Here is a 56790-nt window from a genome sequence, read left to right as displayed (position 1 = left end):
GCAGCCGGTGCTGGAGCACACCGTGCCGACCCCGTCCTGGCGTGCGGCGCAACTGGAGAACCGGTCGGTCGTGGAACTGGTCGGTGAGCGGGGAGCACGGCTCGCCGGAAAGGTGGGATAGGCATGGCACCACGGATCAACGAGAACCTCTGTACGCTCTGCGGGATCTGCCAGGACGTCTGTCCGGGCGACATCCTGCACATCGACCGGGGCGTGGCGGAGATGGTCCGCTACCCGGACGAGTGCAGCTACTGCGACGTCTGCCGAGTGGAGTGTCCGGCCGGCGCGATCGACATCGAGTTCACCTGGAGCATGCGGCAGCAGCCGATCTCCATCCTGCCGGGCCGGCCCGACCATGATTGAGGCGAGCTACACCCTGGACATCGACGTCGGCGTCGACGAGGTGTGGTCGTTCGTCGAGGTGATCCCGAACTGGGCGCACTTCCTGGTCGGTTTCCAGAAGCTGGACCTGGTCGACGACCGGCGGTCGATCTGGACGCTGCGCGGTGACGTCGGGGTCCTTGCCCGCGAGGTGGACCTGCAGGCCGACATCACCGTCTGGGAGCCGGGCCGGCGGGCGGAGTTCACCATCACCGGGCTGACCGAACGGATCACCGGGCAGGGCAGCTTCGACATCGAGCCGATCGACGTGCCGTCGGTGCCGGGCGACGCCACTGCGGCCGGGCCGGCTGACGGTTCCCCGGCCGACGGTTCCCCGGCCTCGGGACGGCAGCGACGTCCCGAGCCCGGTGACGAGCAGACCCGTCCCGGACTGCTGCGCCGGATCAGGTTCGCCGTGGCCGGCCGGCTGCTGCGCTGGTTGAACCGCCGCCGGGCGACCCACCCACCGGCCGGTCCGGCGGCAGCGGACGGTCAGCCGGCCGCTGCTACCGAGGCCGCTGCGGTCGACCAGGAGCCGGGTCCGCCGACATCGCCGCGGACCGGCCGGTCCCGGCTGCGTTTCCATCTGCAGCTCACCCCGGGCGGGCCGATGGCCCCGATGGTCGAGCTGTTGATGGGGCCGATGGTGGAGCCGACCGCCGAGGACTTCCTGCGCAACATCCGCCAGGCACTCGAAGCCCGGCGGGCCAGCGCCTGACGAGGGGAGCAGACGAGCCATGCACGAGTTGCCACGCCGTACCGATGTGGTGGTGGTCGGCACCGGCGCCGCCGGGTTGACCGCCGCGTTGACCGCCGCTGCGGCCGGCCTGCAGGTCACCATCCTGGAGAAGGCGCCGGTGATCGGCGGCACGACCGTGGTTTCCGGCGGCTCCATCTGGGCGCCGGCGAACCGCTGGCTGGCCGAGGCGGGCGTGCCGGACAGCCGCGACGACGCGCTGACCTACCTGCGACGGCTCGCCCTGGACCGGGTCCCGGATCGGGTCATCGAGGCCTTCGTCGACCAGGTCAACCCGATGCTGGACCTGGTGGTGGCGCGCACCGGGCTGCGCTTCACTCCGAACCTGGAGCACCCGGACTACCAGCCGGAGTTGCCCGGGGCGCATCCGGGCGGGCGCACCCTGCAGAGCGACCTGTTCGACGCGACCGTCCTCGGTGAGCTGCGCGGCAAGCTGCGGCCGACGCATTCGACGGTGCCGGTGACCAAGCTCGAACTGGACCAGTGGGGGATGGACACCCTGGACCGGTGGGACTGGGCGCTGATCGCCGAACGCACCGCGAAGGGCGTGGTCGGCATGGGCGCCGCACTGGTCGGTGAGCTGCTGTACGGCTGCCTGCGGCTCGGTGCCACGGTGCACACCGACACCCGGGCGGTTCGGCTGCGGCGCGCCGGCGGACGGGTCGACGGGATCACCGTGGCCACCGGCGACGGCGAGGTGGAGATCGTCGCGCAGCGGGGTGTGGTGCTCGCCTCCGGCGGGTTCGAGTGGGACCCGGCGATGGTCGGGCAGTTCCTCGGCGTACCGATGGACGCACCGGCCAGCCCACCGGCGAACGCCGGCGACGGGTTGCGGATGGTGATGGAGGTCGGTGCCGCGCTCGGCAACATGAACGAGGCATGGTGGGGACCGATGGTGTACGCGGCCGGCGACACCTACGACGGCGCGCCGCTGTTCCGGCCCACATCGGGTCTGCGGGCGCTGCCCGGCGGGATCATCGTCAACCGGCACGGCCGGCGGTTCTCTAACGAGGCGATGAACTACAACGACCTCGGCAAGGCGATGGCCACCTTCGACCCGATCCGCTACGAGTACGCCAACCTGCCCTGCTGGCTGGTGTTCGACGACCGGTTCCGGTCGTCGTACTCGGTCGCCACGGCGACCCCGGACGCGCCGACCCCGGGTTGGATGGCGACGGCACCTACCTTGGCGGAGCTGGCCGGCGCGGTCGGCATCGATCCGGACGGGTTGGCCGAGCAGGTCGCCGAGTTCAATCGGCACGCCGCGCAGGGCCGGGATCCGCAGTTCGGTCGGGGCGCGACCGTGTACGACCGGTACCGGGGCGATCCGACGGTGACCCCGCACCGCAATCTGCGTCCGCTCGGTGACGGTCCCTATTATGCGGTACGGCTGCACCTGGGCTGTCTGGGTACCAAGGGCGGCCCGCTCTGCGACGAGCACGGCCAGGTGCGGGACGTCGACGGTGGGCTGATGGGCGGGCTGTACGCCTGCGGGAACGTGGCGGCCAGCCCGTTCGGACCGGGCTATCCGGGTGCCGGCGCGACGCTCGCCGCCGGGATGACGTACGGGTACCTGAGCGGGCGCTCGCTGGCCGCCGGGTGAGCAGCCAACCGGTTACCGGCCGGTTACCGGCGCCGCCCCACCGACCGCGTCAACCGCGGCTGGTGGGGGCGCCGGGGCCGGCGCGGCGACATCGGTCTGGCGTGCGGCCAGACCGTCGAGGAAGATCGCGGTGCACTGGTCGGCGAGCCGGCTGGTGGGATTGTCGGGGCTCGGGTGGAACCACCGGACCGACAGCCATACCGCGTCGCGGATGAAGCGGTAGAACACCCGGGTATCGATGTCGGGGCGGAACGCTCCGCTGCTGACACCTGCTTCGATCACCCCGAGCCAGGCGCTCTGCACTTCGCGGGCGACGTCCTTGAGGTAGTGGAACCGGGCCAGGCCACGCAGGTAGTTGACGTCGTTCTGGTAGATCTCGGTGGCGTGCGGGTGCGCCGCGGCGGTGTCCAGCGAGGCGCGGACCAGCTCGCGCAGCCGGGTCGCCGGGTCGTTCTCTCCGGCCAGTACCTCGGCGTACCGGTGGCGCAGATCCTCCAGGTAAGGGCCGAGGATCGCCTCGACGATTGCTTCCTTCGAGTCGAAGTGGTGGTACAGGCTGCCGGACAGAATGCCTACCTCGTCGGCGATCTGCCGGACCGTGGTGGCGGCCACGCCGCGACTGGCGAAGAAGGCCGCCGCGCAGGCGATGATCTGCTGTCGTCGATCCAGCGACTCTGCCACGGTGCCTCTTTCGGGTCTGCGGTGCAACGGGCGGGCGTCAGCATAGCAGGGTCAATCAAGCGCTTGGTGCGACGGTGTCGGGGTCGGGCTGGTCGTCCCAGGTCGAGCTCGGGTAACAATCTCCAAGCGAGCGCTTGATTGGTGGCCGGTGCGCGGCTAGTTTACATGGCATTCACAAAGCCTCGGGCTTCACGGCTACCAGGAGAAGCAGATGGCAACTGGTCGGGAATACAAGTGGAACGGGGCGACCGCCCGTGTCGCGGTGGCCGGGCTGCTGCTCGCCACCGTCACCGCCTGCGGAGACGACAACGAAACCAACGAGACCGGCGGCACGATCACCATGGCCACCTGGTCCGCCACCCAGTCACTCGATCCGGTTCAGGTGGCTGGCACCGGCAACTCCGGCGGCGCGGAGCTCGCGGCGCTCTACGACACGATCATGCGGTACGACCCGGCCAGCGGCGCCTTCGAGCCGCAGACCGCCGATTCGCTGACCCCCAGCGACGACTTCACCCAGTGGACCCTCACCTTGCGTTCCGGGATCACCTTCAGCGACGGCGCGCCGTACGATTCGGCGGCCGTCGTGGCGAACATGCAACGGCACACCGAGGCGCGGTCCAACGCCAGTTCGCTGGTCGCGCCGATCACCGACTACGCCACCCCCGATGACCTGACGGTGGTGTTCACCCTCGCCTTCCCGTGGAACAACTTCCCGTTCGCCCTCGCCGGGACCCCCGGGATGGTGGTCAACCCGGCGGCGGTGGCCGCCCAGGGCGACGCGTTCGGCACCAACCCACAGGGCGCCGGTGCCGGGCCGTTCGTCTTCGACGAGTTCCGGCCCGACGAGTCGCTGACCCTCACCCGCAACCCCGACTACTGGGGCGGCGAGGTCCCGCTGGACGGGGTGCGGTTCATCCACGCCGGTGACGGGCCGCAGACCTACGAGGCGTTCCGCGCGGGCAGCGTCGACCTGGCCTTCCTGCGTGACGCCGGGGCGATCGCGGACGCCGAGGCGGACGGTGCCGAGGGCATCCGGGTCCAGTACTCCGCCAACGACACCCTGATCATGAACAACGGTTTCCCGATCACCTGCCAGGAAGGTGAACCGGCGCCCCGATGCGAGGGCCGACCGGACGGCACCCAGTTGGAGTCCACCGCACCCACCGCCGACAAGCGGGTCCGGCAGGCGGTAGCCGCCGCCATCGACCTGGAGACGCTCAAACAGCGGGTGTACGGCGGTGCCGGCTCCATGTCCAGCGACCTGATCTCCGAAGAGTCCCGTTGGTACAACGGTGTCGAAGGACCGGCCTACGACATCGAGCGGGCCCGCGAGCTCGTCGAGCAGGCCAAGGCCGACGGCTGGAACGGGCGCATCCGGATCAGCTGCCACACCGGCCTGCCGACCTGGGGGACCGCGGTACAGGGCATGCTGGAGGCGGCCGGTATGCAGGTCGACCTCACCGACCAGCAGGAGATCGCCGCAAACACCTCGGCGGTCATCGTGCGCAAGGACTTCGACCTGGCCTGCTTCGGCTCGTCGATCTCCGACGCCGAGCCGTTCTTCGCCCTCAACCGCGACTTCAACTCGACCTACGTCACCACCGGCGGTGGCAACTTCTCCGGCTACGTCAATCCCACCGTCGACGAGGCGATCGCCGCCGGGCGGGGCGCCGGCAGCGAGGCCGAGGTGAAAGCCGCGATCAGCACCATCGCCCGGGCGTACGCCGAGGACGTGCCGTTCCTCGCGCTGACCGCGCAGCCGGAGGTCGTGCTGATCTCCGACGAGGTCGGCGACGTGCTGCAGAGCGTCAACACCGTGGTGCTGCTCGGTCGGGCGACGCGGGGATGACCGGACGATCCGCGACCGACGCCGCTGACCCGTCGGCGCGGGTCACCGGCCGGGGTGGTGCCGGCGTTGCCGGCGCCACCCCGGCACCCCCGGTGGCCCTGATCACTGCGGCCGCCCACGGGATCGGGGCGGCCACCGCACGGTCCTTCGCCGAGGCCGGACACCGGCTGGTGCTGGCCGACGTCGACGCGGCCGGGCTGGCGGCGACCGCCGCCGACCTGGCCGGTGCCGATCCGGCCAGCGCTGACCGCGTGGCGACCGTCGTCGCCGACGCGACCACCGAGGCCGGCGCCGCCATGGCGGTCGACGCGGCCACCACCCGGTACGGGCGGCTGGACGCGCTGATCAACGTGGTGGGCGGCAGCCGGCCCGGCCGTACCGTGATCGACATCGACCTCGCCGAGTGGGACCGCTGGCTGTCGCTCAACCTCACCTCGGTCTACCTGATGTGCCGGGCCGCGCTGCCGCAGCTGACCGCGGTCGGCGGGGCCATCGTCAACGTCTCGTCCGGGGCCGGACTGCGCGGCATGCGGGCCAACCCGGCGTACTGCGCCGCCAAGGCCGGCGTGGTCGGACTGACCCGGGCGCTGGCCATCGACCACGGCCCCGCCGGGGTCCGGGTCAACTGCGTCGCACCCGGACCGGTCCGTACCCCGTTGATGGAGCGCAACCGCAGCGCCGCCGAGATCGACGCGATGGGCCGGATCGCGGTCCTCGGCCGGATCGGCGCACCCGCCGAGATCGCCGCGGCGATCCGATGGCTGGCCAGCGACGCGGCGTCGTACCTGACCGGTCAGACCATCGAGGTCGACGGCGGGCCGGCCCCGCTGGTGTGACCCGGCGACGACGAGAGGAGGAGCACTGATGCTACGGACGGTGGCCGTCAAGCTGGCCCTGCTCGTCCCGGTGCTGTTCCTGGTCAGCGTGGGTACGTTCGTCCTGCTCCAACTGGGGCCGGGCGACCCCGCCGCGCAGGTGCTCGGCAACGCCGGTACGCCCGCCGACTACCAGCGCATCCGGACCGAGATGGGGCTGGACCAGCCGCCCGTGCAGCGCTACCTCGAATGGCTCGGCGGCGTACTGCGCGGCGACCTCGGCCAGAACCTGGTCCCGCCGATCGAGAACGTCTCCGACCGGCTGCTGCGGGCGTTCCCGGTGAACCTGCAGCTCGCCGCGATGGCCATCGTGCTGGCCCTGCTGATCGCCGTCCCGCTGGCGATGTGGTCGGCGTACCGGGCCGGCGGGCTGGTCGACCGGTGGATCTCGGCCGGCACCATCGGCGTCATCTCGGTCCCGCCGTTCCTGGTCGGCCTGCTCCTGCTGCTGGTGTTCGCCATCCACCTGGACTGGTTCCCACTCGGACAGTGGTCCCGGCCGTCCGACGACGGTCTGGGCCAGAACCTGTGGCACGCCTTCCTGCCCGCGCTCACCCTGGCGTTGGCCGAGGCCCCGGTCTTCGCCCGGCTGCTGCGCGGCGACCTGGTCGCCACCCTGCAGGAGGACTTCATCCTGGCCGCGAAGGCCAAGGGCATGCCCGGCTGGCACATCATGCTCCGGGAGGCGCTGCGCCCCTCGTCGTTCTCGCTGATCACTCTGGCCGGGGTGAGCGCCGGCCGCCTGCTGGGCGGCACGATCATCGTCGAGGCGGTCTTCGTACTGCCCGGGGTGGGCAACGTGATCATCAACGCGGCGCAGAGCAACGACTACAAGCTGGTGCAGGGCGGCGTACTGCTGATCGCGGTCATCTACCTGCTGCTGAACCTCACCGTCGACGTGCTGTACGGCTACCTGGACCCACGGATCCGGAGGCGGCATGCCTGAGCCCAGCCGTACCCGACGCCGTCGGATCGACCTCGCCTTCTGGTTCAGCCTCGGCTGGCTGGTCGTTCTCACCGGTTGCGCCCTGCTCGCCGACCTGCTGCCGCTGGGCAACGCCGACGACACCACCCAGACGATCGGGATCGCCGGCTACGCCCGACCCGACCTGTTCTCGGCCAACCCGCTGGGCACCAACGGCTTCGGTCTCGACCTGCTGGCCCGGTCCATCTACGGAGCCCGGGTGAGCCTGCTGACCGTCGGCTGCACCGTGCTGGTCAGCCTGCTGATCGGCGGTGCGGTAGGCATGATCGCCGGCTACTTCCGTGGCTGGGTGGACGTGGTGATCGGCGTCTTTGCCGACGCCGCCCTGGTGATCCCCGCCCTCGTTTTGCTGATCGCCTTCGCCGCGGTGCTCGGCCCGCCCCGGACCGTGCCGGAGGCGGTGCTCAAGAGCGGTCTGGCCCTGGCCGTGGTCGGCATCCCGACGATGATCCGGCTGGCCCGGGCCAACACGCTGCTGTTCGCCCAACGGGAGTTCGTCACCGCCAGCCGGGCGATGGGCGCCCGGCACACCCGGATCCTGATCCGCGAACTGCTGCCCAACGTGGCACTGCCGCTGGTCTCCTACGCCTTCATCGTCGCCGCCGTGCTGATCGTCGCGGAAGGATCGCTGGCCTTCCTCGGCCTCGGGCTGCAGCAGCCCGCCCCGTCCTGGGGAAACATGATCGCCGAGGGTGGCCTGCGGGAGCTGCGCCGGCACCCGCACGTACCGCTGATCCCCGGCGTGTTCATGTTCCTCACCGTCTTCAGCCTGAACATCGTCGGGGAGCGTGCCCGGGCCCGCTGGGATCCCCGGGACTTGCAGGTCTGACGACAACGTCCGGAACCTGGCCGCCCTCGACCCGAGCAGCAGGAGGTACATCATGCGGATGGACGAGTCGGCGTTCCGGCTGGACGGCCGGGTGGCCGCGGTCACCGGTGCCGGCAGCGGAATCGGTCAGGCGGTCGCGCAGACCCTCGCCCGGGTCGGCGCCGCCGTGGTGGTCGCCGACATCGACGCCGAGCGCGGCGCGGTGACCGTCGCCGCGATCACCGACGCCGGTGGTCGGGCCAGCTTCCAGTACACCGACGTCAGCCGTCGGGCCGACCTGGACGCCCTGGCCGCCGCCGCCGTCGACCGGTACGGCGGCCTCGACATCGCGTGCAACATCGCCGGCGTACCGTCGCTGGTCCGCGACCTGACCGAGGTCACCGGCGCGGACCTCGACGCCGAGTTCGCGATCAGCGTCAAGGGCGTGCTGTACGGCTGCCAGGCCGCCGCTGCGGTGATGACCCGCCAGGGCCACGGAGCCATCGTGAACATCTCGTCGACCGCCGCCGACCTGCCCGCCGCCGGCTACGGGCTGTACCACCTCGGCAAACTCGCCGTCGTCGGGATGACCCGGACCCTCGCCCTGGAGCTCGGCCCGAAAGGGGTACGGGTCAACGCGATCGCGCCTGGCGCCACCCTGACCAATTTCAGCGCCCGCAACTTCACCGCCGCCGACGGCACCGTCGACGCCGAGCGCAAGCGTCAGTGGCTGGCCGGCATGGCGGCCCGTTCGCCGCTGAACATCGTCGGCGACCCGCAGGACCAGGCGCTGCTGGTGCTCTACCTGGTCTCCGACGCCGCCCGCTTCGTCACCGGGCAGCTGATCCGGGCCAACGGCGGATGGTCGATGGGCTGACGCCACTCCGGCCAGTTGGCGCGCCTGCACCAGGTGCCGCACCGACGTCCACGGAAGGAACACGATGACCGCCCGACCCGAGTTCGCCGCCCGTACCGCCGGGATGCGTCCGTCGAAGCTGCGGGAGCTGGTCGCGGCGGCGGCCCGGCCACCCGCCGGCGAGGTACCCGGGCCGGCCCTGCTGTCGCTCGGCGGCGGGCTGCCGCCGGCCGAGGCGTTCCCGGCGCGGGCGGTCGCCGCGGCGGCCGAGCGGGCACTGGCCGGCGCGGGCGGCTCCGCCCTGCAGTACTCGGCCACCGAGGGCGACCCGGACCTGCTCGACCTGGTCGGTGCCGACCTGGCCGGCCGGCTGCGGCTGCCCGACCCGACCGGGCGGCTGCTGGTCACCACCGGATCGCAACAAGCGCTCGACCTGATCGGCAAGGTGCTGCTGGACCCCGGTGACGTGGCGGTGGTCGAGTCGCCGGCCTACGTCGGGGCGCTGCGGGCGTTGGCCGGCTACCAGCCGAGAATCGTCGAGGTGCCGGTCGACGACGACGGGATGGACACCGAGCTGCTGGCCGGGCGGCTGCGGGCCGGGTTGCGGCCGAAGCTGTGCTACCTGGTGCCGAACTTCTCCAACCCGAGCGGACGCACCCTCACCGCGCGACGGCGTACCCGACTGGCGCAGCTCGCGGCCCGGTACGGCTTCCTCATCGTCGAGGACGACCCGTACGGTCAGCTGCGGTTCGCCGGAGCGGACCTGCCGCCGGTCGCCGCCGACGCCGCCGAGCAGGTGGTCTACCTCGGTAGCTTCTCCAAGCTGGTGGCACCCGGGCTGCGGGTCGGCTACCTGTGCGCGCCCCGGTGGCTGCACCGGCCGCTAGCGGTGGCCAAGCAGGCCACCGACCTGAACTCCGCCGCGTTGAGCCAACGGCTGCTCGTCGAGCTACTGGCCGATCCGGACTGGTTCGCCGGGCATCTGGCCGGGCTGCGGGACCTCTACCGGGTGCGGGCCGAAGCCCTGACCGGGGCGGTGGCCGGCCGGCTGGCCGGCCGGCTGGCCACCTCGATGCCGGACGGCGGGATGTTCGTCTGGGCCGGCGTCCAGGCTCCGGGGATCGACGCGTTGGCCTTGGCCCGCGCCGCGATGCGCCGGGCCGTCTCGGTGGTGCCGGGTAACGAGTTCTCGCTGGCCGACGCCTACCCCCGGCACCTGCGCCTGTCGTTCAGCATGCTGGATCCGGCGGGTCTGGTGGCCGCGGTCGGCCGCCTTGGGGACGCTGTCGACGACCTGACGGCGTCCGGGTGAGCCCGGCGATGCCGGACCCACCCGGATCTCTGTCTGCACCCCCGGGTTTGCCTGCGACGACCGGTCAGTCGGCCGGCTGGGCGGCGGTGGTGAACCGGGGCACCGGCCAGGTGGTCGGCGAGCTGGTGCTCCAGAGCACCTGGTGCACCCGTTCACTGATCCGCCAGCCGTCGCCGGTGCGGATCAGCCGGTCGGCGTAGTGCAGTCCTCGGTGCACCACCTCGTGGCCGTCCGGCACCGGCCGGACCAGGTGGGCCACCGTGTACGAGCTGGCGACCGCCGAGTCGCCGTCGACCTCGATGGTGGCCGAGCCGACCACGTGCTGGCTGGCGGCCAGTCGGGCCAGCGGCGCCATGTGCGCGACGATGTGGCGCACGCCGCGCGGCAACCGCTTGCCGGAGTACTCGGCCTGGGCGTCGTCGGTGAAGCAGCCGCCGACCGCCTCGAACTCACGCCGGTCGCAGGACTGCGCGTACCGGTTCAACAATTCGACGATGGCCGCTCGGTCATCGGCGTATCCGGACATCATGCACACCTTTCGATTGGGTGCCGCGGTTGCGCGGCACCGTCGACTCAAGAACGGGAGATCGGGTCATGGAAACGCTGACCGCCGACCGGCTGGCCATCGCCGACGTGGTGAACCGGTACTTCATGGCGATCGACAGCCGGGACTGGGACCGGCTGCGTGGCTGCTTCACCGACCACGTGGAGGGGATTTACGAAGGAGTACGGGTAGCCGGCGGGATCGACCGGATCATGGCGTTCTTCACCGGCCAGTCGCCGGTTCGCTTCCCCCTGGAGATCGTCGACCTGCGGGCGTCGATGCATTTCATCGGCAACCACTACGCCGAAGTGATCGGCGACCGCGCGGTGGCGCAGACCTACGCCCAGGCCCATCTGATCGACCGGCCGGCCACCGGCCCCCGGATGCGCACCCGGGGCCTGCGCTACCTCGACGAACTGGTCCGGGTCGACGGCCGCTGGCTGATCAGCCGTCGGGAACACGTGCTGGACTGGATGCGCCACGACGAGTTGCTTGCCGCGCCGGCCGCCGGGGACTGAGCCGCCCGTCACGGCCGCGACCGGCCGGCGGTGGCTCCGTCGGCCGGCGCGTCCTGCGGGAAGTGGCAGGCGACGTACTGGTCCGGGCCGGTCTGGCGCAACTGCGGCTCGGTGCGGGCGCAGACATCCGCCGCGCGGGGGCACCGGGTGCGGAACCGGCAGCCGCTCGGCGGGTCGAGCGCCGACGGCAGCTCACCGCTGGTGCGGACCGGTGCCGGGGAGCCGTCGTCAAGCTCCGGGATCGAGCGCAGCAGCAGCGCCGTGTACGGGTGGGCGGGACGGGCGAACAGCACATCCGGCGATGCGACCTCGCAGATCTTGCCCAGGTACATCACCACGATCCGGTCGCTGACCCGCTTCACCACCGCCAGGTCGTGGGCGACGAACAGCAGCGTCAGGCCGTACCGCTGTTTCATCTCCTCCAGCAGGTTGAGGATCTGGGCCTGCACCGAGACGTCCAGCGCGCTGACCGGTTCGTCGCAGAGCACCACGGCTGGTTCCAGCACCAGCGCGCGGGCGATGCAGACCCGCTGGCACTGCCCGCCGGAGAGCTCGTGCGGTCGCCGGTCGCCGACCAGCCGGGGGTTCAGCCCGACGGCGTCGAGGACCTCGTCCACCCGCCGCCGGGCGGCGGGACCGCCCTCGCGGTTCCAGATCCGCAGGCCTTCGGCGACGATGTCCCGGACGGTACGGCGGGGGTTGAGCGACGAGATCGGGTCCTGGAAGATCATCTGGAGTCGGGTGCGGGTGCGCCGCAGCCGCTCGCCGCGCAGCGCCGTCAACTCGGTGCCGTCGAACCGCACCGATCCACTCGTCGGCGGGGGCAGCTGCAGGATCGCCCGGCCGGTGGTGGACTTTCCGCAGCCCGACTCACCGACCAGGCCGACGGTCTCTCGGACCCGGGCGTCGAGGCTGATCCCGGAGACCGCCTGCACGCTGCGTCCCCGGCCGGCCGGGAACCGTACGGTCAGGTCCTGGACCCGCAGCACCACGTCGTCGGTGTCGCGCAGGTGCGCCCTGCCGGTGCCGGCCATCAGTTCACCGCCCCGTCGAGGGTGGACCGGTCGGTGCGGACCGGCGTGAGGTCCAGTCCGGCCCCGGTCCGCCCGTCGGCGAGGTTCTCGGCGAGCGCGCGGTCGCCGGCCTCGGTGCCGACCGGGTAGAAGCAGGCGTACCGGTGCCCGGGTTCGTCGGCCAGCGCCGGGTCCTCCTGCTGACACCGGGGCCGGGCCTGCCGACAGCGGGGGGCGAAGCGGCAGCCGGGCGGTGGGTGCACCAGGTCGGGAGCGCCGCCGGCGATCACCTCCAGCGGGGTGTGGCTGGGCTGATCGATCCGAGGGGTCGAGCGCAGCAGGGCCGCCGTGTACGGGTGCCGGGTGTACCGGAACAGCTCGGTGGTCGGTCCGATCTCGGCCACCCGTCCGGCGTACATCACCATCGTCCGGTCGGTACGGCCGGACACCACGGCCAGGTCGTGACTGATCAGGATCATCGCCATCCGCAGTTCGGTACGCAGCCGGGCGAGCAGGTCGAGGATCTCCTTCTGCACGGTCACGTCCAGCGCGGTGGTCGGCTCGTCGGCGATGAGCAGCTTGGGCGAGCAGGACAGCGCGATGCCGATCATGACGCGTTGCCGCATGCCGCCGGAGAGCTCGTGCGGGTACTGCCGCAGCCGTCGGACCGGCTCGCTGATGCCGACCTCGGCGAGTAGTTCGGCGGCACGAGTGTCGGCGGCCCGTCTGCTGAGCCCTAGGTGGTGACGCATCGGCTCGGTGAGTTGCCGACCGATGGTGCGGACCGGGTTGAGCGACGTCATCGGGTCCTGGAACACCATGGCCACCTCGGCGCCCCAGAAGTGCCGGGCGGCGGCGCCTCGTCGGTCGCGTACCTCGTGGCCCTCGAACAGGATCCGACTTTCCGCCGCGACCTGCGCCTGCCGGGGCAGGATGTTCATGACGGTGCGGACCAGCACCGATTTGCCGGACCCGGATTCGCCGACGACGCCGAGCGCCTCGCTGGGCGCGAGGGTGAAGGAGACCCCGTCGACGGCGCGCAGCACACCCCGCGGCGTCGAGAAACTCGTGGCGAGATTCTCGACGGCGAGCAACGGAGCCGGTTCATCGGATCGCACGTTGCCAGCCTAACAAGCGCTTGGTACTTTGAGCGAGACCCCGTTACCTGCCCGAAACGTGGAGACCCGATGACTGACGACGAACTCGACGAACTGATCGCCGTGGTCCAACTGCCCGAGCGGACCCCGGAGACGGTCGAGCAGCGGGTGGCCCTTGCCGAGGACCACCGCCGGATCGCCGACCTGGTGATGCTCTACGGCTGGCTGTGCGACCGGCGTCGCTGGGACGACCTGCTGGAGTACTACACCGAGGACTTCGAGCGGCAGTTGCGCGGCACCCTGAACGAGACCGTCAAGGGCAAGGAGAAGCTCCGCGAGCTGTACATCCGCCCGGTCCTGCCCCGCTCCGGTGACGCCGACGGGCCACCGTCCGTCGATGTGATCAACTCCTACGAACTGCGTCACCTCATCCATCCTCCGGTGATCCGGGTCGCCGATGACGGCCGGACCGCCTCGGTCGCCGCCGTGTACAGCCTCGTCGCGACCAGCGGCGACGGCCCGCAGTTTCGCCGGGGCGAGCACGAAGGTGCCTACCTGTTCGGCATGCGACGTGAACCCGATGTCGGCTGGCGCTTTGCCACCATGGTTGTGATCAGCGAAAACGCCCGCAACCCCCTGTTCCGGAAAGGCTGACGGGATGCCCGGGAGATTCACCGGAAAGGTTGCTCTGGTCACCGGCGCCGGCCGGGGGATCGGCCGGGCCACCGCGCTGCGGTTCGCCGCCGAGTCAGCGACGGTCGTCGTCAACGACATCAATCCCGACGGCATCGCCGAGACCCGGGCGGCCGCCGCTGACCTGCCCGGCCGGGCAGTCGCCGGTCGGGCCGACGTCACCTCGGCCGACCAGGTGGCCGACCTGGTCGCCGAGGTGGTCGACCGGTACGGCCCGGTCGACATCCTGGTCAACAACGCCGGTGGAACACTGCCCGGAGCCGCCTGGGCGGCGGTGGCCGACGCCAGCCTCGAGGACTGGAGTGGTTTCCTCGCGTTGAACCTCACCTCGGCGTTCCTCTGCGCCCGGGCCGTACTGCCCGGCATGCTGGCCGCCGAGCGCGGGCACATCGTCGGCATCGGCTCGATCTCCGGCACCAACGGCCAGGTCAACGGTGCGGCCTACGCTGCCGCCAAGGCCGGAATGGGTGCCCTGGTCGCCTCGATCGCCAAGGAGTACGGGTCCCGCGGGATCTCGTCGAACGGGATCGTCGTCGGCAACGCGCCGTTTCCCAACCGGACCCGGGACCGCCAGCAGCATCTCGACCGGGCCGTGCACCTGGGCCGGGTCGGCGGGTACGACGAGTTCGCCGCGGCCATCGCCTTCTTGTGTTCGGAGGACTCGTCGTACCTGTCCGGGGCGATGATTCCGGTCGATGGCGGATTCCACCGGTCCAACTTGTTGTGACGAACTGGTCGCTAACACCGGCAGCCCGGCCTGCGGTATCCACCGAACAGTCCACCAGGGACACCAAACGCTGGAGTGTCGGCCCCCCAGACCATGATCGCAGGCCGTAGTCTGGCGGACATGGCCTCTGGACGTCGCCGGCAGTGGTCGACCGCGCTGCGCTCCTGGGTGAAGGTCGGGGCGAACCAGCCGTTACTGCCGGTGGTGCGCCGAGCCTTCCTGGCCTTCCTGCTGGCCTGCCTGGCCATTGTGATTCCACAGTGGCTGATCTCGCCGGTGGTCGAGCCGAGCCGCTCCTGGCCGGTGCTACCCGCCGTCGCCGTCCTGGCGGCGCTCGCCGTGCGGCTGTACCGGCGGGAACGACCGACGATCGCCCATGACCTGCTCGTCGCCGTCGCCGTCGGTGTGGTGATCTGGGCGGCCGGGGCGCTGCCGGCCGGTGGGGTGCTGTTCGTCGGCACCGCGCTGCGCGCGCTCTACGGTGGGCTGCCCGCGGCGTTGCTCTCGGTCGGGTTCACCCTCGCTGCGATGACCACCGGCGTGCTCGCCGCTGGCGGCACCCTGGCTGAGGTGCAGCTCGGCCAGTACGGACCCGGCATGCTGCTGTCGTCGTTGGCGCTGCGCCTGGTGCTGCTCGCGGTACGCCGGTTCGAGGCCGGTACGGCGGCCCGGTTCGAGGCGGTCGTCCGGTCGTCGCGCGACGTGATCGTGCTGACCGACCGGGACACCACGGTCAGCTACCTGAGCCCCTCGGCGGCGGACGTGTTCCGGCTCGCCGCCGGGCTGCCCGGTGACCGGCTGCTGTCCTGGATCGTCCCGCCGGACCGGCCGGCGGCCGACGCCTGGCTCGCCCGGCTGCTCGGCGATCCCGGCGCGGCGGCGACCTTGCAGTGCCGGGTCGCGGCCCCGGACGCCGACCAGCCCGCCACGGTCGAGATCAGCGGGCAGAACCTGCTGCACGATCCGAACGTACGCGGGCTGTTGTTCGCCGTCCGTGACGTCACCGAGCGGGTACGGCTCACCGAGCGGCTGCGCCATCAGGCGTACCACGATCCGCTGACCGGCCTGGCCAACCGGGCCCTGCTGCGGGAACGGCTGGCCGTGGCGCTCGGCAGCACCACCGATGTCGCGTTGCTGCTGCTCGACATCGACTCGTTCAAGGTGGTCAACGACGCTCTCGGCCACCAGGCCGGTGACGAACTGCTGGTCGCGGTCGCCGGCCTGCTGCGGCGCCGGTTGACGGCCACCGACCTGCTGGCCGCCCTCGGCGGTGACGAGTTCGCGGTGCTGCTGACCGCCGAGCGGGCCGCCGCCCGCGACACCGAGTGGATCGCTGACGACCTGTTGGCGGTCTTCGACCGGCCGATCGAGGCGGCCGGCCACCTGCGGCTGGTCGCCGCCCGGGTCGGCATCGCGGTCAGCGACGGCGACGCCGATGCCGACCGGCTGATGCGCGAGGCCGACATCGCGTTGCAGATTGCCAAGGCCGCGCCCCGGGCACGTCGGGTGCGGTACCGCACCGAACTGCACCAGGCTGCGGTCGACCGGGTACGCCTGCAGGTGGAGGCGCAGGACGCGCTGTCGCGGCGCGAGTTCGTCCTGCACTACCAGCCGATCCACGCGCTGTCCGACGGCGCGGTACGCGGAGTGGAGGCGCTGGTCCGGTGGCGTCACCCGCAGCGCGGCATGGTCCGGCCGGACCAGTTCATTCCGCTGGTCGAGGGCAGTGGCCTGATCGTGCCACTCGGCCGCTGGATCCTCGGCGAGGCCTGTGTCACCGGTGCCGGATGGCAGCGACTCAGTGGCCGACCGTTGCAGATCAACGTCAATGTCAGCGTGCGCCAGTTCATGCTGGGTGACGTGGTCGCGGACGTGCTGGCCGCGTTGGAACGCTCCGGCCTGCCGCCGGTCACGCTGACCTTGGAGATGACCGAGAGCGTCCTGGCCACCGAGCACGATGCGATCGAGTCGCAGCTGGCCGCGCTGCGTCGACTCGGCGTCCGGATCGCCCTGGACGACTTCGGCACCGGGTTCAGTTCCCTCGGCCACCTGCACCGATATCCGATCGACGAGTTGAAGATCGACAAGCTGTTCGTGAGCCGGATCGGCGCCGAGGATCCGACCTGCCTGCCGGTGGTCCAGGCCATCCTGGCGATGAGCCGGGGACTGCGACTCAGCACGGTGGCCGAGGGGATTGAGAACGACGACCAGCGGGCCGAGCTGACCGCGATGGGCTGCGAGTTCGGGCAGGGGTTCGGCCTGTCCCGGCCGGTGGAGGAGCCGGCGCTGCGGGCCCTGCTGCGCCGGTCCGCCGTGTCCTAGCCGGTCCGGACTGCGACCAGCGTGTGTCGGGTGTCGGGTTCAGACGAGGGTGTCGGCGAGGGTCTCCGGGGCGAACAGCTCCGCCGGGTTCAGCCGCCGCCGAGCCAGGCCCTGCTCGTGCGAGTAGCGCAGAAACGTCTCCAGCACCGTCCGGTTGGGTTCGACGCCGTACGGCCAGAAGTCGTCGCTCAGCAGCGCCGCCGCCTCCTCTGCGGCCGGCACCACCCACGGCAGGCTGACCTTCAACGCGGTCACCTCCCGCAGTTCGGCGTAGACCTGGTCCTTAGCCTCGGTGAACGCGTCCAGCAGCGCCCGGGCCAGCCACCGGTGCCGCTGGTAGACGTCGCGGCGCAGCACCACCGTGTGCATGATCGGGAAGATGCCGGTGGCCCGCAGGTACGCCCGTTCGGCGGCGACCGGGTCGGCGAACAGTCGACGGACCCGGTCCGGGCCGGCGGCCGGCTCGAACGACCGGGGTGCCCGAGCGGTGTACAGGGCGTCGATCGCGCCGCCGCGCAACAGTCCGTCGAGCGTCTCGCCCGCGCCGATCGGCCGTACGTCGAACCGGTCCGGCAGGTCCAGCCGCAGCTTCTCCTGCCGGCCGGCGTGGTGCAGACCGCCGGTGCGGTAGCTGACCCCGTCGACCGGCAGCCCATGGTGTTCGGCCAGGATGCCGCGGATCCACACGGCGGCGGTCATCTGGTACTCGGGGATCCCGACCGTACGGCCGGCCAGCTCGGCCGGGTCGCGGATCGGCGACGACGGTGCCAGGTAGATCGAGCCGTGCCGGAACACCCGGGACGGGAAGACCGGGATCGCCACGAACGGCGGTTCGTCGGCGAACAGCGACAGCACGTACGACGACAGGGACATCTCCGCGACGTCGAACTCCTGCCAGCGCAGCATCCGGAAGAAGGTCTCCTCGGGCGGCAGCGGCAGGTAGGTCAGGTCAACGCCGGTCGGCCGTACCATGCCCTCCCGCAGTGCCCGGGTGCGGTCGTAGTCCCAGCAGGCCAGGCTGATCGGCAGCCGCTGCGCCATGGTGCCTCCAATCCTCGCAGCGATGTGGGAATCCTCAGTGGAACGCCGCGCCGCCGTCGACGTTGACCGTCTGTCCGGTGATGAAGTCGCTGTCCGGCCCGGCGAGGAAGGCGACCACGCCGACCAGGTCGGCCGGCACCTGCCGCCGTTTGATCGCCTGGCCGGCGACGATCGCCGCCTCCTGCTCCGGGGTGACGGTGGCCCGCGGGATCTCGGTACGGGTGGCGCCCGGGGTGACCGCGTTGACCCGTACCCCGGCCGGGCCCAGCTCGGTGGCCAGCGCCCGGGTCATCCCGATCAGCGCCGCCTTGGAGGTCACGTAGTGCAGGTAGTTCGGCCGGCCGATCCACACGGTGGCCGACGAGATGTTGACCACCTTGCCGTAGCCGGCCCGGCGCATCACCGGCGCGACCGCCCGGGTGCACAGGAACGGTCCGCGGACGTTGACCGCCATCACCCGGTCCCACTCGGCCGGGTCGATCTGGTCGAACGGCCGCATCGCCAGAGTCGAGAAGATCGCCGCGTTGTTGACCAGGACGTCGATCTCACCGAACGCGTCGGTGCCGCGCCGGACCATCGCCGCCACGCTGTCCGGGTCGGCGACGTCAACCTCGACGGCGAGCGCGCCGTCGCCGATCTCGGCGGCGACGGCACCGGCCGCCTCGGTGTTGCGGTCGGCCACCACCACCCGCGCCCCGTCGGCCGCCAGCCGGTGCGCGAAGGCCCGGCCGAGCCCTTGTCCGCCGCCGGTGACGATGGCCACCCGACCGGCCAGCCGGTCAGCCATCGCCGAGCCGGGACAGTTCGGTACGGGCGTCCATCGGCTGCCACCACGGTTCGACGCCCAGGTCGCGGGCGATCACCCCGGCGGCGATGTATCCGGCGCCGCCGCTGATCGCCCCGTTGGGGTGGCAGGCCGAGCCGGCCAGGTAGAGGTTCGGCAGCGGGGTGCGGTAGCCGAAGTGGTTGTGCAGCACCTGGTCGGCGCTGAGCGCCCCCATGAAGATGTCGCCGTGCCGCATGTTGATCAGTTCCTGCGCGTACTCGTACGCGGTGTAGGTGTACGAGCCCAGCACGGTGGCGTCGGTCAGGTTGGGCGCGTACTCCCGCCACCTGTCCATGATCGACGCGGCCATGTCGCCCTGCATGCGGCGCAGGTTCTCGTGGTCGCCGTCGGGTGCCCACGGCACCACGTGCCAGGCGTACGCGGTGTGTTTGCCCGGCGGCGCCTGACTCGGGTCGAGCACGCTCAGCGCCCCGGCACCGAACTGGACGTTGGCCGGCACCCGACCGTTGTCCACGTCGTCGTGCGCGGCCATCAGACTGGCGATGGTCTCCGAGCCGATGTTGTACTTCAGCGCCCCGTTCACGTGTGGGTCGAAGGCCGCCGAGGTGTACGCTGGAGCCTCGTCGAGCGCCAGGTGCAGGCCGAACAACGTCCAGCCGGTGTAGTGGAACTTGTCCAGCCGGGCCAGGTAGTCGGCGGGCAGTTGATCGCGGCCGACCAGCGTCTCCAGGGTCTGGTGCAGGTCCAGCGTGCTGGCCACGAACTGCCGGGCCCGCATCGAGCGCCCGTCGGCGAGTTCGATGCCGGTGGCCCGACCGCCCTCGACGACGATCCGCTCGACGTGCGCCTGGTTGACGAAGTGTCCGCCGGCGGCGATGAACTCCTCCATCAGCCCGCGGGCCAGATTCCAACTGCCGCCGGCGCACAGCTCGTAGCCGGTGGTCAGGTCGAAGGCGCGGATCAGCGAGCCGAGCGGGCTGTGCGTGCCGAGCGTCTCGTGCAGCACGGTGCCGAACAGCGACAGCTTGAACAGGAACAGCACCTTGACCCGCTCATCGGTGAACAGCTCCTCGACCACCTCACCGGGTTGCCGTCGGGTCAGCTCCATGAAGTCACGACCCAACGCGGTGCGGCCGAGCAGCTCGTCGCGGTCGGCCGGGCTCAGCGGCTCACTGAACCGCTCGCGCAGGAAGATTCGCTGGGTCATCTCCTCCGCCTTGGCGTTCCACTCCCGGAACGTGTCGGCGTCGGCCTTGCTGAACCGGCCGATGCTGGCGAGTGTCTCGTCGAGGTCGCGGGAGAAGACCAGCGCGCTGCCGTCGCGGTGCGGCTGGGCGAACTCGTACCGCGGCGTCAGGTAGCGCACCCGGGCGGACAGCCCCAGGTCACGGAACCACGGCGTCGAGGTGACGCTGAAGTGGTTGATCGAGTGCAGGTTGTGCTGGAAGCCGGGCAGGGTGCGTTCCTCGGTGCTCAGCCCGCCACCGTGGCGCAGCCGCCGCTCGACCAGGAGCACCCGCAGACCGGCCCGGGCCAGGTAGGTGCCGAGGATCAGGCCGTGCTGGCCGGCCCCGATGATGATGCCGTCGTAAGTGTCGGCCGGGTGGTCAGTGGTCGCCACGGTCGCCTCCTCGTGAGTCGTATGTCGGTCCCAGGTGGACGGTGACCGACTTGGGCTGGGTGAACGAGTGCAGTTCCTCGACGCTCTCCTCACTGCCGAGGCCGGAGTCCTTGACCCCGCCGAACGGCAGGCCGGCGAAGTGCCGGGACGCGGTGTTGATCCACACGTAGCCGGCGTCGACCGACCGGGCCCAGCGGTGCGCCCGACCGACGTCGCCGGTCCACACGCTGGCGGTCAGGCCGTACGGCGAGTCGTTGACCATCCGCAGCGCCTCCCGCTCGTCGTCGAACGGGGTGACGCAGAGCACCGGCCCGAAGATCTCCTCGCGGGCCAGCGGGTTGTCCGGCGGCACGTCGACGAAGACGGTCGGCTCCACGTACGCGCCGGGCCCGTCCGGCAGGCCACCGCCGGTGGCCACGGTCAGCCCGGTGTCGCGACCCTGGCGCAGGAAGCCGGCGATCCGGTCCCGGTGGGCGGCCGAGACCATGGTGCCCATCTCGGTGGCCGGATCCAGCGGGTCGCCGACCCGCACCGTGCGGGTGCCGGCCACCACCCGCTCGACCACCTCGTCGACGATCGACCGGTGCACCAGCAGCCGGGAAGTGGAGCCGCAGGACTGCCCGCCGGTCCAGTGAAAGTTCATCCCGGCGACCGCTCCGGCGCTGGCGGCGGCCACGTCGGCATCGGCCAGGATCACCATCGGGTTCTTGCCGCCCAGCTCCAACGACACCTGTTTGACGCCGTGCGCGGCGGCGGTGCGCAGCACCGCCTGGCCGGTGCCGGTACTGCCGGTGAACGCGATCCGCCGCACCAGCCGGTGGCCGACCAGCGCCGGCCCGACGGTGGCGCCGTCGCCGGTCAGCACCGCCAGCACCCCGGCCGGCAGCAGGTCGGCGACCAGTTCACCGAAGCGCAGCGCGGACAGCGGCGTCTGGTCGGGGGCCTTGAGTACCACCGAGTTGCCGGCCAGCAGCGGCGCCGCGACCCGGGAAGCGGCGAACATGACCGGGTGGTTGTACGGCACGATCCGGGCGACCACCCCGTACGGCCGTCGGGTGGTGTAGTGCAGATGGTCGTCGCCGCCGGGCAGGGTCCGGCCGCCCAGCTGGTCGGCCCAGTCGGCGAACCGGTCCAGCAGCTCGGCGGCGAGGTCGACGTCGGCGGTCATCGCGGTGACCGGGTTGCCGCCGTCGGCCGCGTCGAGGTGACCGAGTTCGGCGCGGTGTGCGCGCAGCACCTCGGCCATCGACCGTAGTACGGCGGCCCGTTGCCGGGGCGGGGTGGCCGCCCACTGCGGTTGTGCGGCGTGTGCCGCCCGTACGGCCAGGTCGACGTCGGCGACGGTGGCGGCGGGTGCCCGGCCGAGCACCGCGCCGGTGGCCGGTGACCGGGTCGGGGCCGCCCCGCCGTCGCCGGCCGGGACCAGCCGACCGTCGATCAGCAGCCGCCAGTCGCGTCCGGGGTCGGGGATCATTGCGCCTCGTCTCGGCTCGTCGTCGGGGTGGCGGTCGGCGCGTCCGGCGCCAGGTTCACGGTGGGGTTCGCGGAGGGACTCGCGGTGGGGGAGGAGCCGCGCTGGGCGGCGGTGTGGCCGAAGAGCCAGTCGGTGGACCGGTAGTCGGTTGGTCCACGGTGGGCCAGCGCGTCGTCGCGCAACGCGGCGGCGACGCCATCGACGTGCCAGATGTCGCCCCAGGTGCGGGCGTTGCGCTGCACCCGGGCGGTGCGGGGGGCCCGTTCGCGGACGAACTCCCGCAGCGCGAGGTGGACCGGCGCGTCGGCGTTGACCGGCCCGGCGGGCAGGTGCCGGGTGACGGCGGCGGCGAGCGCGGCGGCGTCCTCCAGCGCCTGGCAGGCGCCCTGGGCCAGGTACTGCAGCATCGGATGGGCGGCGTCGCCGAGCAGGGCGACCCGTCCGCCGTGCACCCAGTCGTCGATCGGCGTCCGGTCGTACATCGGCCACCGCTGGTCGGTCCGGATCGCCTGGACGGCGGTCCGCACGTGCGGGCAGGACCGGGAGAACGCCTCCTGCAGCTCAGCCGGGCCGCCCCAGTCCGGGTCGCCCTGCCGGTACCGTTCGCTGCGGAACACCGCGACCTGGTTGTAGTAGCTGCCGCCGCGCAGGGCGTACTGCACGAAGTGCATCCCGGGGCCGAGGAAGGCGACCACCTCGGACAGGTCGGCGGTCCGGCTGGCCTGTTCGATCGGGATCGCGCCCCGGTAGGCGACGTAGCCGCTGCATTCCGGCTCGTCGTCGCTGACCAGTGCGCGGAACCGGGAGTGCAGGCCGTCGGCGGCGACGAGCGCCCGGGCGCGGTAGCGCTGCCCGCCGGCGCAGTCGATCTCGACGGCGTCCGGGTCGGGCCGGATCGTGATCACCTCGCGGTCGGGTTCGAGTACCGCGCCGGCCTCGGCGGCCCCGGCGAGCAGCAGGTCGAGCAGGTCGCGGCGGTGTGCGACGACGTACGGGGCCAGGTAACGCTCGGTGAACGGCCCGGTGAGGTCGAGCCGGTTGAGTTCCCGTCCGGTGCGGGCGTCGGCGAGGACCAGGTGCCGGGGCGCCAGCCCGGCGGCGATCAACTGGTCGAGCAGGCCCCATTCGCGTAGCAGCCGGGTGGCGTTGGGGGCGAGCTGGATGCCGGCACCGACCTCGCCGAAGGCGGCGGCCCGTTCCAACACCCGGACCTGCCGCCCGGCGCGGGCCAGGGCGAGAGCGGTGCCGAGCCCGCCGATGCCGCCACCGACCACGATGAACTCATCGGTCTGCCCGTCGCTGGCCGTCAACGTGCCTCCTGGTGGGTGTGGGCCGGGCCGGTCTGCGGACGCAGGGCCGGCCGAGGTTGCCCGACGCTAACCCCGCTTCTGTTCAGAAGAATCCGCGTCGACCGGCCTTTCTGGTCAGCAGAACGACAGCCGTTGGCGGGCTGCCGGTCATACCGACCATGGCGAACCAAGCGCTTGTTAGGGTACGCTGCCCGCCATGTCGCCCCGAGACTCCGCCGCCCCGCAGGCCGTTATCGTCGCCGCCGCCCGCTCGCCGATCGGCCGGGCGCGTAAGGGCTCACTCGCCACGCTGCGCCCCGACGACCTCGCCGTGGACATCACTCGGGCCGCGCTGGCGCAGGTGCCCGCCCTGGACCCGGCGCAGGTGCAGGACGTCCTGCTCGGATGCGCCCAGCCGGCCGGCGAACACGGCCACAACCTGGCCCGGATGGTCGCCGTCGGGTTGGGCCTGGACGGCACCCCTGGCACCACCGTGCAGCGCTACTGCGCCTCGTCGGTGCAGACCACCCGGATGGCCTTCCACGCGATCCGGGCCGGGGAGGGCGACGTCTTCATCTCCGCCGGCGTGGAGATGGTCTCCCGGTACGACGCCGGAAAGTCGGACAATCTGCCGGGAACTCGTAACGAGCGGTACGCGGCCGCCGGTGTCCGCAGCGCGGCGCGCGCCGCCGGCGACGGTGGTCGGTGGCAGGACCCCCGGGACACCGGGGCGTTGCCGGATCCGTACATCGCGATGGGGGAGACCGCTGAGAACGTCGCGCAGCTGTACGGGGTGAGCCGGGCCGACCAGGACGAGTTCGCGGTGCGCAGTCAGAACCTGGCCGAGCAGGCGATCGCCGACGGCTTCTACGCCCGCGACATCACCCCGGTGATGTTGCCGGACGGCACCGTCGTCGACCGCGACGACGGCCCCCGCCCCGGGGTGCGGTTGGCGTCGGTGGCCGCGCTCAAGCCGGTGTTCCGCCCGGACGGCACGGTCACCGCCGGGAACTGCTGCCCGCTCAACGACGGCGCCGCCGCCCTGGTGGTGATGAGCGCCGCCCGGGCCGCCGAGCTGGCCGTCACCCCGCTGGCCCGGATCGTGGCCACCGGCGTCTCCGCGATCAGTCCGGAGATCATGGGCCTCGGCCCGGTGGAGGCGACCCGGCGGGCGTTGGGGCACGCCGGGCTGACCATCGGTGACATCGACCTGGTGGAGATCAACGAGGCTTTCGCCGCCCAGGTGCTGCCCTGCGTGCGGCTGCTCGGCATCGATCCTGACCGGGTGAACGTCAACGGCGGGGCGATCGCGGTAGGTCACCCGTTCGGGATGACCGGTGCCCGGATCACCGCCACCCTGATCCGGGCACTGCGCGAACGTGACCGGCAGTTCGGACTGGTCACCATGTGCGCCGCCGGGGGGCAGGGGATGGCGATGGTGATCGAGCGGGCGAGCTGAACCCGGGCTGGCCAACCAATCAAGCGCTTGGTACATTGCGGGTGCGCCGGTTCCGGCGTACCCGCACCCGTGACCAGCCAGGATCGAGTAGGTGGCGATGACCGACAAACGGATGACCGCCGAGCAGGTGGTGAGCGAACTGCGCTCCGGCATGACCATCGGCATCGGCGGCTGGGGCTCGCGCCGCAAGCCGATGTCCCTGGTCCGGGCGATCCTGCGGTCGGACCTCGACAATCTGACCGTCGTTACCTACGGCGGCCCCGACGCCGGCCTGCTGCTCGCCGCCGGCAAGGTCCGCCGGCTGGTGTACGGCTTCGTCTCCCTCGACTCGATCCCGCTGGAGCCGCACTTCCGGGCCGCCCGCCAGGCAGGCGCCGTCGAGGCCGTCGAATACGACGAGGGCATGCTCTACCTCGGCCTGTACGCCGCCGCCTGCCGGCTGCCGTTCCTGCCCACCCGGGTCGGACTCGGCTCCGACCTGATGCGGATCAACCCGGACCTGCGGACCGTGCGCTCGCCGTACGACAATGAGGAACTGCTCGCCGTGCCCGCGCTGCGGCTGGACGCCGCCCTGGTCCACCTGCACCGTGCCGACGTCCACGGCAACGCCCTCTGCCTCGGGCCCGACCCGTACTTCGACGACCTGTACTGCGCGGCCGCCGACCGCGCCTACGTCTCCTGCGAACAGGTCGTGCCGACCGAGCAGCTCACCCCGGCGTCGGCGGTGCTGGTGCGTCGCCACCAGGTCCGCGGCGTGGTCCCGGCCGCGCGCGGTGCCCACTTCACCTCGTGCGACCCGGACTACCCGCGCGACGAACCGTTCCAGCGGGAGTACGCCGTAGCGGCCGGCACCGAGCGGTGGGCCGCGTTCCGGGACCGCTACCTCGACACCGACGAGGCCGGCTACCAGCGGGCCGTCGCCGACCGCAACGAGTGGACGGAGGTAGCTCGGTGAGCGCGGCGGCCGAACCGACCCGCGCCGAGGTGTGTGCGGTCGCCTGCGCCGAGGCGTGGCGCGGCGACGGGGAGATCCTGGCCAGCCCGATCGGACTGGTGCCGACGATTGGCGCCCGCCTGGCCCGGGCCACCTTCTCCCCGGATCTGCTGCTCACCGACGGTGAGGCCGCGCTCGGCGTGGGCACCTGGCCGGTCGGCGGATCCCCGGCACAGACCGAGGGGGCACTGCCGTTCCGGCAGATCTTCGAGCTGATCTGGTCCGGCCGCCGGCACGTGATGATGGGACCGGGTCAGATCGACCGGTACGGCAACATCAACATCTCGGCGATCGGCGACTTCCACCGGCCGAAGGTGGCCCTGCTCGGAGTCCGGGGCGCACCGGGCAACACGGTCAGCCACCCGTGCAGCTACTGGGTGCCCCGGCACAGCCGCCGGACCTTCGTCGAGCAGGTCGACCTGGTCTGCGGCATCGGCTACGACCGGGCCGCGTCTGCCGGGCCGTCTGCGGCACGCTTCCACCAGTTGCGTCGGGTGGTGAGCGACCTCGGAGTCTTCGACTTCACCGGCCCGGACCACCGGATGCGACTGGTGTCGACGCATCCCGGCGTCACCGTCGAACAGGTCCACGAGGCGACCGGGTTCGAGCTGTGGACCGGCGGGGAGGTGCCGCAGACCCGGCTGCCGACGGCGCAGGAGCTGACCCTCATCCGTACCGTCATCGACCCGGCCGGCCACCGCGACACGGAGGTGCGGCGATGACCGACCGCCCGGAGCGGCCGGCCGCCGGACCGGCCCGGACCCACCCGGCGCTGCGTACCCCGATCTGCGAACTGTTCGGGGTGCGCTACCCGATCGTGCAGACCGGGATGGGCTTCGTCTCCGGCCCCCGGCTGGTCGCCGCCACCGCCGAGGCCGGCGGGCTGGGCATCCTCGCTGGCGCCACCCTCGACCTGCCCGACCTGGCCGCCGCGATAGCCGAGATCCGGCGGAACACCACGCGGCCGTTCGGGGTGAACGTGCGGGCCGACGCCGCCGACGCCGCGCAGCGGATCGACCTGCTGATCCGGGAGAACGTCCGGGTCGCCTCGTTCGCCCTGGCCCCGGAGCCGGAGCTGATCGCCCGGCTACGCGACGCCGGGGTACGGGTGGTGCCCTCGGTCGGTGCCCGCCGGCACGCCGAGAAGGTGGCTGCCTGGGGTGCCGACGCGGTCATCGTGCAGGGCGGCGAGGGCGGCGGCCACACCGGAGCGGTCCCGACCAGCCTGCTGCTGCCGCAGGTGGCCGACGCCGTCGACATCCCGGTGATCGGCGCCGGCGGGTTCTTCGACGGCCGAGGGCTGGTCGCCGCCCTCGCCTACGGCGCGGCCGGGGTGGCGATGGGCACCCGGTTCCTGCTAACCAGAGACAGCACGGTCAGCCCGCAGGTGCTGCGGCGCTACCTCGACGCCGGGCTGGACGGCACCGTGGTGACCCGGGCGCTCGACGGCGTGCCACAGCGGGTGCTGCGCACCAACTTCATCGACCGGCTGGAACGCGCCGGGCCGGCACGCCGGCTGGTCCGCTCGGTACGCAGCGCCGCCCGGTTCCGGCAGCTCACCGGAACCCCGTGGCGGCACCTGCTCGCCGAAGGCCGGGCGATGCGCCGCAACCGGGAGCTGACCTGGGGGCAGGTGCTGCTCGCCGCGAACACCCCGATGCTGCTGCGCGCCGCGATGGTGGACGGCCGGGCCGACCTCGGGGTGATGGCGACCGGGCAGGTGACCGGGCTCATCGACGACCTGCCCAGCTGCGCCGAGCTGATCGACCGGATCGTCGCCGAGGCGACGGCGGTGCTGGGCGGACTGCAGGAGGGACGAGCCGATGGCGACCGTTGAACCGCCGGCCGGGCGCGGTGCACCCGCCGGGCCGCAGCCACCCGTACCGCCGGCCGGGCACGGCCTGCTCGCCGGCCGGACCGTGCTGGTCACCGCCGCCGCCGGCACCGGCATCGGCGCGGCGACCGCCCGACGCTGCGCCGAGGAGGGTGCCCGGGTGGCGATCAGCGACCGGCACGAGACCCGGCTGCGGGCGACCGCCGATGAGCTCGCCGCCGCCACCGGTGTCGAACCCCTCGCCGTCGTCTGCGACGTGACCGTCGAATCGCAGGTACAGACCATGATCGACCAGGTCGTCGCCGGCTACGGCCAGCTCGACGTGCTGGTCAACAACGCCGGCCTGGGCGGCACCGCCCGGATCACCGAGATGACCGACGACCAGTGGCACCGGGTGCTGGACGTCACCCTCACCGGCACCTTCCGGTGCACCCGGGCCGCGCTGCGACACATGATGCCGCGCGGCAGCGGCGTGATCGTCAACAACGCCTCCGTACTCGGTTGGCGGGCCCAGCAGGGCCAGGCACACTACGCCGCCGCCAAGGCCGGGGTGATGGCGTTGACCCGGTGCAGCGCCGTCGAGGCCGCCGAGGCCGGGGTCCGGGTGAACGCCGTCGCGCCGAGCCTCGCCATGCACGCCAACCTGGCCAAGGTCACCGACGACGCCCTGCTGGCCGCGCTGGCCGACCGGGAGGCGTTCGGCCGGCCCGCCGAACCCTGGGAGGTGGCCAACGTGATCGTCTTCCTGGCCAGCGACTACGCCTCGTACCTGGTGGGCGAGGTGCTCTCGGTCAGCAGCCAACACCCGTGAGGACCCGACCATGACATCCACAGCGGACAGCACGATGGTCGTCGCGACCACCGGCGCCGACGGAGTGACCGAGATCGTGGTCGACCGGCCACCGGTCAACGCCCTGCCGGTCGCCGGCTGGTACCGCCTCGCCGAGGCGGTCACCGCCGCCGGTGCCGACCCGGCCACCCGGGCCGTGGTGCTGCGGGCGCAGGGCCGCGGCTTCAACGCCGGGGTCGACATCAAGCAGATCCAGGCGGATCCCGGCAACGACGCGCTGATCGGCGCCAACCGGGGCTGCTTCGCGGCGTTCGCCGCCGTCTACGACTGCCCGGTGCCGGTGGTCGCCGCCGTCCACGGTTTCTGCCTCGGCGGTGGCATCGGCCTGGTCGGCAACGCCGACATCATCGTGGCCAGCGACGACGCCACGTTCGGACTGCCCGAGGTGGACCGGGGCGCGCTCGGCGCCGCCACCCACCTGTCCCGCCTGGTGCCGCAGCACCGGGCCCGGGCGATGCTCTACACCTCCGCCTCCGCCACCGCCGCCGAGCTGCACGCCTACGGCTCGGTGCTGCGTGTGGTCCCGGCCGCCGACCTGCGGTCCGCCGCGCTGGAGGTCGCCCGGCAGATCGCCGCCAAGGACCCGGCGGTGATCCGGGCGGCCAAGGAGTCGCTCAACGGCATCGACCCGTGGGACGTCAAACGCAGCTACCGCTACGAGCAGGGCTTCACCTTCGAGTTGAACCTGTCCGGTGTCGCACACCGGGTCCGCGACGGCTTCGGCGACCGGCTCGACACCGGGCCGGCACAGCAACATGGTGACCGGCCGGGGTCGGCCGAACCGGGCCGGGAGGGCTGACCGATGGACCTGCGTCCGGACCCCGCCGACGAACAGTTCCGCGTCGAGGCCCGCGACTGGCTGCGCGCCCATCGGCCGGCCCGTCCACTGCCCTCCGGCGACACCCGCGCCGGCTTCGCCGCCCACCTGGAGTGGGAGCGCACGCTGCACGACGGCGGCTGGTCGGTGGTCTCCTGGCCGCGCCGCTACGGCGGCCGGGACGCCTCGCCCTGGCAGTGGCTGATCTTTGAGGAGGAGTACGCCGCCGCCGGCGCTCCGCAGCGGGTCACTCAGAACGGCATCTTCCTGCTCGCGCCGACCCTGTTCGAGTTCGGCACCGACGAGCAGCGGGACCGGATCCTCCCGGCGATGGCCGCCGCCGAGCAGTTGTGGTGCCAGGGCTGGTCCGAACCGGGAGCCGGCAGCGACCTGGCCGCGTTGACCAGCCGGGCGGTCCGCGACGACGCGGCCGGCGGGTGGCGGCTGACCGGGCACAAGACGTGGACCACCCGGGGCGCGTTCTGCACCCACCTCTTCGGCCTGTTCCGCACCGACCCGCAGCAGCAGCGGCACCGAGGGCTGACCTACCTCCTGGTGCCGCTGGACGCCCCCGGGGTGACCGTGCGGGGATTCGGCCGGTTCGACGGCGACGAGGGGTTCGCCGACGTCTACCTCGACGACGTGTTCGTCCCCGACGCCGACGTGATCGGCGAGGTCGGGGCCGGCTGGCGGGTGGCGATGGCCACCACCGGCTCCGAACGGGGCCTCACCCTGCGCCCGCCGGGCCGGTTCACCGCGGCCGCCGCCCGGCTGGTCCAGCTGGCCGGCGACCGGCCGGACCGGCTCACCGGCCGGCTGCGCGAGCAGGTGGTACGGGCCTGGCTCGGCGCCCGCGCCTACCAGCTGTTCACCCTGGCCCAGGTGACCCGGATGCTCGACGGTGACCCGCCGGGCGCGGCAGCCAGCCTCAACAAGATCCACTGGTCCGAGCTGGACATCGCGCTGCACCGTACCGCCCTCGACCTGCTCGGCCCGGAGGCCGAGGTCGACGCCGACTGGACCCGGGGCTTCCAGTTCTCCCTGGCCGGCCCGATCTACGCCGGCACCAACGAGATCCAACGCGGCATCGTCGCCGAGCGGCTGCTCGGCCTGCCCCGACGCTGAGGAGGAGACGGCATGCGGTTCGCCCTCACCGACGAGCAGGCCACGCTGCGCGACGCGGTCGACGACCTGCTCACCGCCGAATGCCCACCGGCGGTGGTCCGCGCCGGCTGGCCCGGCGGTGACCCCGCCCCGCTGGACCGGCTGTGGACCGCGCTCGCCGAGATGGGCCTGCTCGCCGCGGCGGTGCCCGACGCCGCTGGCGGGCTCGGACTGACCGAGGTGGACCTGGTGCCGCCGCTCACCGCCGCCGGGTACGCGGCGGTGCCGCTGCCGGTGGCCGAGACCGCCGCCGTCGCCGGCCCGTTGCTGGCCGCCGCCGGCGACCCCGGCGGGCAGCTGGCCGCGCTCGTCGAGGGCCGCTGCCGGATCGCCGTCGCCGGGCCGGGCGGCCTGGTCCCGTATGGGCAGCGGGCCGACCTGCTGCTGCTCCTGACCCCGCCGGACGGACCCCGACTGGTCCGACCGGACGGGGTCGCGGCCACGCCGGTGCCGACCATGGACGGCAGCCGGGCCGCGCTGCGGCTCACCGGGGACCCCGCCGTCGGGCCGTCGGCCGGAATCCGGCTCGACGTGCCGGCCAATCTGCTGGCGCTGACCGCCGACCGGGCCACCCTGGCCGCGTCGGCCCAGCTGGTCGGGCTGGGCCGGCGGATGCTCGACCTCACCGTCGGCCACGTCGGCACCCGCCGCCAGTTCGGCGCCCCGGTCGGCAGCTTTCAGGCGGTGCAGCACCAGCTCGCCGACGCCCTGCTCGGGCTGGAACTCGCCGCCCCGGCTGTGCTCGCCGCCGGCTGGGCGGCCGCTACCGGTGCCGACAGCCGTCCGGCCGACGTGTCGGCCGGCTACCTGCTCGCCGCCGACGCAGCCGAACGGACCGCCCGCGCCGCGCTGCAGTGCCACGGCGCGATCGGCTATACGACCGAGTACGACCTGCACCTGTACGCCAAGCGGGTGTGGGCGATCGTGGCAGCGACCGCCGGCACCGACTATCACCTCGACCGGCTCGGCACCGCGATCGGACTGCCCGCTGCCACCGCCGAGCAAGGAGGACGACCGTGACCGACGCCGCCGCGAGCCCGCCACCCGCCGACGACGCTACGGCCCACGACGACGAGGCGGTGGTCCGGTACGCCACCGACGGGCCGGTGGCGGTGGTCACCATGAATCGCCCCCGGTACGCCAACGCGCAGAACTCCGCGATGACCTACGCCCTCGACGACGCCTTCTCCCGGGCCGCCGCCGACGACGACGTACGGGTGGTGGTGCTGGCCGGTGCCGGCAAGCACTTCTCGGCCGGGCACGACATCGGCACACCCGGGCGCGACGCCGACCGCAGCTACCCGCGCCGGGCCGGGCTGTGGTGGGACCACGTCGGCAAGGCCGGCGCGGAAAGCCGGTTCGTCCGCGAGTCCGAGGTCTACCTCGGCATGTGCCGGCGCTGGCGGGAACTGCCCAAACCGACCATCGCCATGGTGCAGGGCGCCTGCATCGCCGGCGGCCTGATGCTCGCCTGGTGCTGTGACCTGATCGTCGCCGCTGACGACGCCCGGTTCGCCGATCCGGTCGTACGGATGGGCATTCCCGGCGTCGAGTACTTCGCCCACCCGTGGGTGATGGGACCCCGGTTCGCCAAGGAGTTTCTCTTCCTCGGCGAGCAGGTCGACGCGGACCGGGCGCTGGCCCTCGGCATGGTCAACCGGGTGGTGCCCCGGGCCGAGCTGCAGCCGTACACGATGGAGCTGGCCGGCCGGATCGCCACCATGCCCCGGCTCGGCCTGGCACTGACCAAGAAGGCGGTCAACCAGGCCGAGGACCTGATGGGTCTGCGCGCCGGGATGGACTCGGTGTTCGGTCTGCACCACGTGGCGCACGCGCACAACGCGGAGGTCGGTGACGATCCGCTGGCCGGCCACGACGCCCGTAGCATGCGCGAGCGGCCGGACGGTGCCGGCTGATGCGGTTCGACCTGCAGCTGTTCGGTCTGTCGGCCGCCGAGTACGCGCCGCTCGCGGTGCACGCCGAGCGGCTCGGCTTCCACACCGTCTGGCTGGCCGACCACGTGATCACCCCGGCAAGCTACGCGCCGACCTACCCGTACCGGTCCTCCGGCGACCCCGGCATCCGGCCGAGCACCCCGTTGGCCGACGTGACCGTGACGCTCGGCCACCTGGCCGCCCGGACCACCCGGATCCGGCTCGGTACCGGCGTGCTGATCGCCCCGCTACGGGATCCGTTCCACATCGCCCGTGCCTGGGCAAGTCTGCAGCAGTTGTCCGCCGGCCGGGCGGTGCTCGGCGTCGGGGTCGGCTGGATGGCCGAGGAGTTCGCCGCGCTCGGCGCCGACTTCGGCACCCGGGGCGCCCGCACCGACGAAATGCTGCGGGTGCTCGACCTGCTCTGGTCCGGCCGGCCGGTCGCCCACCACGGGCGGTTCTTCGACTTTCCGACCGTACACTTCGGTGCCGCGCCGCAACCGCCGGTGCCGGTGGTGGTCGGCGGGCACAGCCGGGCCGCGCTGCGTCGGGCGGCCCGGCACGGCGCCGGCTGGTTCGGGCCGGACGTCGACCTGGCCACCTCCGCCCGGCTGTGCGCTCGGATAACCGCGCTGCGGGAGCAGCTCGGCCGGGCCGACGACGACTTCACCCACCACGTCAGGCTTTCCGGTGAAATCGGCGTCGCTGCCGTCGAGGCGTACCGCGACGCCGGTCTCGACCACCTGGTCGTCGCGCCGTTCACCCGGCGGCCACCGGCGGCCACCCGGGCGGACCGGCTGGCCGCCCTCGACTCCGTCGCCGAGCGGCTCGCGCCGCTGTGGCCCGACCCGGCATCGACCGGCCACCCCACAGGAGAGAACGCATGACCGCAGCCGCCGGCCCGGGCGTCTTCGACCGGGCGACCATCGACGAGTACACCCGGGCCGGGCACTGGGACGACGACACCATCGCGTCGATGGTCGCCCGGCACGCCGCCGGCCGCCCGGACGACCCGGCGTTCTTCGCCACCGACGCCACCTTGAGCTGGTCGGCGTACGACACGCTGAGCACCCGGCTGGCCGGCGGCTACGTGCTGGGCGGCCTGCGGCCGGGGGAGCGGATCGCCACCCTGCTCACCAACGGCGCGCTGGTGCACGTCGCCTACCTCGCGGCGCAGAAGGCCGGCCTGGTGACGGTCGGCATCGGCCCCCGGGCCGGCGCGGCCGAGGTACGGCACCTCATCCGGCGTACCCGCGCGACCGCGCTGCTCACCCGGCCGGTGCACCGGGGCCGCGCCGCCGCTGACCTGGCCGCCGAGCTGCGCGCCGGTGAACCCCCGGCCGACCGGCCGGCGCACCTGACCGTGCACCTCACCGCGGCCGGCGAGGTCAACCTGCTGCGCGACGGTGAACCACTCCCGCTGCCCGACGTGGCCACGGCGGCCGCCGCCCTTGCCGGCCGCGGCCTCGGCGCCAACGACCTGTTCTTCCTCAACTCCACCTCGGGCACGACCGGCCTGCCCAAGTGCGTGATGCAGACGATGAACACCCGCAAGTACTTCGGGCCGCTCGCGGCCGAGGCCGCCCGGTTCGGTCCGGACGAGGTGTTCGCCAGTGCGCTGCCCGCACCGTACGGCTTCGGGCAGTGGAGCGGGCACGTGGTGCCGACCATGTACGGCTACCCGACGGTGCTGGCCGAGGAGTTCGACGCGGAGCAGACCTGGCAGCTGATCGAACGGCACCGGGTCACCGTGCTCGCCGCCGTGACCAGCCAGTTCGTGATGATGCTCAACGCCGGTGGGTACGCCGAGCGGGACGTGTCGTCGCTGCGGGTGCTGTTCACCGGCGGGGAGCGGGTGCCGGCGCAGCGAGCGGCGCGGTTCGAGGAGGAGACCGGCTGCGCCGTGCTGCAGTTCTACGGCTCCAACGAGGCCGGACCGATCAGTGTGACCCGGGTTGACGACTCCCGGGAGCACCGGCTGGGCACCGCCGGCCGGGTGATTCCGCAGATGCGGGTGCGGCTGTTCGACACCGACGGTGTCGACGTGACCGCGTCCGGCGGGCCGGGGCAGTGCGCCGCCCGGGGGCCCGGGCTGACTCCCGGCTACTACGACGATCCGGACGCCAACCGGCAACTGGTCAACCCGCAGGGCTGGATGCTCACCGGCGACCTGGTGCGGGTCGACCCGGCCGGCTATCTGACGGTCACCGGCCGGGTGGCGGACTTCATCATCCGGGGTGGACACAACATCAGCGTGCTGGCCGTCGAGGAGGCGGTCGGCGGCTGCGAGCGGGTTGCCCAGGTGGCGGTGGTGCCGGCCGCCGACGAGGTGCTCGGCGAGCGGGCCTGCGCGTACGTGGTGACCACCGACGGAGCCGAGCTGACCCTCGACGAGCTGCGGGCCGAGCTGGCCGCCCGGGGAGTCTCCAAGTACGAGTGGCCGGAACGGCTGGCAACCCTGGCCGAGCTGCCGCTGAGCGCGGGCGGCAAGGCGGACAAGGCCCGGTTGCGGGCCGACGCCGCGACCCGGTTCGGATGACGGGCCCACGCCGGCTCCCGGGACCCCGGGTGACCCGGCGGGTCAGGCGGTGGTCGGCCCGGTCCAGACCGCGACGACCTGATCGCTGGTGGTCCAGTCCTCCGGGGCGAGCAGGGCCCGGAACGCCGGTTCGCAGGCGGCGGTGAGCTCGGCGTTGTTGTTGGCGACGCAGTCGGCCGGCACGACGGTGAAGTAGTCCCGTTCGATCGCGTCGCGGACGGTGGACTCGACACATCCGGTGCCGGCGACACCGGTCACCACCAGGCTGCGGATGTCCCGGCTGCGGAGCAGGTTCTCCAGCTGGGTGCCGACGAACGCGCTGCGCCGCAGCTTCTCGAACACCACCTCGCCCGGCTGCGGGGCGAGCGCGTCCACGATCTCCCAACCCCAGGTGCCCCGCATGCAGTGCAGCGGTTCGAAGCCGTGCCGCAGGTTGTCGGCGAGCCAGACCGGTGAGGCCAGCGACCCGTCGGGATGCTGTACCACCCGGCAGTAGAGCACCGCGACGCCGGCCGTGCGGGCTGCGGCGGCGAGCCGGGCGATCGGCGTCACCACGCTCTGGAAGCCGGCCACCATCGCCGTGCCGAAGGCCTTCGCGCAGTATCCGTCGTCGTGGACGAAGTCGTTCTGCATGTCCACGATGAGCAGCGCCGTACGGGTCGGTTCGATCTTGAGTTCGAGGCGGTCGGGCAGGACGTGACCGAGGTAGCTGCGGGCCATCGGAGCTCCCGGGGGATCGACGGGTGCGCGGCGCCGGGGATCCCCCGCCGCCGATCAAGCAAGTGCTTGGTTGACCTGATGGTATGCCCGGTCCGGTCGACCGGGCAATGCCCCGGCCCGGCACCCCGCCTGCCGACGACCCGCGGGGTGCGTCGACGACCGTCGACGCACCCCCCGGCGACGGTCACCAGGTGGCGCAGTAACCGACGCTGTACGTCCGGGCACCCGGCTTCAACGTCCGGTTCCAGTCCACGCCGGTGATCCGCCAGGTGCCGTCGCCGAACGACTCCCGCTCGAAGTTCCACGCGGTGTAGACGTCGCCGGGCAGCTCGACCGCCGCCCGCCAGTCGACCGGCTGATCGGTGGCGTTGCTGGCGATGATCTCCGTGCAGTACCCGCCGCCGCCGTCCGAGTCCCACTGCGTGATCGGCTCGAAGGTCACGTCGACATTGGTGCCGTCGACCAGCCGGCCGACCCCCCACCGCGCGGTCGTCTGGTAGCCGACGCCGTTCTGCTCGGCCCAGTTGCGAATCGCCGTACGGGCGCCGTCGGCGGCGTCGTTGACCTGGAAGTCCAGTCCGTGGAAGGTGTCCAGACCGCCGTACTCGAGCAGACTGATCGCCGCCTCGACGGTGTAGCCCGTGTCGGTACGCACCGCCGCGCTGGTCAACCGGCCGGCCTGGAACGCCTCGTCACCGGTGCCGAACGAGACGACGTTGTCGGCGTTGACCCGGATCTGCGTGTCGTCGTAGCGGTAGGGGCCGTTCTTCGCGTTGCCGGCGTCGACGTAGATCTCCACCGAGTCCTGCGTCCACGGATCGGAGCCGGTGACGTCGACCACCGGGTCGGCCACCTCGGCCAGCACGTACAACGTCTGGTCCTGCCACAGGGTCCGGACGGTGGCCACCGCCCCGTCGGTGCCGGCCACCTGCTTGGCGGTGGTGACCGTGGTCGCGTGCGACCAGCCCGCGTCGACCGTACCGTCGATGACCGGAGCGCTCGGCGTCCGGACGACCTCCAGGTAGGACAGCTCCTCGACCAGGGTGAGGGTGCCGACGGTGCCGGTCGTGGCCCAGCCGGTCGTGGTGTCGTCGTCGGTGACCCGTACGTCGAAGGGGACGGTGTCGCCTTCGTCCGGGTCGGTCAGCGGCAGCTGCGCGACGACGGCGTAACCGCCGTCCCGCTCGGTCGCCACCGCCGGTACGTCCCCCGCCCCGTCCCGGGCCACCGGGTACGTCTCGCCGTCGAGCACGAACTCGACCCGGTCGTCCGACGACAGGGTGGGGTCGGTGACCGAGACGTACGCGGTCAGCCGGTCTGCCGACCAGCGCAGCTGGAACCCCGCCGTCTCCTTCACCGGGTGCAGGGGCAGTTTGCGCCAGGTGAGGTCCGAGGTGGCCCCGGCGGACAACGCGACGTCGCCGGCGAAGACGTTCGCGGTGCGCAGCCGGGCCGGCAGCTCCGCGTCGACCGCGCCGTAGTACGCCGGCTTGGCCTGGTATCCGTCGTCGAACAGCAGTGGGGCGCCGCTGTCAGAGCGCCACGACCGATTGTCGGTCAGCCCCCACACGGTGACGACGGCCAGTTCATCGGTGTACGCCCGGAAGATCCGGAACGCGTCCCGCAGAAAGTAGCCCTGCTCGATCAGGTTGGCCTGGGTTACCGGGGTCCCGATGGTGACATCGAGCTCGGTGACCGCCTGGACCACCGGCAGACCGGCGAACCTTTCCAGCGTGGTTTCGAGGCTGCCGACCGGTGTCGACAGCGACACGTGGAACTGGTGTCCCACCCCGTCGAGCGGCACGCCGCGGTCGAGCAGCCGCTCGACGAGAGCGTGGTAGCGCGCCTGCTTGCCGCTCTGCTCGGTGTTGTAGTCGTTGATGAACAGGGTGACCGGATCGGCGTCGGCCACCGCGTACACGTCGTTGAACGCCTCGTCGGCGTACTGGAACGACAGGTCGATGAACTCCTCGCCGAGGATCCGGTACCACTCGCTGCGGCGTAGGCCGTCGGCGTACTCGCCGCTGTCGCTGACCACCTCGTTGACCACGTCGAACGCGTTCAGCGGGTTGGTGTCGGAGCCGAACCGGCCGTACCGGTCGCTCAGCGACTCGGCCACCGCGAAGATGTGCCCGCGCAGCCGGTCGCGCAGCACCTGCTGGTCGGCGGCCGACGAACTCAACGGCTCGCCGTCGGCGTCCTGGAACATCCACTCGGGGGTCTGGCTGTGCCAGACCAGCACGTGTCCGTACACGCCGAGCTCGTTGGCCTGCGCGAAGTCCATCATTGCGATTGCCTGCTCGTGCGGCCGGAAGTTGCGGTCCGCGTCGTACCACGCCTCCGGCTTCATGTGGTTCTCCGGTGTGACGTTGGTGAAGTGCCGGGTCAGCAGCTCGGCGGCGGACCCGACGGTCTCCCGGCTGTCGATCGCGACGCCGACCGGGAAGTCGGTAGTCTCGTGGATCCCGGTGAGGTCCTCGATGACCGGTGGCTCGGGCACCCGCACCACGACGTCGTCGAGCAGGAAGTCGCTGGTGTTGCCGGTGACGTCCGCGCCCTGCCAGCTGGTCTCGAAGTAGAGGAACGCGCTGGTGAAGGTCGGCGCGGTGAAGCTCGCGGTCACTCCGGTCCACCCGTCATCGGTGACCGACTCGAACTGGGCGAGGGTGCTGAACGACTCGCTGCCGTCGGCGGTGGTGGCGGCAATGCTCAACCAGATGGCGTCGGTCGGCTGACCCTGCGCGAACCGCAGCCAGCCGGACAGTTCGTAGCCGACGCCCGGCTCGAACGCGGTGGTGACGTCCCGCCCGATCCCGGCGCCCTGGTTGACCCGGTCGGTGACGAGCGCGGCCGTCGCGCCGCCGTGCGCGACGTCGGTCAACTCGACGGTCGGTGCCCCCGGGCCACCGTCGCGCGGCCCCCAACCGTCGAGGCCGTCCTCGAAGTCGCTGTCGATGACGACGGTGCCCGGCGGTGGCCCGCCCGGCCCGGTGTCCGGCGCGGTGATCAGGATGTCGTCGACCAGGTACGTGGCGGTGGCCTCGGCGGCCTCCAGGTAGACCTGGTACGTGGCCGGGTCGGCGTCGGCCGGCACGGTGAACACGCCGGTCACCGTGGTCCAGTCGTCGGCGGTGACCGTGGTGTCGCCGATCCAGTCGTAGTCCGGCTTCATGACGAACCGGAACCCGGACGACGCCGGCCCGTCCGGGGCCAGCCGGACGCGCGCCGAGAAGGTGTGGGTGACGCCGGCGGTGAAGATTCCGGTAGGGCTCTGCAGCCCGTCGAACCCTTCGACACGGTCGCTGACCCGCAGCGCCCGGCCGTCGTCGGTGTCCACGACGGTCAGGGTGGGGTCACCGCTGGCGAACCAGGTGCTGGTGGTGCCGTCCTCGAAGTCGACCGCGCTCACCGTGACCGCGCCGGGAGTCTCGTCGGGGCCGGTGACGGCAACGTCGCCGAGCAGGTCGGTCGCGCTGGTCGCGGGGCCGTGCCAGTCGGCGGTACGGCCGGTGACCGACAGACTGTTCGCGCTGTCCCGACCTTCCTCGGCGATCGGCAGCGTCACGTCACCGCGGGGGCCCCACGGTGCGTACGAGCCGGATTCGAAGTCGTTGGCGAGCATCGTGGTGTCCGCCGTCGCGGCCGGGGCGGTCGCGATCGTGGCCACCAGCGCGGCCGCGCAGGCCGCGGCGAGAGCGGCCAGTCGCGCAGGGGGACGGGGTGGGTGGCATCTGAGGCGCATGAAGGCTCCTGCACGGACGTACGTACGTGTGGTCGGTGCCTGGTGAATCGCGCCAGCAGATCCAGACGGCGAAATGTTAGCCGGGCGGAGCCGGTACGTCGAGATCTGGTCTGTTCCCGGACTGTTCCGACTGCCTCTTCGCCCTGGCGGCACTCGTCACCGTCAGCGGCGGCGTCCCTGCCCTGGCCGCCACCGCCGCCACCGGGTGTCGCGTCGACTACCAGATCGCCAGCCAGTGGACCGGTGGGTTCGGTGCCGCCATCGCCGTCACCAACCTGGGCGACCCCCTCACCGTCTGGCGACTCACCTGGTCGTTCACCGCCGGGCAGACGGTCGCCCAGGCCTGGAACGCCGTGGTGACCCAGTCCGGGGCGCAGGTCACCGCCGACAACGCCAGCTGCAACGGCGACCTCGCGACCGGCACCACCGTCACTTTTCGGCGTCAACGGTGCCTGGAGCAACACCAGCAACCCACCGCCGACCGCCGTCGCTCTCAACGGCGTCGGCTGTCCCGGCGCGACCACCCGACCACGGCGCCGCACACCACCGGCTGGAACCCACCCGCACACCTCGTCACCCCGCTCGACCAGGTCTGGCAGCACCAGGAGCAGACCTACAACAACGGCAACCTGTACGCCTTCCGCAACTGCGGCTGGGACCAGGTTGATGGCCAATTGTGGCTACATCAACTACTGCGTCCGCTGGGACTCCACCGCCAGCGCCACCGCCGCTCTGCGTGATCGGATCCACGCCACTCTCGCCCGGCAGCACAAGAAGTGGATGAACACCCTGGTCGGCCACAACGCGTGGCCGTACGCCGATGTCCCGGTCCGCGTCGTCGGCTGGGCCGTGCGTGACCGCAACCAGCTGCAGTGGACCGACAACTCCGTCGACATACACGTCAATGACATCCGGGAGAACGCTCCGCAGTGCTCCACCGGCTGCGGCCGATTCTCCAACCAGAACGGCCAGTACGCCAAGTGTCCCGGCGGTGCCGCACGACACTACGACCAGTCACTGTGGCTCACCGACGGCTTCGGCGGGGGCGCCGGCGGGGACTGGGAGCAGCGGATGGGCCGCGAGTACTTCATGAACAACCTCGACGCAGAGAACATGACGATCCTGTTGCACGAGATCGCCATACCTGGGGGCTCGACGGCTTCTACGACTGGACACCCACCGCCCGCCGATGGGCCGGCTCAACAGTTGTTGCTGGTCAGCCGCACGGTGTACTCGTAGTCGTCGTGGGTGATGCCCGACGGCAGGCCGTCGAAGTAGGTCTCCACCTTCTGCCAGCCGCGCCGTTGCTCGTAGTGCAGGTGTGGCGCGCCCGAGTTGCCGGTGCTGCCGAGCAGCCCGATCTGCTCGCCGCGCGCCACCCGTTGGCCTTCCCGGACCATCGGCGGTTCGAGCAGATGCAGGTACTGCGTCTCCCACCGGCCGCCGTGGTCGATCTTGACCCAGTAACCGCCACCACGGCCCCGGGGGCCGTCCGGATCCTCCGGGTTCCGACCGCCCACCGAGCCGTTGACGCCGGCCACGGTGACCACGCCGGCGTAGGAGGCGAGCACCGGCCGACCCCACGGGTCGCCTTCGGTCGGGAACAGGTCGACGTCGTAGTCGTCGTGGCCGGGGTAGGTGCCCAGCTGCCAGGTCTCGCCGCAGGCGACCGGGAGCTGGAACAACGGCCGCGGCCCCGGCTCCCGCAGCCACGGCACCACGACCACACCCAGCGCGACGACGGCCGGCACCGTCGCGACGGCGACGAGGATCAGCAGGATACGCAGCGTGCGGCCGCGACGCCGGCCGGTAGGAAACCCGGTGGTCACCCTTGCGAGCATGGCAGACGTCGGCACCATGCCGGGGAGGTGGGCCGTCGTACTGCCAGCTGACCGTCAGCTTCCGCCCAGCTGGACCCGGACACCACGAGCTACCGTGGCGGGCGTCGGGACACAGGGCTGGAGGAGCCTACGATGAGCAGCTTCATCAAACGATTCCTGCTGGCGATGCTTGCGTCGAAGCTGAGCCGGCACGCCCGGCGGCGGGGGGACGGTTCGCCCGTCGACAGCCTGCTCCGTGAGGTCGACCACCGGCTCAACCGCCGGCGCCGGGGCGGCAACTACGGTCACTACGGCAGTGGCCACCACGGCTACCACGGTCACTACCGGCGCAAGCGCTGGTGACCGCCGCCGGCCGGGCAGGTCAACTGTCGGAGACGATGGCGAACCCACCCCGCTAGTTCTTGGCGTCGGTGTCCGGCTGGTAGTTGTTCTCGATGTTGCCCACGGCGTCCACCGAGAACCAGAAGACCTTCGTCCCGTACGGTACGGTCAGGGTCTCGCCGCCCTCCCGTACCCGCCGGCGGCGTAGAGCGTCGCCCCGAAGGTCGGCTGACTACCGTCCAGCGCGTAGAAGATCGCTGCCGGCAACGGCGGCGTCCTGCCGCACCCGCGCGGTAAACGTCTGGTTGTCGGCGCGGTGGTTGGCGATCGTCGCCTCCCGCTCGGCGACGCGTGCCCGGCTGTCGGCCGGTTCGTGCAGTAGTTGGCCGATCCGGAAGCCACCGGCCCGCAGACCGTCGATCTCGGTCGGGGTGACATCGGCGTGGACGACGATCCCGGTTGCGGTCTGCGGCACGTGGTGAGCCAGGTCGACTCCAGCCGTTCGAGCGGGGCCTGGATCCGCGAACGGTCGGTAACCTGCGGACGGTCGGCGGACGCGGTGGCCGGCCCGGCCAACAGGACCACGGCACCGGCGGTCAGACCGACGGGTCGCCACCGGCGATCGCCGACCGCAGCTGAGCACAGGCCTGGTCCGCCGTACGCACGAGTCGCTCGCGTGCGTCGGGGCTCAACCCGCGCTCGGTGGCGGTCCAGCCGACCCAGGCCGCGGCGACGTCGGGCAGGACCGGTCCGGCCACCGGGTCGGCACCGGCTTCGGCGGCGAGCGCCGGCAGGCCGAGTACGGCGAGCACCCGGCGTGGACCCAGCTGCAGTGGATGGCAGGCGGCCTGCTCGACGAACTGCTCGACGAGCAGGTCGACCGCGCGGCTGGCGGTGCCGTCGGTCGGGAACCCGGCAGCCGCCTCGGAAGCCAGGAACGCCCGCTTCAGCAGCTCGATCTCCACGGTGGTCGGAAACGGCTCCGGCGGGGCCGCGACGTCACTGAGCGCGCGGGCCCGGGCCAACGTCAACGCCCGCATCTTCCGGTACGCGTCGGGCATCGGCCGCAGCTTGTATTCCGGGTTCTCCATCAGTTCGTCCGACGTGGCGACGGCGTCCTCGAGTAGTCGTCGGGCCAGCGCCGGGTCGAGCGGTTCGGTCACGAAACCGTCCTCGCCCCCGTGTGCGCGGTCGAGCAGTTGCCCTAGCGAGTCGATCCGGGCGCCGAGCAGGACCTCCCGGATCCGTCCACCGCCGATCGCCTGGTCGATCACGGTGAGGATGCCGTGTTCGTCGGTGCCGCCGTAGGAGAAGCCGCAGAGCAGTATCGCCGTCTCGCCGTACGGGTCGTGCATCCACCGGCAGCAGTCGACGTCGACCCGGCCGATGGTGTCGGCCCAGGGTGGTTCCGGCAGCCCGTGCCCGACGAGCCGGTCGGCGTTGAGTCGGGCGAGTTCCCGTTGGGTGTCGATGGTGCTCATCGCCTGGAAACCGCGTAGCGCGGCGACCGCGGTCGGGGTCCGTCGCCGGCCCAGTTCGTGAATGACCGCCGCGTCGGCCGGTACGGCGTCGGCGAGTGGCAGGCCGATCCCTTCGGCGCTCTCGTGGGCGAGCAACTGGGTCATGCTCTGCTCCACCGACCACGGGGAACTCTCTCCTTTCAGCGAGAAGCTCCACTCCAGGAAGTCCGCGCTCGCCGAGGCGCGGTCGACGCTCTCATCGCTGTCACCCATGGCGCGATTGTCGCAGTCGGCGGGCCGTGGTGCGACGAAGGCCGACCGTGGGTCGGGCAACTGTCGATTCCTCTGCCCGGCGGACTCGTTGGGATGGGCGATGCTGAGTACACCGGGCGGTGCGAGAGATTCTGCGGTCAGCGTGCTGATCCTGGGTACGGCCGAATGGGATTCGGCCGTACCCACCAACCAGCACTACGTCACCCGGGAGTTGGCGGTCGGTGCGCGGGTCACCTTCGTGGAATCGCTCGGTCTACGTCGACCGACGCTGCGTCCTGACGACATTGCCCGGATGGTCGGCCGCGCCCGGCGGGCCTTCGGCGCGTCGGCCGGTCCGGTGCCTTGCCAACCGGCCAGAGTGAGGCCGGCGAACACCACGATCGTCTCGCCGCTGGTGGTACCGGTGCACCGGGCACCGACGCGACGACTGAACCAGGCAGTCCTGCGCCGGGCGACGGCGGACTGGCTCACCGGTGACCGGCCCCGGGTGCTGTGGACGTTCGCCCCGGTGACCTACGGGCTTGAGGATGCGGCCGACGTGGTCGTCTACCACTGTGTCGACCTGCTGGCCAGGTTCCCCGGCGTCGACCCGGTGGCCGTGGCAAACGGCGAGCGCGACCTCGCCGCCCGGCCTGGCGTGGTCGCGATCGCGACCAGCGACGCGGTACGCGAACACCTGGCGTTGTCCGGCTTCTCCCGGATCGAGCTGTTGGAGAACGTCGCGGACACCACGGTGTTCCAGCGGGGCAGCCGTCCGGCGGTCGAGCGTCGACCGGCGGTGATCTTCTCCGGCAACCTCACCACCGCCAAGCTCGACGTCGCGCTGCTGGAGCGGGTCGGCGCCACCGTCGGAGAGTTGGGCGGTGAGCTGATCCTGGCCGGCCCACTCGCCGCTGGTGGCGGCAGCTTCACCGCCGAGCTGCGCCGGCTCGAACGGGTGGGTGCCCGCCACGTCGGTCTGCTCACCCCGTCGCAGCTCGCCGAGGTGGCCGGTAGCTGCGCGGTCGGTCTGGTCCCGTACGCGCTGAACGAGTACACCGTCGGCGTCAGCCCGTTGAAGTGCTTCGAGTACCTGTCGGCCGGCCTCGCGGTGCTTAGCACCGCGCTGCCATCGGTGCGCCGGGTGGCGGAGTCGAACCCGCACGTCGTCACCGCCGGGGACGACGAATTCACCGAACATCTGGGCCGGTTGCTGACCCCGGTCACCGACGAGGTGATCGCCGAACGGATCGACAGCGCCGGGCGGCACGGCTGGGGCGAGCGTGGTCAGCTGCTGCGTCACCTGCTGGCCGCGCTGCTCACCGCCCGGCGGACCGCCGCCGGATGACCGAACTCACCGGCTCTTCCGACTCCTCCGACCCCCGATCGAGGCCCCACAATGCGCACCCGGAGCATGGCCGCTGCGGCGCAGGTACCGCAACGGACCGGCGTCATGATCGTATTCGCGCTCGCGGTACCGCAGCTGTATCTCCTGCCGGCTGGCACGATCGACATCCCGTTGTCGACGGTCGCCGCTCTGGCGCTGGCGCCGGTCGTCGCCGCTCGGGCGTGCCGCACCCCCGGTAGCCGACTGTTGCGCACCGCCCTGGTGCGCAGCGTGTTCGTACTGCTGCTGGCCCGGTTGGCGGCGTTTGCCTGGTCGCCGGATCCGGGGGACGGGCGGCTGCCGACCATGCTGCTGATGCAGTTCCTGGTCACGCTGGTGCTGATGGACAACGCGGCCCGGGAGGATCCATGGCTGCTCTACCGGGCCCACTACCTGCTGTGGCCGTTCGTCGTCGCGCAGTCCGGCCTGGTCGCGGTCTTTCAGCTCTTTCCCGATGTGGAGAACGCCTACCTCCGCTGGATCGCGGGATACTTCGCCGGGCAGAACACCGTCGCCGGGCTGTTCGACGTCAACCGGAACAACGTTCTTGACCCGGCGAAGGCCGGTGGCGTGTTCGTCAACGGCAACGTCGCCGGGCTGTTCCTCGGCGTCTGCGCGATGGCGGCGTTCGCCATCTGGTCGGTCACCCGGCAGCGGATCGTGCTGATCTGCGGGCTCGTCGGCTACCTGGGGGTGTGGTTCACCGGCTCCAAGGCGTGCCGGGTGCTTGCGGTGGTGCTGCCGCTGGCCGTGGTCGTCGCGTACCACTGGCAGACCCGGATGACGGTCCGGGCTCGCCGCCTCCTGGTGGCCGTGGTAGGTACCACGGCGGTGCCGGCGGTGCTGGTGGTGACCCTCGGCGACGGCGGCGGCTTCCTCGGCGCGGTCCGCACGGCGTTCGGCCAGCGGACCGAGATCTGGGGGTACGCCGTCGCGGCGTTCCGGGACGGTCCGGTGCTGGGGCTCGGCTGGGGTGGTTGGCTCGAAGGCTTCGCCGACTACGCGCGCCGCAACGACATCTACGACGACACCTTCCCACCGCACAACATCCTGCTGGCGGCCTGGGCGTCCACCGGCCTGCTGGGTCTTGCCGCGACGATCGGGTTCCTCGTCGCCGAACTCCGGCTCGTCGCCCGCGCAGCGGCCGGTGACTCTCCGCGCAACGCGATGTTCGTCGCCTGGACCGGTGCGGCCGTTGCCTGGGTCTGCATCCAGGCGATGGGGGAGAACACCGACATCTTCGGCGACATCCATACGATCCCGGTGATTGCCCTGCTCCTGTGCTTTTTGATTCATCCGCTTCCCGAGGAGGTCCGACGTGTCTGGCAGACCGAGCGTCGGGATAGTGCGCCACCAGCTGTTCCAGCCGTCCGAGACGTTCATCCAGGCGCAGGCGCTGGCGATGCGTACGTACCATCCGGTCTTCGTCGGTCGGGACCCGGCGCTGCGGGTGCCGGCCGGCGCTGACGTCGTCAGCCTCGCCCCCCACGGCCGGCTGGCAACCATGTCGTACCTGCTGACCCGCAGGTCCGGTCATCTGGTGCGGACGCTGCGAGACCGTGAGGTGCGGCTCCTGCACGCGCATTTCGGCGTCGAGGGGGTGTTCGCCGTCCCTACCGCACGGGCACTCGGCGTGCCGCTGGTGACCACCCTGCACGGCTTCGACGTGAGCGTCACCAGGAGACAGCTGCTGGCCTCCCGCAAGCTGTCCTGGGTCAACTACGTCACCTGGCGACGGTCGCTGTTCGAGAGCGGAGCGACGTTCGTCTGCGTCTCCGAGCACATCCAGCGGCGCGCGATCGAGTGGGGCTACCCGGCCGAGCGGACTCTGATGCTCCCGATCGGGGTGGACACCGAGGTCGTCAAACCGGTGCCGCTGCCGGAGACACCCCGGATCGTGCACATCGCCCGGCTGGTCGAGAAGAAGGGCACCGCTGATCTGCTGCATGCCTTCGCCGTCGTGCATCGAGCCGTGCCGACGGCAGAACTCGTCATCATCGGCGACGGCCCGCTGCATGGGCAGTTGGGTGCACTCGCCACCGAGCTGGGCGTAGCGGAGACGGTGCGATTCCTCGGGGTCCGTCCGCACGCCGAGGTACTGGCCACGGTTGCACAGTCTCGAGTGCTGTGCCTGCCGAGCGTGACGGCGGCCAACGGTGACCAGGAAGGGCTCGGCATGGCGCTGTTGGAGGCGGCCGCCACCAATCGACCCGTCGTCGGCACGCGACACGGCGGCATCCCCGAGGCGGTCGTCGACGGCGTCACCGGCTACCTGGTGCCGGAGCGCGATCCCGCCGCGCTCGCTGATCGCCTGGTCGCGCTGCTCGGTGATCAGGACCTGTGCCAGCGGCTCGGGACCGGCGGACGGAAGATGGTCGAGGACCGCTTCGACCTGAGCAGACAGACCGCAAAGCTCGAGTCACTCTACCGGGAGCTGGTGTGACCGGGCTGGCGACGAGTCGTGGCTAGCACCTTTCTCCGTCTCGTACTTGGTGGTATCGCCGGGAAGCTCCTCGGCATCGTCCGCGAGGTGCTACTGGCGGCCCTGTTCGGCGCCGGCCGGGCGGTGGGGGCGAACCGGGTCGCGCAGACCGCGACCATGGTGCCGGTCAACTTCTTCACCGCGGACGCGCTGTCCGCTGGATTCCTGCCGATCTACGTGCGCTACCGGCAGGACAGCCCGGCGCTGGCGCTGGCGCTCTACCGGGCGGTCCGGACGATCCTGGGTGGACTTTCGATGCTGCTGGTCGTCGCGTTGCTGCTACTGCGGAAGTTGTGGATCGCACTGCTCGGACCCGGTCTCGACGACGCAGCCGCCGCGCTCGCCGTCGCGATGCTGACCATCGCGGCGTTCTCGGTGCCGTTCTACGTGCAGTACGCGCTGTACACGCTGGTTGCCCTGGCCCGCGACGACGTCAGCCTGGTCAACCTGCGCGCCTGCGTGCAGAGCGTCGGCCTGATCGGCGCGACGCTGCTCGCCTATCTCACCGGCGACGTGGTCCTGCTCGCCTGGGGTTTCACCGCGCCGTACGTGGTGCTCTTCCTCTGGGGGGCGTACTGGGTCCGGCGCAAGGGGTATCTGCGTGCCGACGGCGGTGACGGATCCCTGCCGCCCACGTCGCGGCCGCAGTACGCGGTGGCGTTGACCATGTTCTGGCGTCGGCTCCGCCCGCTGCTGCTGCTTCCGGTGCTGCTGCAGGGGTCGATCGCCGTCGAGCGGGCGGTGGGTTCGTTGCTCGGCATCGAGGTGGTCGCCGCGACCGAGTACTCCCGGTTCGTCGTCGACTCGCTGATGGCGTTGATCGCCGCCCCGCTCGGCCTGGCCAGCCTCGCCGCCTTCGCCAGGATGCGCGGCGACGAGGTCGTCGCGGGGCTGGAGCGGCTGATCGCCCCGGTCCTGCTGGTGACGATCCCGCTGTCCGTCGCGTTGACGGTGAACGCCCGCGGCATCATCTCGCTGCTCTACGCCCGCGGCGCGTTCGACGACCGGGCGGTGGACGTGACGTCGGTCATGCTGTTCGGTCTCTCCCTCGGCATCTGGGCGCACGTGCTCGGATACACCTTCGTGAAGGTGCTCAACGCCCGGGGTCGAAACCGGCGGGTGGCGGTGGTCAACGGGCTGGCTTTCGGTGCCGCCGCCGTGGTCAACCTCGTCATGTGGCGCTCCTGGGGTCCGGTCACCATCGGTGTCGCCGCGACGGTCGCCAGCCTCGTGATGCTGGTCGGCTCGGCATTGTCGCTGCACCTGCTGCGCCAACTGGTCCGGCTGTTGTCGCTGCTGGCCCCGGCGGTGGCGGTGGCGGCCCTCGTCGGTCGGGCACTGGCCGGTGACGGACTGCTCCACACGGCCGCCTCGTGCGCCGCGATCGGCCTGGTCTGGTCGGGCTACACGGTGCTGGTGCCGTCGTTGCGGCGGGTCGTCGTCACCGAACTCTGGACGAAGGCCGCCGGTCGGACGACCTGACGTGCCGGGCCCCGACGACCTGACGTGCCGGGCCCGGACGATGTGTCCGGACCCGGCACGTCACCGGTCAGAGAGTCCGTAGTCGTACGTCGCGGAACTCCATTACGTCGCTGTTGCCGTGGTTCTGCAGACCGATGAATCCGCTCACGAACTGGCGCAGATCGGTGGGCGGGTCGCCGGCCCGGGACGACTGCTTGCCCGGCACGTTGTCGAACTCGCTGATCGTCACCCCATTACGGATGATCGTGTAGTGCTGCCCGACCACCCGGATCTCGTAGTCGTTCCACTCGCCCTTCGGCGCGGGCAGCGCCTGGTCCAGGTCGTTAGGCTGGAAGTTGTAGATCGACCCGGTCTTCTGCGGTTCCCCGCTTGCCCCGTCGTAGAGCTGGATCTCGTGGCCGCAGAAGATCGCCACCCAGGCCTGGGAACTGCGGGCGGAGCCGACCGTGCCGCAGCTGCCCTCCGGACGCTCGTCCACCGGCACCCGGGGATCCGGGAACCGGACGAACACCCCGCTGTTGGCCCGGGTGTCACCCGGCGAGACGTCCTTGAACCGCAGCCGCAGCGAGTAGTCGGCGAACTCCTCCTCGCCGTACCAGAGCATGCCCAGCCCGCCGGAGCTGCTGATCGACCCGTCCGGTAGCAGTTTGAACGTGCCGCCGGGGGCCTGCCGCCAGCCGGACAGCGAATGACTGGTGCCGTCGAACAACGTCCGGTAGCCGTCGGTACGGCCGACGGGGGAGTCGGCGCCCGCGGTACGCAGCGTCGCCGCCTCCTGCTCGTCGAGCACCTCGGCGTCGGTGAGCTGCGCCAGCACCTCGTCCAGGTGGCTGGTGAACGAGCCCTGGTTCGGCCACTGCCGCTCGTCGTCGATCAGATCGTTGACCGTGCACCCGGCACCGGCATCGTGATTCGGTACGCCGGTGTCGGTGTCCAGCAGCCAGACCGTCCCCCGAGCGTCCGGTGCGTCGCAGCCGGTGTCGACCACGACGGTGTGCTCGGCCACCTCGCCGTCGGCGTAGGTCACCTTCACCGTCGCCTCGAACTGTCCGTGCTTGCGGTAGGTGTGGGTCGGGTGCGGCAGGTGTGACACCCGGTTGCCCTCACCGAAGGTCCATTCCCAGGCCACCCCGCCCACCCGGTGGCTGGAGAAGGTGACCGTGCGCGGGTCGCTCGGATCCGGGACCCGGGCCGAGGCGTACTCCGGTCCCGGGGTCTGCGCGCCGCCGTCGTAGACGATCCGGATCAGCTTCTGGTTGCCGTGCAGGGTGAAGAAGCCGCCGCCGTAGTCCAGCAGGTAGAGCGCGCCGTCCGGGCCGAACTTGGCGTCCATCCAGTGCTGTAACTGGGTGCCGCCGTTGCCACCTGGTATGACCGCCCGAAGATCCTCCGCGTAGGCAGGGGCACCATGGTCGGGCACCATCGCCGGGTCGACGGTGACTGCCACCCGGTTGTCCGCGTTGGACTGGTCACCGATGAACCACTTCCCGTCCCAGTGCGCCGGCCACGCCACACCGCTGTCGGTGTCGACCTGTGAGCGGTGGTACGTCGGGCCGTTCATCACGGCCTGGCCGCCGCCACGCAGGTATGGCCGGGTGAAGGTCTCTTCGCCCGGCTCGTACGTGGGCAACCCGCTGCCATCGGCCCGGGTCGGGAAGACCGGGCCGCCGCCCTGCGGTGAGTACCAGATCATGTTGTCGCGTACCGGCGGCAGCTCCACCAGCCCGGTGTTCCGCGGCGAGGTGTTACGCGGGTTGTCGCAGTCGTACCAGCCGGTCAGTACCGCCGCGTCGGTGTTGCTGCGGTCCCGGTACGGCTGGCGGTTGCCCATGCAGTACGGCCAGCCCTGGTTGCCGGCGGAGGTGATGATCGTGGCGTGTTCGTACTTCGCCGGCCCGAGCTCCGGGTCCGGGTTGGTGGCGTCCGGGCCGACCCAGGCAGCGGTCAGCCAGTCGTTGACCGGATCCCAGGCGATGCGCGACGGGTTGCGTACCCCCATCACGTAGATCTCCGGACGGGTCTTGCCGCCGCCTTCCTCCTCGCCGGTGAACAGGTTGCCGTCCGGGATGCTGTACGTGCCGTCCGGTTCCGGCGTGATCCGCAGGATCTTGCCGTTGAGGTTGTTGGTGTTGCCGGCGGTACGGCGGGCGTCCTGGAACGAGACGCCGGCGTACTCCTGGGTCCAGTTGTTGCCGGAATAGCCGCTGGAGCCACCGGACGAGTTGGCGTCACCGGTGCTGACGTACAGGTTGCCCGCGTCGTCGAAGGTCATCCCACCCCCAGCGTGGCAGCAGCTGTGGATCTGGGTGTCCCAGCTGAGCAGGTCTTCACGGGTGGCCTGGTCGATGCTGGCGTTGTCGTGGTCGTAGGTGAACCGGGACACGGTCCGCTGACCGATCCGGTTCTCCCGGTCGATCGACTCGTGGGGCATCCAGTACACGTAGAACCAGCCGTTGTCGGTGAACGCCGGGTCCAGGGTCATGCCCAGCAGACCCTCCTCGCTCTTGACCAGCTCGCTGCCGCTGCCCCGGTTGCCCATCACCTCCAGGGTGGTGAGCAGCTTCACCTGCCGGGTCTGCGGATCCCACTGGTGGATGGTGCCGCAGCCCTTGCCGATGTCCGGGTTCGACCAGTCGGGGATCGCCCCGGAGGGGCAGGCGGCGCGGCCGATGTAGAAGACCGTGCCGTCCGGTGCGATGGTCAGGCCGTGCGGTTCACCGACCTGATCCAGTTCGCCCTGCTGGTTGGTGCCGGTGAGCCGCTCGATCCGGTAGTTGGCGGCTATCGTCGCCTGGCAGTCACCGCGTACCGTGCCGGCGGTCCACCGGATCGCGCCGAGGACGTGTTCGCGGAACTGTAGGTCCTTGGCCCAGCTTGCCTCGGTGTGGCCCATTCCGGTGTAGAACGACCGGCCACCGTCGTAGTCGTGGCACCAGGCCACCGGGTGGAACGGTCCGTTGCCGCTGAGCCCTGCGTCGTAGCTGGTCTCGTCGACCTGGGCGACGACGTGCACCCGGCCAACCGGGTTCGGGTCCCAGCTGATCCACTGGTCGTCGCGGGTCCAGTTCATCGGCAGGTCGCGGGTTGCCGGGTGGTTGCGGTCGGTGACGTCGACCTCTGCCTGCTGGACCTGGGTCTCCGGTGCCGCACCGGCGTCGGCGCCGATCAGCCATAGCTCGGCGAGCTGGGTCAGCGGCTCGTCGCTGTTCGCCGTGATGTCCAGCCGGTAGTGCCGGTAGGCGTCAGTGTTGTCAAACGCGAACTGCCGGGTGAGGAACCGCTGTGGGAAGCTCTGCCCGGTCCGGCGGTCCAGATCGGTCCAGCTCTCGCCGTCGTTGGACCCCTGCAGCGTCCAGTCCCGCGGGTCCCGGCCGGGGAAGTCGTTGGCCGAGGTGAGCGCGTACCGGTTGACCACGGTCGGCTCGGCCAGCTCACCGGCGAGCCAGCCGGTCGGGGAGCGGGTCAGCCACTTGGTGCCGGTGGCGCGGTCGAACGCGTGGCTGGCGGTCTCGTTCGGCGGGTTGTTGCCGCTGGCGCTCGCCTCGACCACCGTCTCCGCCGGCGGCAGGGTGGGTGCCGGCCGGGTGCCGAGCAGACCGGTGAACCATTCCGATCCGGGCTGGGCGTACGCCGCGTCGTGCACGCCGACGAAGCCGCCGCCGCCTTTGACGTACGCCTGGAACGCCGCCTCCTGTGCGTCGTCGAGGGTGACACCGGCGGTGGAGAGGAAGACCACGCTGCGGTAGCGGGCCAGGTTGTCGGGGTTGAACACGCTCGGATCGTCGGACGAGTGCACGTAGAAGCCGTGCTCGTTGCCGAGCCGTCGGATGACGTTGGTGGCCCGGCGGACCGGGTCGCTCTGTTCGGCCTCGGGGCCGTGGAAGACCAGCACGTTGACGACCCGGTTGCCCCAGGTGGGTGGCGTGGGGTCGGCCTGGGCGGGGGAGACCGGCGCGGTCAGCAGACCGGCCAGCAGGGTAACGGCCGCGGCCGCGGCGGCTGATCGGTGGCGCAGTCGGGGGAATCTGAAATGGCGTCTGTCGGCCATTCCTGCTCCTTACAGCGGCCGGCGCGGGATGCGCCGGGGTGGGGTGGCTGGGACGGTTCAGTTCTGGTGGCCGTCGTGTCCGGCACCGGCCTGGAGGTCGGTGGCCGGCTCGCCGCCGACGTCGACACCCGACTGGGCGAGCACCGCACGGTGCTGGTGACCGCCGGGCGGCATCTGTCCGTTCTCGTCCAGGACGTGCAGGGTGGTGGCCATGCCCAGGTCTGAGTGGAACTGCATGTGGCAGTGCAGCATCCAGTGGCCCGGTCCGACCGAGTCGCCGGCGACGATGGTCACGCCGAACGAGTCGCCGGGACCGAGGGTCTTGTTGTCGATCACCGGGATGGAGTCGACGATCGCCTTGTTGTCGCCAGCGACCACGCCGGTGCGGGTGTCCGCCCAGGAGTGGCCGTGCACGTGCCAGGTGTGCATGTCGTCGCCGGTGCCGACCACGATGAACTCGACCCGCTCGCCGACGTTCGCGACGAAGCAGGCCGGGCCGGGCACCGGGTTGTCCAGGTCGCAGTCGTCGGTCGCGGCCCCGCGGCGCAGGTTGATCGACTGGCGGTCGCCGAAGACCGTGACATAGGTCCGGTCCGGCCGGGGGTCGCCCTGCCGGCGCACCACCAGGCCGCCGAACAGGCCCGAGCCGATGCCCTGGGTGCCGTGCGGGCCGCCGACCACGTGGTCGTGGTACCACCAGTAGCCGGCGGTGCCCGGCGAGCCGGTCCGGGAACTGCGCGGCTTCGCGTACCAGGTGTAGGTCCGGGACTCACCCGGCCCGACATATGAGCCACTGTGTACGGTTCCGTCGGAGTCCTGGGTGTACTTCACCCCGTGCGCGTGCAACGAGACACCGAGCGGGTGCTCCGGATCGGTCCGCAGCTGCCCCAGCGTCTCGGCGGTCACCTGGTTGTGCAGGGTGATCGCCAGGCACTCGCCTTCGATCATCTCCATCGTCGGGCCCGGGTAGGAGGCGGTCTGCGGGGTCAGGCCGTAGCCCAGCCGGATCTGGTTGGTCACCGGGTCGCGGGGCAGCTCCACGGCGTACAGCTGCAGTTCCCGGTCCGGTGCCACGCAGCCCTCAGGCACCACGCCGTCGGCCGGCACGGCTGCGGCCACCGGGTCGGTGGCGCTCTGGTTGACGGCGTACGCGGTGCCGGCGCCTGCGAAGGTGACCGCCAGGACCGCCAGGACCACCAGGGCCCGGCCTACGCCGTTGCCACCCGGGCCACCCGGTCTGGCTGGTTCGTCGATCGGGTCGGTGTTCAGATGCGTCGTCTCGTTCAACGTCCGTTCCTGTTCGTCGCGCCGGTCATCGCCGGTCGGGGGGTGGTGGTGTGTCCGTCGGGGTCCCGGTCCGCTCACGGCGTCAGCGGGGCGATCCGGACGTTGCGGAAGCTGACGATGTCGTCCGCGCCGTGCACCTGCAGGCCGAGGTAACCTTCGGTACGCTGCCGGCCGGCACCGCCCGGGTCGTCGGCCCGGGGCGGGTCGAACACCAGGTCAGGGGTGTTGACGAACTCGTTGACCAGCTCCCCGTTGCGGAAGATCGAGTAGTGCTGCCCGGCCACCCGGATCTCGTAGTCGTTCCAGGTGCCCTTCGGGGTGACCCCGGCGGCGTCGACGTCGACGCCGCCGAATCCGTACACCGAACCGGTCTTGTAGCGGTCGCCGACCGGGCTGTCGAAGATCTGCACCTCGTGGCCGTACTTGATGGCCACCCATTCCGGCCGGGGTTCCTGCGGGTGCTGGTGCACGGCGGGGAACCGGACGAAGACGCCACTGTTGGCTCGGGCGTCACCCGGTGCGTCGTCGCGCCACTGCAGCTTCATCGAGAAATCGCCATAGCTGCGGATCGGGAACCAGAGCAGGCCGAGTCCGGCGACCGGCCGGCTGGTGACCGAGCCGTCGGCGTTGCGGGTGAAGCCGCCCGCACCGACCTGTTCCCATTGATCGAACGATGCGCCCGACCGGTTGAGGATTGACTGGTAGCCGGTGTGGGCGTCCGACTTGCCGACCGCGGACAGCTTGGCCGTGTCGATCAGGGTGACCCGTTCGGCCTGGCTGATCACGCCCTGTTCGCGCAGGTTCTTCACCACCGCCCGGACATGCTGCATGAACTCGTTGTGATTGCGCCAGATCCGTTCGCTGGCGATCAGGTTGTTGATGGTGCAGCCCGGACCCACCTGCCGGTTGGTCACCTCGCTGTTGCGGGTGCCCAGCCAGACCGTCGGCCGGGTGTCCAGCACCCGGCACTGCGGGTCGCCGCCGCCGGCGACCACGGTGAAGGTGACCGATCCGGGGTCGGAGGTGTTGCCGGCTTCGTCGGTGGCGCGGTAGCTGACCGTGTGCGCACCCGGGCTGTTCACCGTCACCGGGGCGGTGTAGTCGGTGTACGCGCCGCTGTCGAGGGAGTACTCGACACTGGCGACTCCTGAGTCGTCGTCGGTGGCGGTGACGGTGACCGTTGCGGTGTCGAGGTAGGAGCCGACCTCGCTCTGGGCGCCGGACACGGACGCGGTCACCGTGGGTGCGGTGGTGTCCGGGTCCGGTGGCGGGGCGACGGTGAAGGTGACCGATCCGGGGTCGGAGGTGTTGCCGGCGATGTCGGTCGCCCGGTAGGCGACCGTGTGCTGGCCCGGCTCGTTGACCGTGACCGGTGCGGTGTACTCGCGGAACCCGCCGCCGTCGAGGGAGTGTTCGATGGTGTCGACACCGGACATGTCGTCGGTGGCGGTGAGGGTGACGGTGGCGGCACCGAGGTAGGCCCCGTCGTCGTCGCGCGGCCCGGACAGCGCCGCGGTCACCTGGGGTGCGGTGGTGTCCTCGGTGCTGACGGCACTGACCACCAGCAGCCCGTTCATCAGGCCGTGGCCGGGGATGGCGCAGAAGTACCGGTACGTCCCCGGGGTGAGTACCACGTCGACCGTCCACAGACCGCCGTTGGCGTCGTACGGGTCGGCCAGGATGTTGACGTTCACGTCCTGGTTGTAGGTCGGGTCACCGGTCTCGAAGGTGAGCGTGTGCTGCATGCCGCTGGTGTTGCCGGTCGCGGCGCTGTTCTCGAAGACCAGCGTCGCCGGTCCGGGCTCGGCGGTGGTCGGTGCCGAGGTGTACGCGGTGACGTCGTTGCCGGCGGTCCAGGTCAGCACCTGGGCGGCCCGGTACTCCGGTGGACCGCCGTGGGTTGGGCGGGCGTTGACCGGCGCCGCGGCCAATGTGGTGGTGAGGACCATGCCGACCACGGCCGCCAGCGCGGTCAGCGACCGTCTCGGTCGGGTCGGTGCTCCGCTCGGGCGGAAAGCTTCGCCGTGTTGATCAGGATCGACTGCCATCTCAACGTACCTTCCATTACAGACCGGGTTATTTCGGACGGACTCGGTGCATGGTCGGCCACCGGCCGGGGCGATCTGGGCGCGCGGAAACTGGACCAGTGGGGGTACGGGTGCGGCCGCGCTTCACCGACACTCGGGGCAGGCGGCCGGCGCCGGGCGGGTGTGGTGGTGATGCCGGGGTGTGCGGGTGGGTGGGTGACGGGAAATGTCCGGGCGGGTCCGACAGGTGACGACTGCCCAGGCGGGCCAGGGGTGAGTTGGGCGACGGAGGTGGAGGCGCGCGCCGCCGCGCCGATCGGATGCGTCCAGTGTTTCCGGGGGGTGCCACGGCCCCGGCGAGGTTGTCACCGTTAGGCGGGTGCCGTGCCCGCCCGACGGCGTCCGGTCGGGCAGCCAAACTCTTTGGTTACCTAGCCGAATGCCTCGGTGATCTGGAGGCTAGCGGACTTGGGATCGAGGTGTCTACATCTTTCGGTGGTTTATCCCAGACTTTTGCCAGTGTCGACAGAAGGTGGGTAAGGGCGTAAGGTCACGAGCAGTGACCACAGTGTCGGCTGACCGGTCCGGGGCCGCCGGGATCAGGCCTGGGACCGGGCCGGTAGGTGACCGAAGTGCCGGGCGCCGATCAGGGCAAACTGTTCAGCGCCAGCGCGCCGATCTCGGAGCACGGCACCTCGGCCCGGTTCTCGCCGGACACCCCGTCTGCCCGGTTCATCCTCGCCGCCGGGGTCGCCCCACCGGCGAGCGTGGCCGCCGTCGCCGCGATCACCAGAGCGGCGAGTACGCGGCTCAGGGTGCCGCGTACGGATTCGGATCTCAGATAGCCCGATTTGTGGGGGGGTGTCCCTATGGGTTGTGTCAAGCGGCGAGGCGGGGTTCGTCCGCCGGTTTGGGCT

General features: G+C 71.5%; 50 protein-coding genes (1 of these 50 only partly in view). 33 read left to right on the top strand and 17 right to left on the bottom strand.

Annotated elements, in window-relative coordinates:
- The 4 genes in view from ACFHWU_RS10985 to ACFHWU_RS10970 are tightly spaced (at most 19 nt apart) and all read left to right on the top strand, a layout consistent with a single transcriptional unit that may run on beyond the window.
- Window positions 1-121, top strand: the final stretch of a protein-coding gene (locus ACFHWU_RS10985) for an FAD-dependent oxidoreductase (RefSeq protein WP_416590457.1). Its footprint begins 1643 nt before the window's first position; 121 of the gene's 1764 nt are visible here — the last part of the coding sequence; its start codon lies off the left edge, out of view; the stop codon is at window positions 119-121.
- Window positions 122-123: 2 nt separating this feature from the next.
- A complete protein-coding gene (locus ACFHWU_RS10980; RefSeq protein ID WP_123602230.1) occupies window positions 124-363 on the top strand; it encodes a 4Fe-4S dicluster domain-containing protein in 240 nt (79 codons plus the stop codon).
- Window positions 356-1099 carry a hypothetical protein gene (locus ACFHWU_RS10975; protein ID WP_416553324.1) on the top strand — a complete coding sequence of 248 codons (744 nt, stop codon included), beginning with the start codon at window positions 356-358 and terminating at the stop codon, window positions 1097-1099. Before ACFHWU_RS10980 ends, ACFHWU_RS10975 begins: the two co-directional genes overlap by 8 nt.
- Before the next feature lie 19 nt (window positions 1100-1118).
- Complete coding sequence (locus tag ACFHWU_RS10970) at window positions 1119-2741, top strand: FAD-dependent oxidoreductase (RefSeq protein WP_416553322.1); 1623 nt, start codon at window positions 1119-1121, stop codon at window positions 2739-2741.
- Between the two features lie 12 nt (window positions 2742-2753).
- On the opposite strand, the gene ACFHWU_RS10965 is transcribed toward ACFHWU_RS10970, so the two are convergent.
- Window positions 2754-3422 (bottom strand): TetR/AcrR family transcriptional regulator, encoded by a 669-nt coding sequence (locus ACFHWU_RS10965; RefSeq protein ID WP_416553320.1) that lies wholly within the window; start codon window positions 3420-3422, stop codon window positions 2754-2756.
- Window positions 3423-3633: 211 nt separating this feature from the next.
- Between ACFHWU_RS10965 and ACFHWU_RS10960 the strand changes: the two genes are divergently transcribed.
- The 6 genes from ACFHWU_RS10960 to ACFHWU_RS10935 all read left to right on the top strand — a co-directional run bounded on the left by ACFHWU_RS10960 (window position 3634) and on the right by ACFHWU_RS10935 (window position 10107).
- On the top strand, window positions 3634-5271 hold the full coding sequence (locus ACFHWU_RS10960; RefSeq protein WP_416590455.1) for an ABC transporter substrate-binding protein: 1638 nt from the start codon (window positions 3634-3636) through the stop codon (window positions 5269-5271).
- Window positions 5268-6107, top strand: a complete 840-nt coding sequence (locus ACFHWU_RS10955) for an SDR family NAD(P)-dependent oxidoreductase (protein WP_416553316.1) — start codon at window positions 5268-5270, stop codon at window positions 6105-6107. Before ACFHWU_RS10960 ends, ACFHWU_RS10955 begins: the two co-directional genes overlap by 4 nt.
- 28 nt (window positions 6108-6135) lie before the next feature.
- Window positions 6136-7092: an ABC transporter permease gene (locus ACFHWU_RS10950; RefSeq protein ID WP_416553314.1), complete on the top strand. Its 957-nt coding sequence runs from the start codon at window positions 6136-6138 to the stop codon at window positions 7090-7092.
- Entirely contained in the window at window positions 7085-7960 is an 876-nt protein-coding gene (locus tag ACFHWU_RS10945; RefSeq protein WP_416567685.1) for an ABC transporter permease, read from the top strand. The genes ACFHWU_RS10950 and ACFHWU_RS10945 overlap by 8 nt, the downstream gene beginning before the upstream one ends.
- Before the next feature lie 52 nt (window positions 7961-8012).
- Window positions 8013-8816, top strand: coding sequence for an SDR family NAD(P)-dependent oxidoreductase (locus ACFHWU_RS10940; RefSeq protein WP_416553310.1), 804 nt, complete (start codon window positions 8013-8015; stop codon window positions 8814-8816).
- Window positions 8817-8880: 64 nt separating this feature from the next.
- On the top strand, window positions 8881-10107 hold the full coding sequence (locus tag ACFHWU_RS10935; RefSeq protein WP_416567684.1) for a PLP-dependent aminotransferase family protein: 1227 nt from the start codon (window positions 8881-8883) through the stop codon (window positions 10105-10107).
- Window positions 10108-10171: 64 nt separating this feature from the next.
- Here ACFHWU_RS10935 and ACFHWU_RS10930 read toward each other — a convergent pair whose 3' ends face one another.
- Window positions 10172-10636: a nuclear transport factor 2 family protein gene (locus ACFHWU_RS10930; RefSeq protein ID WP_416590453.1), complete on the bottom strand. Its 465-nt coding sequence runs from the start codon at window positions 10634-10636 to the stop codon at window positions 10172-10174.
- Between the two features lie 65 nt (window positions 10637-10701).
- On the opposite strand from ACFHWU_RS10930, the gene ACFHWU_RS10925 reads away from it, so the two are divergent.
- A complete protein-coding gene (locus ACFHWU_RS10925; RefSeq protein ID WP_416553304.1) occupies window positions 10702-11169 on the top strand; it encodes a nuclear transport factor 2 family protein in 468 nt (155 codons plus the stop codon).
- An 8-nt stretch (window positions 11170-11177) separates the two neighbouring features.
- Here the strand turns inward: ACFHWU_RS10925 and ACFHWU_RS10920 are convergent, their stop codons facing one another.
- Both ACFHWU_RS10920 and ACFHWU_RS10915 read right to left on the bottom strand, forming a co-directional pair.
- Window positions 11178-12203, bottom strand: coding sequence for an ABC transporter ATP-binding protein (locus tag ACFHWU_RS10920; RefSeq protein WP_416553302.1), 1026 nt, complete (start codon window positions 12201-12203; stop codon window positions 11178-11180).
- The gene (locus tag ACFHWU_RS10915) at window positions 12203-13300 is read right to left on the bottom strand and encodes an ABC transporter ATP-binding protein (RefSeq protein ID WP_416553300.1); all 1098 of its coding nucleotides are present in this window, start codon (window positions 13298-13300) and stop codon (window positions 12203-12205) included. The genes ACFHWU_RS10920 and ACFHWU_RS10915 overlap by 1 nt, the downstream gene beginning before the upstream one ends.
- Window positions 13301-13369: 69 nt before the next feature.
- Between ACFHWU_RS10915 and ACFHWU_RS10910 the strand changes: the two genes are divergently transcribed.
- The 3 genes from ACFHWU_RS10910 (at window position 13370) to ACFHWU_RS10900 (ending at window position 17021) form a co-directional block, all read left to right on the top strand.
- The gene (locus ACFHWU_RS10910) at window positions 13370-13933 is read left to right on the top strand and encodes a nuclear transport factor 2 family protein (RefSeq protein WP_416553298.1); all 564 of its coding nucleotides are present in this window, start codon (window positions 13370-13372) and stop codon (window positions 13931-13933) included.
- A gap of 4 nt (window positions 13934-13937) precedes the next feature.
- Window positions 13938-14699, top strand: a complete 762-nt coding sequence (locus ACFHWU_RS10905) for an SDR family NAD(P)-dependent oxidoreductase (RefSeq protein WP_416553296.1) — start codon at window positions 13938-13940, stop codon at window positions 14697-14699.
- Between the two features lie 120 nt (window positions 14700-14819).
- Window positions 14820-17021, top strand: coding sequence for a putative bifunctional diguanylate cyclase/phosphodiesterase (locus ACFHWU_RS10900; RefSeq protein WP_416590451.1), 2202 nt, complete (start codon window positions 14820-14822; stop codon window positions 17019-17021).
- Between the two features lie 39 nt (window positions 17022-17060).
- Here ACFHWU_RS10900 and ACFHWU_RS10895 read toward each other — a convergent pair whose 3' ends face one another.
- Genes ACFHWU_RS10895 through ACFHWU_RS10875 form a run of 5 tightly spaced genes read right to left on the bottom strand, consistent with a single transcriptional unit; the run spans window position 17061 to window position 23254 of the window.
- Entirely contained in the window at window positions 17061-18062 is a 1002-nt protein-coding gene (locus tag ACFHWU_RS10895; RefSeq protein WP_416553292.1) for an ABC transporter substrate-binding protein, read from the bottom strand.
- Between the two features lie 34 nt (window positions 18063-18096).
- Window positions 18097-18849: an SDR family NAD(P)-dependent oxidoreductase gene (locus ACFHWU_RS10890; protein WP_416553290.1), complete on the bottom strand. Its 753-nt coding sequence runs from the start codon at window positions 18847-18849 to the stop codon at window positions 18097-18099.
- Window positions 18842-20470, bottom strand: coding sequence for a phytoene desaturase family protein (locus ACFHWU_RS10885; protein WP_416553288.1), 1629 nt, complete (start codon window positions 20468-20470; stop codon window positions 18842-18844). Before ACFHWU_RS10885 ends, ACFHWU_RS10890 begins: the two co-directional genes overlap by 8 nt.
- Complete coding sequence (locus ACFHWU_RS10880; RefSeq protein WP_416553286.1) at window positions 20457-21944, bottom strand: aldehyde dehydrogenase family protein; 1488 nt, start codon at window positions 21942-21944, stop codon at window positions 20457-20459. The genes ACFHWU_RS10885 and ACFHWU_RS10880 overlap by 14 nt, the downstream gene beginning before the upstream one ends.
- Window positions 21941-23254: an FAD-dependent monooxygenase gene (locus tag ACFHWU_RS10875; RefSeq protein ID WP_416590448.1), complete on the bottom strand. Its 1314-nt coding sequence runs from the start codon at window positions 23252-23254 to the stop codon at window positions 21941-21943. Before ACFHWU_RS10875 ends, ACFHWU_RS10880 begins: the two co-directional genes overlap by 4 nt.
- Before the next feature lie 187 nt (window positions 23255-23441).
- Between ACFHWU_RS10875 and ACFHWU_RS10870 the strand changes: the two genes are divergently transcribed.
- From ACFHWU_RS10870 to ACFHWU_RS10820, 11 genes are all read left to right on the top strand, one after another.
- The gene (locus ACFHWU_RS10870) at window positions 23442-24692 is read left to right on the top strand and encodes an acetyl-CoA C-acetyltransferase (RefSeq protein ID WP_416567703.1); all 1251 of its coding nucleotides are present in this window, start codon (window positions 23442-23444) and stop codon (window positions 24690-24692) included.
- 97 nt (window positions 24693-24789) lie between these two features.
- Entirely contained in the window at window positions 24790-25647 is an 858-nt protein-coding gene (locus ACFHWU_RS10865) for a CoA transferase subunit A (RefSeq protein ID WP_416553282.1), read from the top strand.
- Complete coding sequence (locus tag ACFHWU_RS10860) at window positions 25644-26408, top strand: CoA-transferase subunit beta (RefSeq protein WP_416553280.1); 765 nt, start codon at window positions 25644-25646, stop codon at window positions 26406-26408. The genes ACFHWU_RS10865 and ACFHWU_RS10860 overlap by 4 nt, the downstream gene beginning before the upstream one ends.
- On the top strand, window positions 26405-27523 hold the full coding sequence (locus ACFHWU_RS10855) for an NAD(P)H-dependent flavin oxidoreductase (protein WP_416553278.1): 1119 nt from the start codon (window positions 26405-26407) through the stop codon (window positions 27521-27523). Before ACFHWU_RS10860 ends, ACFHWU_RS10855 begins: the two co-directional genes overlap by 4 nt.
- Window positions 27510-28331: an SDR family oxidoreductase gene (locus ACFHWU_RS10850; protein ID WP_416553276.1), complete on the top strand. Its 822-nt coding sequence runs from the start codon at window positions 27510-27512 to the stop codon at window positions 28329-28331. The genes ACFHWU_RS10855 and ACFHWU_RS10850 overlap by 14 nt, the downstream gene beginning before the upstream one ends.
- 10 nt (window positions 28332-28341) lie before the next feature.
- Window positions 28342-29169, top strand: a complete 828-nt coding sequence (locus ACFHWU_RS10845) for an enoyl-CoA hydratase family protein (protein WP_416590447.1) — start codon at window positions 28342-28344, stop codon at window positions 29167-29169.
- A 3-nt stretch (window positions 29170-29172) separates the two neighbouring features.
- Window positions 29173-30312: an acyl-CoA dehydrogenase family protein gene (locus ACFHWU_RS10840; protein ID WP_416590445.1), complete on the top strand. Its 1140-nt coding sequence runs from the start codon at window positions 29173-29175 to the stop codon at window positions 30310-30312.
- Between the two features lie 12 nt (window positions 30313-30324).
- Window positions 30325-31371 (top strand): acyl-CoA dehydrogenase family protein, encoded by a 1047-nt coding sequence (locus tag ACFHWU_RS10835; RefSeq protein WP_416590443.1) that lies wholly within the window; start codon window positions 30325-30327, stop codon window positions 31369-31371.
- The gene (locus tag ACFHWU_RS10830; RefSeq protein WP_416590441.1) at window positions 31368-32267 is read left to right on the top strand and encodes an enoyl-CoA hydratase; all 900 of its coding nucleotides are present in this window, start codon (window positions 31368-31370) and stop codon (window positions 32265-32267) included. The genes ACFHWU_RS10835 and ACFHWU_RS10830 overlap by 4 nt, the downstream gene beginning before the upstream one ends.
- On the top strand, window positions 32267-33172 hold the full coding sequence (locus ACFHWU_RS10825) for a TIGR03619 family F420-dependent LLM class oxidoreductase (RefSeq protein WP_416590439.1): 906 nt from the start codon (window positions 32267-32269) through the stop codon (window positions 33170-33172). Before ACFHWU_RS10830 ends, ACFHWU_RS10825 begins: the two co-directional genes overlap by 1 nt.
- Window positions 33169-34824 carry a class I adenylate-forming enzyme family protein gene (locus ACFHWU_RS10820; RefSeq protein ID WP_416567680.1) on the top strand — a complete coding sequence of 552 codons (1656 nt, stop codon included), beginning with the start codon at window positions 33169-33171 and terminating at the stop codon, window positions 34822-34824. The genes ACFHWU_RS10825 and ACFHWU_RS10820 overlap by 4 nt, the downstream gene beginning before the upstream one ends.
- Before the next feature lie 42 nt (window positions 34825-34866).
- Here ACFHWU_RS10820 and ACFHWU_RS10815 read toward each other — a convergent pair whose 3' ends face one another.
- Window positions 34867-35544 carry a cysteine hydrolase family protein gene (locus ACFHWU_RS10815; RefSeq protein WP_416553264.1) on the bottom strand — a complete coding sequence of 226 codons (678 nt, stop codon included), beginning with the start codon at window positions 35542-35544 and terminating at the stop codon, window positions 34867-34869.
- A 184-nt stretch (window positions 35545-35728) separates the two neighbouring features.
- Entirely contained in the window at window positions 35729-39286 is a 3558-nt protein-coding gene (locus tag ACFHWU_RS10810) for an endo-1,4-beta-xylanase (protein WP_416590437.1), read from the bottom strand.
- A 110-nt stretch (window positions 39287-39396) separates the two neighbouring features.
- Here ACFHWU_RS10810 and ACFHWU_RS10805 point away from each other — a divergent pair, with 110 nt between their 5' ends.
- Complete coding sequence (locus tag ACFHWU_RS10805) at window positions 39397-40026, top strand: cellulose binding domain-containing protein (RefSeq protein WP_416553449.1); 630 nt, start codon at window positions 39397-39399, stop codon at window positions 40024-40026.
- A complete protein-coding gene (locus ACFHWU_RS10800; RefSeq protein ID WP_416553260.1) occupies window positions 39953-40525 on the top strand; it encodes a hypothetical protein in 573 nt (190 codons plus the stop codon). Before ACFHWU_RS10805 ends, ACFHWU_RS10800 begins: the two co-directional genes overlap by 74 nt.
- Here ACFHWU_RS10800 and ACFHWU_RS10795 read toward each other — a convergent pair.
- A complete protein-coding gene (locus ACFHWU_RS10795) occupies window positions 40486-41115 on the bottom strand; it encodes a M23 family metallopeptidase (protein WP_416553258.1) in 630 nt (209 codons plus the stop codon). The two genes, ACFHWU_RS10800 and ACFHWU_RS10795, sit on opposite strands and share 40 nt — an antisense overlap.
- 144 nt (window positions 41116-41259) lie before the next feature.
- Here ACFHWU_RS10795 and ACFHWU_RS10790 point away from each other — a divergent pair, with 144 nt between their 5' ends.
- Entirely contained in the window at window positions 41260-41469 is a 210-nt protein-coding gene (locus tag ACFHWU_RS10790; RefSeq protein ID WP_416590435.1) for a hypothetical protein, read from the top strand.
- A gap of 211 nt (window positions 41470-41680) precedes the next feature.
- On the opposite strand, the gene ACFHWU_RS10785 is transcribed toward ACFHWU_RS10790, so the two are convergent.
- Together ACFHWU_RS10785 and ACFHWU_RS10780 are read right to left on the bottom strand one after the other, a co-directional pair.
- Window positions 41681-41923, bottom strand: a complete 243-nt coding sequence (locus tag ACFHWU_RS10785; RefSeq protein WP_416553254.1) for a hypothetical protein — start codon at window positions 41921-41923, stop codon at window positions 41681-41683.
- A gap of 121 nt (window positions 41924-42044) precedes the next feature.
- Window positions 42045-43181, bottom strand: coding sequence for a hypothetical protein (locus ACFHWU_RS10780; RefSeq protein ID WP_416590433.1), 1137 nt, complete (start codon window positions 43179-43181; stop codon window positions 42045-42047).
- 100 nt (window positions 43182-43281) lie between these two features.
- Here ACFHWU_RS10780 and ACFHWU_RS10775 point away from each other — a divergent pair, with 100 nt between their 5' ends.
- From ACFHWU_RS10775 to ACFHWU_RS10760, 4 genes are all read left to right on the top strand, one after another.
- The gene (locus ACFHWU_RS10775) at window positions 43282-44508 is read left to right on the top strand and encodes a glycosyl transferase family 1 (RefSeq protein ID WP_416567677.1); all 1227 of its coding nucleotides are present in this window, start codon (window positions 43282-43284) and stop codon (window positions 44506-44508) included.
- Window positions 44509-44613: 105 nt separating this feature from the next.
- Window positions 44614-46014, top strand: a complete 1401-nt coding sequence (locus ACFHWU_RS10770) for an O-antigen ligase family protein (RefSeq protein WP_416590431.1) — start codon at window positions 44614-44616, stop codon at window positions 46012-46014.
- A complete protein-coding gene (locus ACFHWU_RS10765) occupies window positions 45950-46990 on the top strand; it encodes a glycosyltransferase (protein ID WP_416590429.1) in 1041 nt (346 codons plus the stop codon). Before ACFHWU_RS10770 ends, ACFHWU_RS10765 begins: the two co-directional genes overlap by 65 nt.
- An 87-nt stretch (window positions 46991-47077) precedes the next feature.
- Window positions 47078-48511: a lipid II flippase MurJ gene (locus ACFHWU_RS10760; protein ID WP_416590427.1), complete on the top strand. Its 1434-nt coding sequence runs from the start codon at window positions 47078-47080 to the stop codon at window positions 48509-48511.
- Window positions 48512-48578: 67 nt separating this feature from the next.
- Here the strand turns inward: ACFHWU_RS10760 and ACFHWU_RS10755 are convergent, their stop codons facing one another.
- From ACFHWU_RS10755 to ACFHWU_RS10745, 3 genes are all read right to left on the bottom strand, one after another.
- Window positions 48579-52559 (bottom strand): ThuA domain-containing protein, encoded by a 3981-nt coding sequence (locus ACFHWU_RS10755; RefSeq protein ID WP_416590425.1) that lies wholly within the window; start codon window positions 52557-52559, stop codon window positions 48579-48581.
- Between the two features lie 57 nt (window positions 52560-52616).
- Window positions 52617-53846: a multicopper oxidase domain-containing protein gene (locus ACFHWU_RS10750; protein ID WP_416590423.1), complete on the bottom strand. Its 1230-nt coding sequence runs from the start codon at window positions 53844-53846 to the stop codon at window positions 52617-52619.
- A 74-nt stretch (window positions 53847-53920) separates the two neighbouring features.
- Window positions 53921-55894: an OmpL47-type beta-barrel domain-containing protein gene (locus ACFHWU_RS10745; RefSeq protein WP_416590421.1), complete on the bottom strand. Its 1974-nt coding sequence runs from the start codon at window positions 55892-55894 to the stop codon at window positions 53921-53923.
- Window positions 55895-56505: 611 nt separating this feature from the next.
- On the opposite strand from ACFHWU_RS10745, the gene ACFHWU_RS10740 reads away from it, so the two are divergent.
- Window positions 56506-56718, top strand: a complete 213-nt coding sequence (locus tag ACFHWU_RS10740; protein WP_416590419.1) for a hypothetical protein — start codon at window positions 56506-56508, stop codon at window positions 56716-56718.
- Window positions 56719-56790: the final 72 nt, after the last annotated feature.

This window comes from Micromonospora sp. LOL_015 (genome assembly GCF_048060275.1).
Lineage (GTDB): Bacteria > Actinomycetota > Actinomycetes > Mycobacteriales > Micromonosporaceae > Micromonospora_E.
The sequence above is the reverse complement of the archived record's forward strand: the minus strand, read 5'-3'. Positions and strand labels throughout refer to the sequence as shown.

What these genes read in the sequence shown, in the direction of transcription:
- ACFHWU_RS10745 (WP_416590421.1), bottom strand. Translation starts at nt 55,894, where the DNA reads ATGGCAGTCGATCCTGATCAACACGGCGAAGCTTTCCGCCCGAGCGGA.
- ACFHWU_RS10895 (WP_416553292.1), bottom strand. Translation starts at nt 18,062, where the DNA reads ATGGCGCAGCGGCTGCCGATCAGCCTGGCCTGCTGGGACTACGACCGC.
- ACFHWU_RS10910 (WP_416553298.1), top strand. Translation starts at nt 13,370, where the DNA reads ATGACTGACGACGAACTCGACGAACTGATCGCCGTGGTCCAACTGCCC.
- ACFHWU_RS10945 (WP_416567685.1), top strand. Translation starts at nt 7,085, where the DNA reads ATGCCTGAGCCCAGCCGTACCCGACGCCGTCGGATCGACCTCGCCTTC.
- ACFHWU_RS10905 (WP_416553296.1), top strand. Translation starts at nt 13,938, where the DNA reads ATGCCCGGGAGATTCACCGGAAAGGTTGCTCTGGTCACCGGCGCCGGC.
- ACFHWU_RS10880 (WP_416553286.1), bottom strand. Translation starts at nt 21,944, where the DNA reads ATGATCCCCGACCCCGGACGCGACTGGCGGCTGCTGATCGACGGTCGG.
- ACFHWU_RS10825 (WP_416590439.1), top strand. Translation starts at nt 32,267, where the DNA reads ATGCGGTTCGACCTGCAGCTGTTCGGTCTGTCGGCCGCCGAGTACGCG.
- ACFHWU_RS10955 (WP_416553316.1), top strand. Translation starts at nt 5,268, where the DNA reads ATGACCGGACGATCCGCGACCGACGCCGCTGACCCGTCGGCGCGGGTC.
- ACFHWU_RS10980 (WP_123602230.1), top strand. Translation starts at nt 124, where the DNA reads ATGGCACCACGGATCAACGAGAACCTCTGTACGCTCTGCGGGATCTGC.
- ACFHWU_RS10890 (WP_416553290.1), bottom strand. Translation starts at nt 18,849, where the DNA reads ATGGCTGACCGGCTGGCCGGTCGGGTGGCCATCGTCACCGGCGGCGGA.
- ACFHWU_RS10755 (WP_416590425.1), bottom strand. Translation starts at nt 52,559, where the DNA reads ATGGCCGACAGACGCCATTTCAGATTCCCCCGACTGCGCCACCGATCA.
- ACFHWU_RS10850 (WP_416553276.1), top strand. Translation starts at nt 27,510, where the DNA reads ATGGCGACCGTTGAACCGCCGGCCGGGCGCGGTGCACCCGCCGGGCCG.
- ACFHWU_RS10775 (WP_416567677.1), top strand. Translation starts at nt 43,282, where the DNA reads ATGCTGAGTACACCGGGCGGTGCGAGAGATTCTGCGGTCAGCGTGCTG.
- ACFHWU_RS10925 (WP_416553304.1), top strand. Translation starts at nt 10,702, where the DNA reads ATGGAAACGCTGACCGCCGACCGGCTGGCCATCGCCGACGTGGTGAAC.
- ACFHWU_RS10810 (WP_416590437.1), bottom strand. Translation starts at nt 39,286, where the DNA reads ATGCGCCTCAGATGCCACCCACCCCGTCCCCCTGCGCGACTGGCCGCT.
- ACFHWU_RS10865 (WP_416553282.1), top strand. Translation starts at nt 24,790, where the DNA reads ATGACCGACAAACGGATGACCGCCGAGCAGGTGGTGAGCGAACTGCGC.
- ACFHWU_RS10800 (WP_416553260.1), top strand. Translation starts at nt 39,953, where the DNA reads ATGGCCAATTGTGGCTACATCAACTACTGCGTCCGCTGGGACTCCACC.
- ACFHWU_RS10920 (WP_416553302.1), bottom strand. Translation starts at nt 12,203, where the DNA reads ATGGCCGGCACCGGCAGGGCGCACCTGCGCGACACCGACGACGTGGTG.
- ACFHWU_RS10900 (WP_416590451.1), top strand. Translation starts at nt 14,820, where the DNA reads ATGGCCTCTGGACGTCGCCGGCAGTGGTCGACCGCGCTGCGCTCCTGG.
- ACFHWU_RS10780 (WP_416590433.1), bottom strand. Translation starts at nt 43,181, where the DNA reads ATGGGTGACAGCGATGAGAGCGTCGACCGCGCCTCGGCGAGCGCGGAC.
- ACFHWU_RS10770 (WP_416590431.1), top strand. Translation starts at nt 44,614, where the DNA reads ATGATCGTATTCGCGCTCGCGGTACCGCAGCTGTATCTCCTGCCGGCT.
- ACFHWU_RS10840 (WP_416590445.1), top strand. Translation starts at nt 29,173, where the DNA reads ATGGACCTGCGTCCGGACCCCGCCGACGAACAGTTCCGCGTCGAGGCC.
- ACFHWU_RS10790 (WP_416590435.1), top strand. Translation starts at nt 41,260, where the DNA reads ATGAGCAGCTTCATCAAACGATTCCTGCTGGCGATGCTTGCGTCGAAG.
- ACFHWU_RS10855 (WP_416553278.1), top strand. Translation starts at nt 26,405, where the DNA reads ATGACCGACCGCCCGGAGCGGCCGGCCGCCGGACCGGCCCGGACCCAC.
- ACFHWU_RS10935 (WP_416567684.1), top strand. Translation starts at nt 8,881, where the DNA reads ATGACCGCCCGACCCGAGTTCGCCGCCCGTACCGCCGGGATGCGTCCG.
- ACFHWU_RS10950 (WP_416553314.1), top strand. Translation starts at nt 6,136, where the DNA reads ATGCTACGGACGGTGGCCGTCAAGCTGGCCCTGCTCGTCCCGGTGCTG.
- ACFHWU_RS10815 (WP_416553264.1), bottom strand. Translation starts at nt 35,544, where the DNA reads ATGGCCCGCAGCTACCTCGGTCACGTCCTGCCCGACCGCCTCGAACTC.
- ACFHWU_RS10960 (WP_416590455.1), top strand. Translation starts at nt 3,634, where the DNA reads ATGGCAACTGGTCGGGAATACAAGTGGAACGGGGCGACCGCCCGTGTC.
- ACFHWU_RS10940 (WP_416553310.1), top strand. Translation starts at nt 8,013, where the DNA reads ATGCGGATGGACGAGTCGGCGTTCCGGCTGGACGGCCGGGTGGCCGCG.
- ACFHWU_RS10930 (WP_416590453.1), bottom strand. Translation starts at nt 10,636, where the DNA reads ATGATGTCCGGATACGCCGATGACCGAGCGGCCATCGTCGAATTGTTG.
- ACFHWU_RS10845 (WP_416590447.1), top strand. Translation starts at nt 28,342, where the DNA reads ATGACATCCACAGCGGACAGCACGATGGTCGTCGCGACCACCGGCGCC.
- ACFHWU_RS10820 (WP_416567680.1), top strand. Translation starts at nt 33,169, where the DNA reads ATGACCGCAGCCGCCGGCCCGGGCGTCTTCGACCGGGCGACCATCGAC.
- ACFHWU_RS10765 (WP_416590429.1), top strand. Translation starts at nt 45,950, where the DNA reads ATGCGTACGTACCATCCGGTCTTCGTCGGTCGGGACCCGGCGCTGCGG.
- ACFHWU_RS10970 (WP_416553322.1), top strand. Translation starts at nt 1,119, where the DNA reads ATGCACGAGTTGCCACGCCGTACCGATGTGGTGGTGGTCGGCACCGGC.
- ACFHWU_RS10835 (WP_416590443.1), top strand. Translation starts at nt 30,325, where the DNA reads ATGCGGTTCGCCCTCACCGACGAGCAGGCCACGCTGCGCGACGCGGTC.
- ACFHWU_RS10975 (WP_416553324.1), top strand. Translation starts at nt 356, where the DNA reads ATGATTGAGGCGAGCTACACCCTGGACATCGACGTCGGCGTCGACGAG.